Origin of the sequence: Nitrosomonas sp. Is79A3, from assembly GCF_000219585.1 — a bacterium.
Lineage (GTDB): Bacteria > Pseudomonadota > Gammaproteobacteria > Burkholderiales > Nitrosomonadaceae > Nitrosomonas.
In genome coordinates this window covers 2,071,844-2,129,514 of the sequence record NC_015731.1, presented here as the reverse complement: position 1 = coordinate 2,129,514, position 57,671 = coordinate 2,071,844, and the positions used below count along the sequence as shown (strand labels likewise).

The window sequence follows — 57,671 nt, the reverse complement described above, 5'->3', positions numbered from 1 at the left end:
TACTACAATTTCATTTTACAGAAAGTAAGTAAGGGTCATAACAGAGTGATTCACATTGCAGTATCTGCAAAGCTTCATTGCTATGAACTTCCTGGTGTCGGTCCAGAAGCGGTTATAGCAGTACCGTGATTCGAACTCGACCACGTCCGGATCATACGTTGGCAACGACTCATCGGGAGGGAGAGTGGCTTTCATCCCGTCTCCACTATTTATATACGAATTCTTTACAGGCGGTAGCTAGTAATTTACAACGTTTTTACGCTGTTTCTTCTAACGTTTGTTTTGTGTTTTGTGAAATTGTTAGAGAAGGAGTAGTAGCATGAAACGTATCATAGTCGTAGTAAGCGCTTCGGATATGTCGGCAATACGTAAAGTGGTTTTTATCGCAGGCGCGAATAAATTGGTAATTGCCCAGGTGCCACATCGAACATGTATCAGTGAACTCAGCGACTGGTATTGTGGGACTCACATTGCCCAGCGTGAAGATCATATGCGATTGGAAGTTACGTCCGATGACACTCGTTATGACGGAGTATTGTCCGCTATTCTTTCCACCGCGCATGCAGCGAAGATCGAGAGTATCTCTTCGGGCGTGAACAGGACAGGCAACAACGATTCTTATTTACATCACTGCCCAATATGTGGAACAGAGCACCAAGTCAATCATATCCGCCACATCATGGCTCACGGAAGACCCATAACCTGCGGTGTCACTTGTGAGATACAGAGAAGAAAAAAATGGAAACAGCATGGAAGCATTATTAAGAAAATAACCTCAGTACAATATCGGCAAGTATGTCGGGCAATTCCACCAAAGCAGTCCGTGGAATCCGCGAATCAACTTTCTCCGAGTTTCTCAAAGTAGTAATAAGCAGATGACGCCTAGAGGTAGCAGAACATTGATCATTCAAGGCTTGGGCGGGTTGCGCTGCCATGCCTTGCCCAGCCCGGCCAGACGGCTGCGCAAGCTTTTCTGGTCATCAGCCAACATGTCCATTACACTCGAGAGCTGCTTCGACTTGAGAATGGCCAACAACATGAGTAGTGCCGTGATCAGCGTGGTGATGAAGAAATAGGTCAGGCGGGTGGAGATGGGGGCGTCGGCCTCGGCCAGGAGATTCATGCCGAGCAGGCCGGTGGTCACAGTGCCGATCATGCTGAACGTGGTCACCACGGTGAGACGGACGATTGTGGTGGATTGCTGGCGCTGCGTGTTGCTGTCGAGATACTGGCTCATGTCCCGCAGATCTTCTTTCACCTCCTGGTACAGGGAATCGTTGCTCAGATGTTTGCTGCACAAGCGGTAGAGTGCCTGTACGTGGGATCTTTCGGACAATTCGTGATACCAATAACGGTGGGTGAAGCGCAGGAAAGCCTCGAAACCGGCATAAATTCTGCGCCGGAAACGATTTATAGATTGCGGTTCGCGAATATCCAGGTCATGCACCGCATCTGCTATGCGGTTGGAAAATACCAGCAGCGAGGCGCGGTGGAAATGTGTAATCAAAAACAACAAAACATACTGGTGACGGAACTGGGCCAAGATGCCGCTCGTTTGGTCATGGAAATAGTCATCATGCGCATCTCCAACGACAAGGAAGGCGCGACCGGTGCAGAGGAAGCGGGTGTTGGGGCCGGCCTCGGTATCGGTCCAAAAGCGGTCATAGCAGTAGCGTGACTCGAACTCGGCTACGTCCGGATCATGCGTTGGCAACGCCTCATCGGGAGGGAGGGTGGCGACCAGGCCGAGGCGCAGCCAGTTTTCCCGACTTATGACGCGCGGATTGTCCACTGCCAGGAAGGCCATCAATGGCATCCGGTGGTATTCGATCTGGCGGTAGCGCAAGATTCCGGTTTCCTTCGATGGATCCAGCACCAAGGGGCGCAGGAGAAAATCCCAGTGTTCTGAAATGCCTGGTGAACGGTGCTCGCGGGTGTAGGAGAGAAATTTCTCCTGGTTATCTGAATCTGACACGGCGAGAACCGCACCGTCTGCAGACAGCCACTCGGCTCGGTGGACATTGTGCTTGCCGTGACCGTCTTCATCCCAGCCTGTAGGGTAGGCGCGGCCAAAGCGATACAGCAGGTCGCATACCCAGGCGAACGGTAGATCGGCGGCAGACAATTCCACTTTGAGGAAAGCTACGTTGATGTCGTCGAAAAACCAGAGTTCGATATGCTCCACAGCCAGCGTGATGGGTGCTTCGCCCTCGCGCAGAATCAGTCGTAAGGCGGAAACCCCGCATCTTCGGAATATCTTGATTGCCGAACTGCCGGGCGGATCAGACGCATTATCGGACATATGACTGCGGGTTTCGCCGTAGATAAAACGCTGAACATAGGGCAAAAAGGTAACGAATTCCTTGTAGTGCCGCTCAGCAAAATCAAGCTCATCCGCTTGAAATCGGTCTTTGAGCCTGCGCCATGGATTGTCTTTGCCGCCCTGTGCCAGCAATTCCCAGTGGGGTTGTGCGTTTTTGACACCCGCAAGCGGCATTATTTGCACTGGCCAGAAAAGCACTTCACGGAAATGGCGGACAGTATGATCTGAAGTAGTAGTGGTCATCATGGATCTAATTTACAAAAGTTGTATTAATCTAACTCGAATATGGTCAATGGAAACTTCAAACCGTTATAGAATCAGTGAGGTTTCGTGGCTAATTTGCACGGGAAGTCAAGCTACTACTATTCAAGTTTCTCAATGCTTTGTTTAATTCATACTCACCCTAAACGAAAATGGTTCTGAGGCTATTGTCTTATACCAGCCGGTAGCCTACCCCAAGTTCAGTAAGCAGAAATTCAGGCTGAGCTGGATTACGTTCTAGTTTTTGTCGCAAATGCCCCATGTAAATACGTAGATAATGTGAACGCTCTGAATAATTGGGCCCCCATACTGCCAGCATAAGCTGATTATGCGTTATTACCCGCCCGCGCGCATTGATGAGAGTCAGTAATAATCGGTATTCAATCGGTGTGAGGTGAATCTCTATGCCAGCACGTGTTACTGTATGTGCTGCAAGATCAACGGTTACATCACCAAAGTGCGCTATTGGATCACCTTGATTTTCATTGGATTGACGCCGACGTAAGTGAGCCCGAACGCGCGCGACCAATTCCGGTATACCGAAAGGTTTTGTCAAATAATCATCAGCCCCTATGTTAAGCGCTGCGACTTTTTCTTCTTCGCGATCACGGGCGGACAATACGACAATAGGCATCTCCGACCAACCACGGATTTGCCGAATGACTTCTTTTCCTTCGAGATCCGGTAAGCCAAGATCAATAATGACAAGATCAGGTTGCCTAGTAGAGGCTTCAATTAAACCCCGCGTACCGTTATCCGCTTCTATGACATCAAAATTCTCTGCTTCCAGCGCTATTCGTACGAACCGACGAATCTGATTTTCATCCTCGATAATCAGAATGCGAGGTATTTTCATAACAGCTCTTCTGGTATGGGTGCGATACCAAGTGGCAGCGTTAGAGTAAAGCGGGCTCCACCATCGACTCGATTTTCTGCAGAAATTTTTCCACCATGGGCTTCCACGATTGCTTTACAAAGAGCCAATCCAAGACCAACGCCTGGTTTATTCGATTCAGTTTCCCCACGAGCAAATTTATCGAATACCTTGGTTTCTTGGCCGAGAGGTAAACCAGGCCCATTGTCTTCGATCACTATTGCCAGCTCATCAATTCCGGCAGTGGCACAAACGGAAATCGTACTGCCAGGGGGTGTAAATTTGTCAGCATTATCGAGCAAATTGACAATGACTCGTTGTATCAAAATTGGATCGCACTCACATAAAGGTAAGTTAGCAGGAATCGAAATAATCAGTTTCTTTGTGGTCATTACACGATGCAGTTGCATGCATGCGCTACCAACAATTTCCTCTATCGACTGCCAATCCTTTTTCAGCTTCACACCACCGGCCTGCAATCGTGCCATATCGAGTAGATTTGTGACCAACTCAGTCATTTGTTGCGCCTCGTTCCGGATAGCGAGTGCAAGTTCCTTTTGGGAGTTTTCTGGGAGATTAGTATCGGTAAGTGTGCTGGCCAATCCTACTAAAGCGGTCAATGGAGTCCGCAAATCATGTGAGATCGCTGAAAGTAATGAATTTCGCAACCGTTCCCCCTCTATCGAGACTAACGCATCCTGTGCAACCTCGACATAGTGAACACGCTCCAAAGCCAGTGCAATTTGTGCCGCGAAGGTATCGAGTAGGCGTTTTTCCTCCGGCTCATTAAGAAAAAGCAAATCCTTGGCTTCGAGAACGAGTACCCCGCGAGTGCGCATCGGTGCCTTAAGTGGCAGGTAATGTGAAACAGCTGCAGACAAAGTGTGTGTGCCAAAACCAGCAGGCAATTGATGATCATAAACCCACTGCGCAACAGCGATATCAGTTGTCGGTTGAGAGGATGAGGTGCCAGCTACTTTCGTTTTCTCTTGACTACTGGGCAGGAGCAACGCTACTGCTGAATTAAATGTCCCACTTACATTGCGGTTTGCAATCTCAACTACTTGCTCAACAGTTAATGCGCCAGACAACTCTTTGGAAAGGGCTGCCAGTGCTTGGGCGCGCCGTTCGCGTAAATTGGCAATAGTCGCTTCAAACCGTAGTTTTGCTGCAAGCTGTCCGATGGTTAAGGCGACTAGTAGCATCAAGGCGAAAGTGAATAGATATTGCACATCGGAAACAGAAAATGAGAATCGTGGCGGTACAAAGAAAAAATCAAACAACATAACTGACAGTGCTGCGGCCCATGCGCCGGGACCTCGACCGAATTTGATCGAAATGCCCACAACGGTTAACAACAATATCATGACAACATTTGATAAATCGAAAATATGTAACAGTCCTGCAGCTAATATTGTCGTTACCCCGCACGCGATTGTGGCCCAAGCATAGTTCCACCATTTGATCGTGCCAGGTTTGATTTCCCGGTTCTTAATTCGTGTAGGTTTCTCATTGCCGACAACTACATAGATGTCAATATCGGGCGCAAATCGAGCTAGTGCATCGATAAAACGTGGACGCCAATGCTGAAACCAGGGTAAGTCCACCGGGCGGCCAACGACTAGCTTGCTGGCGTTCCGGCTTTGTGCATAAGCAATCAATGTTGCAATTAAATCACTGCCAGCGAGCGTTGCCGTTTCTGCGCCGAGTTCTTCAGCTAATGTAAGATGATCAAGAATACGTTGCCGGTCAATCTTAGATAGACGCTGAAGTGCTGGTGTTTCAACATATACTGCGTGCCAGTCAGCTTTCAGCTCTTTCGCCAGGCGAGCGGCACTGCGCACCAGCTTATTACCCAGAGGGCCCGGACCAATACAGGCAATGATACGTTCCCGCGTCTGCCAAACATTGGCAATTGCATGATCTGCACGATAAGCACGCATTTGTGAATCAACACGATCGGCCGTGCGCCTCAAAGCAAGTTCGCGCAAAGCAATCAGATTACCCTTGCGAAAGAAATTTTTGGCAGCATGTTCGACTTGCTCGGGTACATAGACTTTGCCTTCCCTAAGTCGCTCCAATAGCTCGTCAGGTGGCAGATCAACTAAGGTCACATCATCTGCGCTGTCAAAAAAGCGATCCGGGACCGTTTCCCAGATGCGGATGCCGGTAATGCTGCCAACAACATCATTTAAACTCTCAAGATGCTGGACGTTCAGCGTAGTATAAACATCAATTCCACTCGCCAAGAGCTCGTCAACATCCTGCCAGCGTTTTGCGTGCCGCGAGCCTTCGATATTTGTGTGCGCGAGCTCATCAATGATGATTAACTGCGGCGCTCGTTGCAGTGCAGCATCAATATCGAACTCAAGCAGTGATTTTTCCCGGTATTTGATTTCATGTAATGGCAATAGGGTAAGCTTTTCCAGAAGCTTTATGGTGTCGCTACGCCCATGGGTTTCAACCACACCGATAACGACGTCAATCCCTTCAGCTAACCGTTGTTGAGCGGCATTAAGCATGGTGTAGGTTTTGCCCACTCCAGCACAAGCTCCGATGAAGATTTTTAGCTTACCACGCTGTGCAGCAATTTCCTCTTTCTTGATTTCCGCTAACAGATGATCTGGATCAGGGCGCTCATCAGTCATTATTTTTCCAATGCATCAAGGGCTAAGTTAAGGCGTAAGACATTGACGCGCGAATCACCCAATAAACCCCACTGCGGCGTTTCAATCGATTGATCAACCAGTGACTTGACTATAGCCGCACCGGTATTGCGGGCTGCTGCAACACGTTCGACTTGGTAATACGCTGCGGCGGGTGAAATGTGTGGATCCAGACCACTTGCTGATGCAGTAACAAGATCCGTTGGAATTTTTTCCGCTTTATCCGGGTGACTTGCAAGTATGTTCTTGGCACGTTCTTTAACTGCTTCTATCAATACGGGATTAGTTGGCCCCAGATTAGAACCGCCTGAATTTGCCGCGTTATAAGGCATTGGAGAAGTTGCAGAAGGGCGGCCCCAAAAGTAGGTTGGCCCAGAAAAGCTCTGTCCAATCAGGGAAGAGCCGATGACTTCTTCACCACGCTTCACCAAACTGCCAGCCGCTTGTTCCGGAAAAGCGATTTGTGCAATGCTGGTAACTGCAAGTGGGTAAAGTAAGCCGGTAATGAGCGATATCAAAATAAATAATGTGATGGCTGGACGGATGAGGTTTTTCATCATAGCTCCTGATTTGCGATTAAACGAGGTCTAAAAGACCTAATAGGACATCAATCAGTTTGATACCGATAAATGGAACGAGCAAACCGCCCAGACCGTAAATCAGCAAATTTTTACGTAATAGCGAAGCAGCACCCAAAGCTTGGTATTTCACACCTTTGAGCGCCAGTGGAATCAGAAACACAATAATGATCGCGTTGAAGATTACAGCTGAGAGAATTGCCGATGAGGGCGTGTTTAGTTGCATGATATCGAGCATCTTTAACTGTGGGTAAGTGGTAGCAAATGCTGCAGGAATAATTGCGAAGTACTTGGCGACATCGTTAGCGACTGAAAAAGTTGTCAGTGCCCCACGTGTCATCAACATTTGCTTACCGGTTTCGATAATTTCAATCAGCTTGGTTGGGTTGGAATCGAGATCAACCATATTGCCTGCCTCTTTTGCTGCCTGCGTACCGGAGTTCATGGCAACGGCTACGTCAGCCTGCGCAAGAGCAGGTGCGTCGTTAGTACCATCGCCGGTCATGGCAACTAATCGTCCCTGTGCCTGATACTCCCGAATCAATTTAAGTTTATCTTCGGGTTTGGCTTCAGCCAGAAAATCATCAACACCCGCTTCGGCGGCAATCGCAGCGGCAGTTAGGCGATTGTCACCAGTGATCATCACTGTTTTGATGCCCATTTTTCGTAATTCGCTAAAGCGCTCTCGGATACCGCCCTTAACGATATCCTTGAGTTCAATGACACCGAGCACGCGGGCGCCATCGGCCACGACTAAAGGGGTGCTGCCCCGGCGTGATACCTGGTCAACCAGAACCTCGACGCTTTCAGGAAATGTGCTCCCCAGATTCTCGATATAGGTACGAATCGTATCTGCTGCGCCTTTTCGGATCTTGCGATCACCAAAGTCTACGCCGGACATGCGCGTTTGCGCAGTGAAAGGCACGAAAACCGCATTATGCAATTCGCGACCACGCAACCCAAACTCTTGTTTTGCAAGCACCACGATGGATCGGCCCTCTGGTGTTTCATCGGCTAGCGAGGCGAGCTGTGCGGCATCAGCTAATTCTTTAGTTTGAACATTGGGTGCTGGCAAGAAGGCAGATGCTTGTCGATTACCCAGTGTGATTGTTCCCGTCTTGTCGAGCAGTAATACATCCACATCGCCAGCGGCTTCAACTGCACGCCCAGAGGTAGCAATCACGTTCACTTGCATCATCCTGCTCATTCCAGCTACACCAATCGCTGACAGCAAGCCGCCGATTGTCGTCGGAATAAGGCAAACCAGGAGTGCGACCAAAACGGTAATGGATACCGGTGAGCCAGATCCTGCTGACTCAACACTATAGATTGAAAACGGTAATAGCGTCGCGCATACGAATAGAAATATCAGTGTGAGCGTAACGAGCAAAATAGTTAGCGCTATCTCGTTTGGCGTTTTCTTACGTTTGGTATTTTCTACCATTGCAATCATGCGATCCAGGAATGCCTCTCCTGGATTGGCTGTCACGCGAATTACCAGCCAATCCGATAGGATGCGCGTGCCGCCAGTAACCGCTGAAAAATCGCCGCCCGATTCGCGGATAACCGGTGCAGATTCTCCGGTGATAGCGGATTCATCGACAGAAGCAACACCTTCGATGACTTCACCATCAGCCGGAATGAAATCGCCGGCTTCAATGAGCACGATATCTCCTTTTCGCAGCGATATGGAGTCGATAGTCGTAATTTTTGCATCGCGCTTAGGTTCGGCTAATTTCTTTGCAATAATATTCTTCCGCGCACCGCGCAAGGCTGCTGCCTGTGCTTTGCCTCGACCTTCAGCGAGTGCTTCCGCAAAATTGGCGAATAAAACGGTAAACCATAGCCATGCAGCAATCGTAAAAATGAATCCTGCTGGTGCTTCGCCATGGCCGACGAGGGCATCAATACCCAATATCGTCGTGAGGACACTACCGACCCAGACGACAAACATAACCGGATTACGCCATTGCGCTTGCGGTGTAAGTTTCTTCAACGCATTGAGGAGTGCCGGTTTAATCAATACTGGGTCGAATAAAGGAAGGGTTCGTGTTTTTTTCATGAATACTCCTACCTGTTAGTGTGAGAATAGCTGCAAGTGTTCGATGATAGGGCCAAGCGCTAACGCTGGGACATAGTTGAGTGCCCCAAATATGAGTACTGTACTAATGAGTAAGATGACGAACAGCGGCCCATGGGTCGGTAGCGTTCCACCGGTTACAGCGAGTTTGGGTTGTGCTGCCAATTTGCCGGCAATGGCTAGTACGGGAATAATGACGCCGAATCGCCCAAACCACATTGCGATAGCAAGCAGAATATTGTAAAAAGGTGTATTAGATGAGAGTCCCGCGAAGGCGGATCCATTATTATTTCCAGCCGAAGTGAATGCATACAGCACTTCGGAGAGTCCATGTGCGCCCGGGTTAGCCATACTCGCCTTGCCTACTTCAGTAACAACGGCGATTGCGGTACCACCGAGCACTAGCATGGGTACAACCAGGATCGCAATCGACACCATCTTCATCTCGAATACTCCGATCTTCTTACCTAAATATTCCGGTGTGCGGCCGATCATCAATCCTGATAAAAAAACGGCGAGCATAGCGAATATGAGCATCCCATATAACCCCGCCCCAACTCCACCAAACACAACTTCACCGAGCATCATCAATCCCATCGGAACTAAACCGCCCAATGGCAGAAAACTATCATGCATCGCATTGACCGCTCCACAAGAGGCAGCTGTCGTGACCGTCGCAAATAATGCAGAAGAAATAATGCCAAACCGGATTTCCTTACCTTCGAGATTGCCCATTGAACCATCCACACCCAGTTGGGTGATAAGTGGATTCGAGTGGGATTCAGACCACAGTGCAACGGTTGCCATCGTAATGAATAGCACAGTCATCGCAGCAAGAATTGTCCATCCTTGCCGTTGGTCTCCGACCATTTGACCAAAAGCAAAGCAGAGTGCGGTCGGAATCAGGAAGATGCTGATCATTTCCAAAAAATTAGTGAGCGGTGTTGGGTTCTCAAAAGGGTGCGCTGAGTTTGCATTAAAGAAACCGCCACCGTTGGTACCGAGCAATTTAATTGCTTCCTGCGATGCAACCGGCCCCATCGCAATTGACTGTTTATCTGTTTTGATCGTCTCCATGATCACGTTCCCATGATCATCTTGCAACGGCTGACCATTAAGATCCTGCTTCGGTGCGGCATATTCAAGCGGTTCTATCAGCTTGACATCTTGATAAGCATTGAAATTCTGAATGACTCCTTGGTTTACTAGAATTAATGCGAATACTAAAGACAGTGGCAATAGCACATAGAATATTGAACGTGATAAATCGAGCCAGGCATTACCGATACCAGCAGCATTCTTTCGCGTAAAGCCTCGGATCAGTGCAATAACAACGGCGATACCGGTTGCACTTGATGCGAAGTTCTGTACCGTCAAAGCGAGCATCTGCGTCAGATAACTCATCGTCGATTCGCCACCATAACCTTGCCAGTTGGTATTGGTGACAAAGGATATTGCTGTATTGAAGGCTGAATCTGAAGAAACATCGCCAAGTGATTGAGGATTCAGAGGCAATTCACTCTGGAAACGTTGTAAGCCATACACAACAACCACACCTATAACATTGAATAGCACGATAGCTGTTGCATAACGTTGCCATGGCATATCTTCTGCTGGATTAGTGCCAATAAAACGACAGAATCCATGTTCGAATTTATCCAACCAAATGAAGCGGCGTGTTAGTTGCCCATCAGATATGCTGGCGAGATAGCGGCCTAAAGGCCAGGCAACAACGAAGAGAACAGTAAGAAATAAACCGATTTGTATCCAAGGTGATGTGTTCATGTAACCTCCTCAGCGTTGAATAATGCGTAGAGCAGGTATATGAACAATAAGATAGCAAGAATACCGGTTAGCCAATAAATCCAATTCATCTTTTATTCCTCATGATAGTAGTTGGCGATCAACCCTATGATCAATACTACACACAAAATTACAAAACAGAGATAATAATTAAGATCCATATACTTACACTAAAGTTATTTACTTATTCAATATAAACAATTGTGTGTAAAAATGGAGTTGAATTGAAAGGCTGTGGCGTAAAAATTGTGTAAAAATTTATATTGGCTGCTATACCGATGTTGCAAGAACCTACCATCCGTCATCACAGTCTGGCATAGCCAGTCTGTTACCTATACCGGGTACAAGAGCAAAGCTGTTGTGCCTATCCTAAATAAAGCATAGAGATAATCCGTAAAAAGTGAAATGTTTGTAGATTTAATAAAGCCCGATGCATTTGTTTATTTGTCCTTCAAACCTGAAACTTTAATCAAACTAATGGAATTCTGAAATTTACATGCTTCCACGTGTTGAAAAATCAATTGCTCGGTTTTTGGCAATTATGTTTGCCCCAGAAGGTGGCGCAGTAGTAAATGCATTTCGTACTAGCCTGAAAGGTCGTATTAAGATACCTGAAGAGTTTGAACAGGTGGAGGGTGTAAGAAATTTTGTGTAAGTGGTCATTTTGCAGGAAACTGCTACTTTCAGAAATGGATAAGAAATGACGACAACAAGAACTTTACCCAACGATTTAATTGACCAACTGTTATCAGGCTATAAAAAGCCAGAAGACCTAATTGGAGAGAATGGCTTACTTAAGCAACTCACCAAGGCGCTGATTGAACGTGCGTTACAAGCGGAAATGACTGAGCACTTGGGTCATGACAAACATGCTACTGTCAGCAACCTCACTGGCAATGCCCGCAACGGCAAAAGCAGCAAGACCCTTAAGGGTGAATTTGGTGAGTTGCCGATTGAAATCCCTCGTGATCGCGAGGGCAGCTTTGAACCACAACTGATCTCTAAGCACCAAACACGCTGGACTGGCTTTGATGACAAGATCATATCACTGTACTCGCGTGGTATGACGGTACGCGAAATCCAGAGTCACCTGATCGAGATGTATGGTGCGGAGGTTTCGCCTACACTGATCTCATCCGTTACCGATGCAGTGATGGAAGATGTGAAGCAATGGCAGTCCCGCCCGCTGGATGCAGTCTATCCCGTCATTTATCTGGATTGCATCCACGTCAAAGTCCGTGATGCCGGTGCGGTGCGTACCAAAGCCGTATACCTTGCCATTGGCATAAACATGCAAGGCGAAAAAGAAGTGCTGGGTTTATGGGTCTCACAGACTGAAGGTGCTAAATTCTGGCTGGGCGTTGTCACTGAACTTAAGAACCGTGGCATACAAGACATCTTCATCGCCTGTGTGGATGGCTTAAAAGGCTTTCCTGAAGCCATTGAGGCGGTCTACCCGCAAGCCACGGTACAGCTTTGAATTGTGCATATGGTGCGTAATAGTTTAAATTACGTGGGCTGGAATAAACGCGGTCTGGTTGCAACTGATTTGAAGCGCGTTTACAGCGCATCAACAGCAGACGAGGCAGAGCAATATCTCACTGAATTTGAAGTGAAATGGGATGATGCTTATCCGCCAATTGCTAAATCCTGGCGTAACAATTGGATGCGTATTATTCCGTTCTTCGATTACCCCCCTGAAATACGCAAAATCATTTACACCACCAATGCCATTGAGTCGGTGAACATGAGTTTACGTAAAGTTAGTAAAAATAGGAGCTCATTTCCAAATGATGAAGCTGTTACTAAATTGTTCTATTTGGCACTGATCAATATCAGCAAGAAATGGACGATGCCACTGCGCGATTGGAAACCTGCGTTAAACAGGTTTACTATTCAGTTTGAGGAAAGGATGCCTCAGCAGTAATTACCGCCACTTACACAAAATTTAGGATACCCTCATTAATGTCTACAATTATTTCATCGACCAGATCAATACATCGCCAATATTAATACCGGAGTACGCTAGAGTCATCACACATCTCAAAAATGGTATTGTCGGCCTCGTAAAACACCTTAACGAGTTCGATTCCTGGGATCGGATCATCAATACCAGCCTTCAAATCCTGCAGCAGCATTTCAAGTTTCCGGGCCAACCCGGCAGCACCTCGCCAATCGATAAAACGTCTTGAATGTTTCAGGTCGGAAAGTTTCTTTTTGAACCGTTGAACATTTTCCTTTGGTGTGGCCATCAATTGTTCAATCAGATCATCTGCTTCATCAGAATGAAGCGCAAGGTTCAGCAGAGCTGCTGCGAGCATTTCCGGTCCCAGATAAATAAGTTTTTGTTTCCTTTCGTTTTTCACATGACAGCTCCCCCAGCTCGAAACAGTCATGTGAAATGCGGCGGACACCTATGTTGTATGGCATGCGTTGATGACATAGCCATGATCATGCCCGTAGCGAGGGCAACGGAAACCATCCCGGCCTGCGTTGCTGCATCAGCAGCCTTCGCACAAGCTTCTTCCGTTCCATACCGTTTCTGCCAATCCAGCAAATTAGGATTCCCAGTCCTCTCATAATTCAACTCCCTATGTCTTTGATCTAAAAGCATTGGCAGAAATTACTGAAAACAGTTTAGAAGCATAAAAATTAATGAGACTTTATATCGGGAAATCACCGCCTTTACCGTCTTTACCGGGTTTCATGGGTTCGGTTGTGAAAACTGTCAGCATACTGGAAGTTATGATCGTCTAACTTCAAGAAGCTACTCGAACGGCTTCGAGCTTTACAACGAGGATTCGGATCTCTTCGTTGCTCTTTCCGAAAATATGCGCGGCTACCTAAGGCTTAAACCAAGCTGGTTCATCCGGCAAATGCGCACATACAAATTTAACCTACCAGAATACTTTGTTCAGATCGGTCTTAGTTTACGATATCCGACGCTTTTGATGAAACTCAAGAAATAAAAAATCAAAGGCGCAAAACCAAGAGGTTAAGTACCTATTTTTATTAACCTAACTCGTACACTTTTCGCGCGCTATTTGATACCCTTTTACTTCGATATTGACAAAGCTTATGGTGATTATCCTAAATTCCTCAGTTGAAGACTCTTAAATCGTTCAAGAGCCCTACTGATTAAGGTTTTTTGAAAGATACATGGCATCACCAATCAGGTGAGATTTTTGTGAAATAATCAAAATCTGCTGAAAGTGCTGTCACATATTGCTCTCAGCCTGTCAGCTGCAACTGAGGAGCAGTTAACATTTTATACCGGGAATCATTGGTGGTATTAGATTACAGCCATTTTAATCCTAAATTATAACTGAGGAATTTAGGATTATGCTTTGCAAAATAGAAAAAGGGGGAGGGCGGGTACTACTGATTGAGAGGTTAACTGTGAGGGTCTATCAATTGGTTTGAGATTTGATAGTCAATTTGATAGTGCAGAATTAATAATAACTAAATAAGTTAATTAAATCATAAGATTGTCTTATTGTATTGGCGGAGAAGGCGGGATTCGAACCCGCGGTACGGTTTGAGCCGTACACACGCTTTCCAGGCGTGCACCTTAAGCCGCTCGGTCACTTCTCCAGTCTTAACAAACCGGGGGCAAAGAATAAACCAGATCTGAGTTCTGGGCAAATTTGTTTTGTATCCCGATAGAGAAAACACAAGTTAAGTACTTCCAGGAAGAAAATGTAGCACCTTGTCCAATTGCAGTACCATCGGGTTTGTGAATATTCCAGATGATCGCTTGATCAACCAGGAAGCGCTTCCCAGTACTGGAAATTCTCACGCCGCGATAGTCAGAAATATAGCCCTGTGTTTTGGCTTGTTCTAGCATACGCGCGCGCTCTTCACGATTGATCGGTTCAGCAGTTAAGCGAGATGGTGTTTGTGTGAATTGCTGCCAATCCATAGTCCATAAATTTAGCGCTGCCTGATTGCCATAATTCAATAGGGGATCATTTTCTACACCGTGTGAAGCCACCACAAAGGCGCTACTGAATAATCGCTCGGCCTGTTCGAGTGGTGTGTCGTTGCGCTGAATGAGTTCCTGTTTGACCCAATGGGCATAACTATCCAGTAAATACTGGCACCATTGCACGATTTGCGGATCTGCCCAATGGATTTGCGTCGTTTGCTATGAAAGTTGGTTATAAATAAAGGAGATGAGTTTAACGCAGGCTTCCGCAGGCTGGCAATACTATAAGAATCACTATTTTTATTTGATTAGCGCTGAAGGTAAGCCGATTCGAACAAACTTTGAAACTATTTTTTAAGAAATTTTCCTTTGAAGCACAGTATTTTCGGCTATCGGCAATGTATCCGGGTAGTCTTTGCTATAGTGTAATCCCCGGCTTTCGTGACGCAGCATTGCACTCCGTACGATTAAATCGGCGCTGTCGACAAGGTTGCGTAATTCTAACAGATCGCTTGTGACACGAAAATTTATATAGTATTCATTGATTTCTTCTCGTAATAGCTCAATGCGGCGCTGTGCGCGTTGTAGCCGTTTTGTTGTGCGGACAATGCCGACATAGCTCCACATAAAACGGCGTAATTCATCCCAATTGTGTGCGATGACGATCTCTTCATCGGCGTCTGTAACACGGCTTTCATCCCAATCAGGCAGCTCTGGTAACCCATTAGCGGCTTGATTGCGAATGTCGTTGCCTGCAGCTTGGGCCAATACCAGACATTCTAGCAGTGAGTTACTGGCTAAGCGGTTGGCGCCATGCAATCCCGTATGCGCTGTTTCTCCGATGGCATAGAGATTATTTAAGTCGGTTCTACCATGTTTGTCGGTAACAACGCCGCCGCACGTGTAGTGTGCGGCAGGAACAACAGGAATCGGTTCTTTGGTAATATCGATTCCCAGTTCTAGACAGCGGGCGTAAATTGTTGGGAAATGTTCTTTTAGAAAGCTGGCTGGTTTATGGGATATATCCAGATAGACGCAATCCAATCCTCTTTTTTTCATTTCAAAATCAATGGCGCGAGCGACAATATCACGGGGTGCTAGTTCCGCGCGTTGATCGTGCCAGGGCATGAAGCGATCCCCATTGGGGAGTTTTAATAACCCGCCTTCGCCACGGACAGCCTCACTGATTAAAAATGATTTTGCATGGGGATGATAAAGACAAGTCGGATGAAATTGAATAAATTCCATATTCGCTATCCGGCAACCTGCCCGCCAACCCATCGCAATGCCATCGCCAGTCGCTGTATCCGGATTTGTGGTATAGAGATAAACCTTGCTGGCTCCGCCTGTTGCGAGTACGGTGTTTTGCGCTGTAAATGTCAGTACCCGATCTTTTTTCTTGTCGAGAACGTAAGCGCCAAAGCATCGTTTGTGCTGCGTATCCGCATAATCAGGTAGTTTGTCGCTGGTAATCAGATCGATCGCGATATGATGTTCCAATACGGAAATGTTCGGGTGCGTTTTTATTTTCTGGATTAATGCTTGTTGAACAGCTTTTCCGGTTGCATCGCCACTGTGAATAATTCGCCGCATGCTATGGCCACCTTCTTTGGTAAGGTGATACCCCGTTTCATTTTTCTGATCACTGGTGAAAATAACCCCTTGGTCTATCAACCAGTGTATTGCGTTAGCCGCATTCTCAGCAACATAGCGAGTGATTTTCTCATCGCATAAACCCGCTCCGGCGATTAGCGTATCCTGAACATGCTTTGACGGGGAATCATCATTCGATAGCGCAGCTGCAATGCCTCCTTGCGCCCACGAACTGGCGCCTGAATCAACAGTCTGCTTAGTGATGATACCTATTTTTTTATGCTGTGCTAAATGCAATGCGAGTGTGAATCCAGCCAATCCGCTGCCAATAATGAGCGTATCAAAGTTGTTTTTAGACATTAAGCTGGGCTATATTAAATTATATTAGAGGACTGAATAATAACAGACTCAAAGTGCTGCATGCCTGTATTCAAAGATTTATCGTGTTTTGATTTCTGAAAGTCAAATAGTGAACTAATTAACAGGGTTAATTGTCTTTAGAAAATATGAGATGTAATTACGTAGTTCCCGAGATTGATTTGGATAGGTATACTTGTTCTGTTGTGTCATTATGCTACATTTGATGGAACAAAAATAAAATTACAAATTCATTTAAATGCTCAGGGATCGTGTTGTATGGGTGATCGGGAGATCGATCAACAGTTAGTAGAGAGAGTTCAAGGCGGAGATAAGCATGCATTTGATCTACTAGTAATCAAATATCAGCGCAAGCTGGCTCGCTTGTTATCGCAATTTATACGCGATTCGGCTGAAGTTGAGGATGTAACGCAAGAAGCTTTTGTTAAAGCATATAGAGCATTACCTTCATTTCGTGGAGATAGCGCTTTTTACACGTGGTTATACCGGATTGGTATCAATACTGCTAAAAATTTTCTGGTATCTCAAGGACGTAAGCTGCCCGTTTTGCAAGGGTTCGACAATGAGGACGCTGAAGACTTTGAGGATAGCGGTTTATTAAAGGAAATGAATACACCAGAAAGTGAACTGATGAGCAAACAAATTGCTCAAACTGTTAATCAAACACTGGACTCATTGCCTGAAGAACTGCGCACAGCAATTACTTTAAGAGAAATTGATGGATTAAGTTATGAAGAAATCGCGAATATTATGGACTGTCCTATAGGGACTGTTCGTTCGCGTATATTTCGTGCACGAGAAGCAATATCTGAACAGTTACGTCCTTTATTGGGGACTAGTAAAGACAAGAGGTGGTAATGTGAAAAGTAAAGTATCTGCATTAATGGATGGTGAACTTGATCAACGCGATGTTTCGAATGTTATCGAGGCAGTAAGAAAGGATGATAATTTGCAGGAGGAATGGGAAACTTATCATCTGATTGGTGACACGCTCCGACAATCTTCGCGATTATCAATGAACATATCCTCTAGCGTCAGTCAAAAATTAAAAACCGAACCAACCATACTTTCTCCAAACGTATCTAACATAGAAAAAAAACTCAAGCGCAAAATATATGCGTTTTCGGTGGCGGCTTCTGTGATTGCGATGATATCAGCTTGGCTGGTCATGCAAAATTTACATGAGCCCCAGCAAATAATCATGGCGGAACAACCGAATCATAATAATTTGACTATAGCACCCTCCATAGTTTCTTCACCGCCAACAATACATAATTATCCCCATCCCCCGATTGAAATTAATGATTATCTGTTTGTGCATAGAGAATTCTCTCCAGGGGTTACGATGCGCGGACAAATCACTAATGTTAATAGCGTAACCGAATATCACGAAAGATATGGTAGATGATTAGCCGCAATATAATCGCATTGCTTTTATTGTTAGCATTTAGTTTTCAAGCAACATTCGCACAGGAGTTACCCCGTTCATCTGAAAGTGCACTGGATTGGTTGAAGAAAATGGCCGATGCGCCGCGTCGGCACAATTATTCTGGGACATTTGTTTACTACGCTGATGGCCATATGGAAACATCACGTATCGTTCATAAAGTCGATCAAATTAGTGAGCGTGAGAAAGTCGAAGTTTTAGATGGGGCGCCGCGAATCGTTTTTCGCAATAATGACGAAATGAAATGTTATCTGCCGGAAAGCAAAAGAATTTACACGGAAAAGCGCTGGTTCCGTAAATTTTTTCCTGACATTCTTCCCCGGCCTTTTGATACTACTATTGATGAAAACTATTACATTAATGAAGACAGACTTGAGCGAGTAACGGACCATCAATGTCAAGTTCTGTCTTTGACACCAAGAGATTCTTTACGCCATGGTCATCGATTCTGGATTGACGTCGAAACAGGATTGCTACTGAAAGCTGCAGTAATGAATGGTAACGAAATTATTGAACAATTCGCATTTGCGCAACTTGAAATTGATGGGGAGATTCATGCCGATTTATTGAAACCGAGTCAATCCATGGTTCAAGATGAGTGGAAGGTAACTGATTTAATTACTTCCTTTTTAAATGCGGGCGAATTGAAGTGGCAAGTCATGAGTCTGCCCGCTGGTTTCAGGAAATTGGTTGAAATGAAACGTAATTTTGCCGAGAAACCGATACCTGTGGATCACATTGCTCTATCCGATGGACTTGCAACAGTGTCTGTTTTTATAGAGCCAATTACTATGGATGCACCGACACCTCTACCTGGCTTCTTTACAAGCCGTGGCGCAATTAATATATATGTGCGCATGCTGGATGATAATAAAATAACAACAATTGGTGAAGTCCCTTTGGAAACTATAAAATTAATTGGAGATTCTGTCATCAAGAAAGATAGGGTTCCAGCAAATTAGAGCGCTAAATATATTTGCATTCCTGCCATGGACTAAAAGGTTTAATGAAATTGATCTGATACTGGCTTATTATTCAAAGACGTGTCACTATGCGCGTTTTGGCCTGAAATCATTTATTATCCTGTTTTTTCTTCATACATTCCGCTGATTAGAGAATTCAATATATTCCCCGAATTGATCGGTAAATTACATGCATATAAACGTTAACTACTTGCACAGGTTTATTGTGAGGATGAAAGTCATGCTTCAACTTATATTAATCTCATTATTTTTCTATTCATCAACAGTTTTGGCACAGGCCAATGAACTGCCGGATTTTACTGGATTAGTTGAGAAACATGGTGCGGCAGTAGTCAATATCAGTGCCGTACAGAATTTAACCACACTGAATAATCAAATTGTTCCTGAGATACCTGGTATTCCTGAGAATTCACCTTTTTATGATTTTTTTAAACGGCATATGCAGCCTTTTCCTGCGCCGAGAAAATCTGAACCTAAATCATTGGGATCAGGTTTTATTATTAGCTCAGATGGTTATATCTTGACCAATGCCCATGTTGTTGAGACTGCTGATGAGATTACTGTAAAGCTGAATGACAAGCGTGAATTCGTTGCAGAAATTATCGGCACGGATAGAAAAACAGATATTGCATTAATCAAGATAAATGCAACTGATTTGCCCAAAGTCACACAAGGAAATCCGGAGAATCTTAAAGTCGGCGAATGGGTGGTTGCTATCGGATCGCCTTTCGGCTTCGAACATAGCGTGACCGCTGGTATTGTGAGTGCTAAAGGACGTTCCTTGGCACAAGAAAATTTTGTTCCATTTATACAAACAGATGTGGCGATTAATCCGGGAAATTCCGGAGGGCCTTTGTTTAACATGAAGGGTGAAGTAGTCGGTATTAACTCTCAAATCTACAGCCGGACGGGTGGATTTATGGGATTGTCATTTGCCATACCGATAAATGTTGCAACTGAAATTGCGGACCAATTAAAAGTCAGCGGTAAAGTTAGTCGTGGAAGAATTGGCGTAATGATTCAGGAAGTAACCAAGGAGTTAGCGGAGTCTTTTGGTTTGACAGATGGAAAGGGTGCTTTAGTCGTTTCCGTGGAAAAGGGCGGTCCTGCAGATCTGGCAGGAATTAAAGCCCGCGATATCATAGTGCAGTTTGATGAGAAAGGAATTACAACCTCTGCTGATTTGCCGCGCATAGTCGGCAATACCAAACCGGGTACAAAAGTTTCTATACAGATTTGGCGAGATGGTTCTTTAAAGACTGTAAAGGTTGAAGTTGGAGAAACGCCATCTGATGAAGCGGCAGAAAACCGGAAACTTAAGCAAGGAAAAAAAACGGATACTTCAAACCGGCTTGGACTAGCACTAAGTGAGATTACTGCTGAGCAAAAAAAACAATTGGAAATTTCTAACGGACTATTGGTTGAAGACATGCAACCCGGTATTGCCAGTCGATCAGGAATCCGTATTGGAGATATTATTCTTGGATTTAACAGTAAGGATGTGAATAGTATTGAGCAGTTTAATGAATTGCTTAAACAAGTAAAAAGCGGGAAAAATATCGCTTTGCTCGTTAAAAGAGGGGACATCACTACTTTCATCACTATGAAACTTACTGATGATGACAAAAAAAATTGAACTAAATCCCTTTACCTCGGATGAGGTAAAAACATTGATCGTATATGGACGTGAAGACTGTCACCTTTGCCAAAACATGATAGTTGCTTTGCAAGATATACAAGAGCGGATATCTTTTAACTTCAAGGTTATTGATATCGACTCCGATGCGGAATTGATTGCGCTATATGGAGAGAAAATTCCGGTGCTAGTGTCTCCATTGACTAACCAAGAGATCTGCCATTACTTTCTTGATGTAGCAGCTTTAGATGATTATCTTGGTAAATTTCGATAGAATGCTGCCTCTTTTAACTGCCAATACAATATTTTAATTTCCGGCTTGGCAATGTTAATTTCCCCTATCACTAGGAATCTATTTTTATATCTCATATCCTGATGCAGCATATCCGTAATTTTTCCATCATTGCACATATTGATCACGGCAAATCCACATTGGCGGATCGCATTATTCATTTATGCGGCGGCCTGTCCGATCGTGAAATGGAAGAACAAGTGCTGGATTCCATGGATTTGGAGCGTGAACGAGGCATTACCATCAAAGCACAGACTGCGGCGTTGCACTATAAGGCAAGAAGTGGTGAGACTTATTTATTGAATTTAATTGATACACCCGGGCATGTTGATTTTTCGTATGAAGTTTCTCGTTCACTTGCAGCATGTGAGGGAGCGCTTCTCGTTGTGGATGCATCACAGGGTGTTGAGGCGCAGACAGTTGCTAATTGTTATACCGCGATTGAGCAAGGTGTTGAGGTTGTCCCAGTTTTAAATAAGATTGATTTGCCGGCTGCCGATCCTGAACGCGTTATTGGCAACATTGAGGAGGTAATTGGCATTGATGCGCATGATGCGGTTAGAGTCAGCGCAAAAACCGGAGAAGGTGTCGAGGATGTTATAGAAGCACTGATTGCAAAAATTCCCGCACCGAAAGGAGATCCTAATGCACCGCTAAAAGCGTTGATTATCGATTCTTGGTTTGATAATTATGTTGGCGTTGTTATATTGGTCAGAGTCATGGATGGGACAATAAAGCCTGGTGATAAGATTTTACTGATGGCCAGCAAGGCAGTGCAGCTGTGTGAGCATGTGGGTGTGTTTGTGCCCAAATCACTTTACCGTGAAACGCTAAGCGCGGGAGAAGTTGGTTTTATCATTTCCGGCATCAAAGAATTGGATGCGGCAAAAGTAGGTGATACGGTAACATCAGCAATCCGTCCAGCTGAAACACCGTTGCAGGGTTTTAAAGAAATAAAGCCGCAGGTATTCGCCGGGTTGTATCCCATCGAATCCAATCAATATGATGCTTTGCGTTCAGCACTGGAAAAACTGAAACTAAACGACTCATCACTCCATTTTGAACCAGAAGTATCCCAAGCGCTTGGTTTCGGTTTTCGTTGCGGTTTTCTTGGCTTGCTGCACATGGATATCGTGCAGGAGCGGCTAGAAAGAGAATATGACATGGATTTGATTACTACTGCTCCGACAGTGGTTTATCAGATACTGATGCGCGATGGCACGATAATTGAAATTGAAAACCCATCAAAAATCCCTGATCTTTCTAAAATCGCTGAGATTCGTGAGCCCATAATTACTTCAACGATCCTAGTACCAGAAGAATTTGTTGGCGCAGTGATTACATTGTGCGTTAGTAAGCGCGGTAATCAAACGAATATGCAGTATATGGGTAAACAAGTCATGCTCACCTATGAAATGCCTTTAAACGAAGTCGTGATGGATTTTTTTGATCGTTTGAAATCGACCAGCCGCGGTTATGCTTCGTTAGATTATGAATTCAAAGAATTTCGCGCTTCAGATTTAGTGAAACTGGATATCTTGATTAATGGCGAGAAAGTCGATGCGTTATCTTTAATTATCCATCGAAGCAGCAGTCAATATCGAGGCCGCGAGTTAGTGCAAAAAATGCGCCAATTAATTCCTCGTCAGATGTTTGATATCGCAGTGCAGGCAGCGATTGGCGCGCATATTATTTCGCGTGAGACGGTTAAGGCGTTACGTAAGAATGTGTTGGCAAAATGTTACGGTGGCGATATATCCCGTAAACGAAAGTTGCTGGAGAAACAAAAAGCAGGTAAAAAGAGAATGAAACGGGTTGGTAATGTAGAAATTCCGCAAGAAGCATTTCTGGCAATTTTGCAGGTTGATAATAAATAATGAATAGTAAAAGTACAGTTCGCGTATTGAATTCTGAATTAGAGCTGAATCGCTTTAATGCGATATTTAATGTGTTATCAAAGGAATCAAAATGAATTTTCCTTTGATTCTGTTTGTGCTGCTAGTAATCACCGGTAGTATTTGTTTATTAGATTACCTGTTTTGGAAGAAAAAACGCGCGGCAGGTGAAAGTGAGCCTTGGTGGGTAGAATATCCTAAAAGTTTTTTTCCAATCATTCTGATTGTTTTCAGTCTGCGCTCATTTGTCATCGAACCATTCAAAATACCTTCTGGTTCAATGATACCGACATTATTAGTCGGTGATTTCATTCTGGTCAATAAATACACGTATGGCATTCGTCTTCCAGTTCTCAACAAGAAAATCATGGATATGAATGAACCCAAGCGCGGCGATGTACTGGTATTTCGTTATCCGGAGGATCCATCGATTGATTACATCAAGCGAGTCATCGGCTTACCTGGCGATGTGATCACTTATCATAATAAACAATTGATTATTAATGGTGAGGTGATAAAAATGGAATACGAAGGCGATTACAAATATGTTGAATCTGGGTTTGGATATATTTATTCCGACAGATTTTCCGAATATTTGAACGAAGATAGCCATTCCATTCTGATTAATCAGGAAGTGAAAGGGCTTCAATATTCCAATGTCAGGGAATTTGAGTTTCGAGATAACTGTAAGTATCGCCGTACAGGGTTTACTTGTGAAGTACCGGCAGGAAGATATTTTACCCTAGGCGATAATCGCGACAGCAGTAGCGATAGCCGATATTGGGGTTTTGTTCCAGAAGAGAATATCGTTGGTAAGGCTTTTATAATTTGGTGGAATTTTGGTGATTTTGGTCGAATTGGCCTGTCTATAAAATAATACTTGAAGCTTTCTCTTGGGTGAGGAGTAATGCATGAGATATCACAAGTCGCTACAGAAACAACAAGGCATCAGTTTGTCCAGTTTGCTGGTGTGGTCTGTGATCTTGATTTTGATTGCTATTTCCGGTTTGAGAATTGCTCCGGCTTATATTGAGTATTCCACGATCCAAAAAAACTTAACAGCGATAATCAAGGACACTAATTCGCAGAGTATGGATTTGAATCAGATAAGACTATCGTTTAATAAACGCGCTTCAATTGATAATATTAAATCCATTAGCGGGCAGGATATTAAAATCAATAAGGAAAATGGCCGTATTGTTTTGAGCGCAGAATATACAACAAAAATTCCACTCATTGCCAATCTATCATTAAATATAGATTTTGAAGCCATTAGCGATTGATATCAGGCAATACGATGCCACATGACACAATACCAAGTAATTATCAATTTTTACTCGATACATTCTGCAATCGCATAGGCTATTCTTTTACAGAACGTAAATTGCTGCAAGAAGCACTGACACATCGAAGTCATAGCGCATTTCACAACGAACGCCTCGAATTTCTGGGCGATGCTGTATTGAATTGTGCAATTGCCGGGTTAATTTATAAATACTTTCCGGATTTACCGGAAGGGCATTTATCACGGCTTCGCGCCAATTTTGTTAATCAGCAGGCATTATCTGATATGGCGCTTAGTTTGCAGATGGATAAGCTGATAAGATTAGGGGAAGGCGAGTTAAAGAGCGGCGGCTGTCAGCGCCCCTCCATTCTGGCTGATGCTTTGGAAGCGGTATTGGGTGCCATTTATTTGGATAGTAATTATGCACGGGCTGAAGATGTCATTAGGACGCTTTACTTACCATTTATGCAAAGTATTGATTTTAGAACACAAGGCAAAGATCCCAAAACTTTATTACAGGAATTCTTGCAAAGCCAGAAAATGGCATTGCCGGAATATGTTGTGGTTACAACTAGTGGCAAAGCACATAAACAGAAATTTAAAGTGGAATGTGTGATACCTATGTTTAATATTCGCACCTTAGGCGAAGGTGCGAGCCGCCGTAGTGCAGAGCAGGCAGCAGCAAAATTAGCCTATGAAGAAGCATGTCCGCATCATGATTACTCCTAAAATGAATGTTACTACGTTAATAGCTATGATTTGTCAGAATGACCACTGAGGCCAATTTTCGAACTGGCTACATTGCTATTATTGGCCGGCCAAATGTTGGTAAATCGACATTACTGAATAAGTTGCTGCAGCAGAAAATCAGCATCACCTCCAAGAAAGCACAAACCACTCGTTTCCGTATTAACGGCATTTTAACGGATGAACAAACACAATTTGTTTTTGTTGATACACCCGGTTTCCAAACGCAATATACTAACCGTTTAAATACTGCAATGAATCGTGTGGTAACGCAAAGTATGCAAGATGTGGATGTTATTTTGTTTGTTATTGAAGCAATGCATTTTGATCAACGCGATCTAGCCGCCCTAAAAATTCTTCCAAAGAATGTCCCGGTTATTTTAGTAATCAATAAAATTGACAAGCTGGCTGACAAGAATCAATTGTTGCCATTCTTAAGTAAGATGTCGAAAACATTCGAATTTGCAACTATTATACCGGTTAGCGCCATACATAAAATGCAATTGCCAGAGCTGCTTACTACAATCCGCACCTATCTGCCAGTTAACCGGCCCTTGTTTGATAAAGATGAAATAACGGACCGCAGTCAGCGATTTATTGCGGGAGAATTTATTCGTGAGAAATTGTTTCGTTTGGTCGGTGATGAAATTCCTTACTCAACCAGTGTCGTGGTGGATCAATTTAACCTGGAGGGTGATTTGCACAAGATTTATGCAACTATCCTTGTTGAAAAATCGAATCAAAAAGCGATTATTATTGGAAAGAAAGGTGAGAAATTAAAGCAAATAGCCAGCCAGGCACGTAAGGATATGGAGTTGCTAGTGGGGGGTAAAGTATATCTGGAGGTCTGGGTAAAAGTGAAAAGCGGATGGGCGGATAGTGAAAGTGTATTGAGAAATCTAGGTTATGAATAAACAGATCTAAGTTATTTTTACTGGCTGGCATTTTGGGAAACTTAAATTATGATTGAATTAGGCGTCAATATTGATCATGTGGCTACATTACGACAGGCACGAGGAACCAGCTATCCGGATCCAGTAGAAGCGGCACTGATCGCTGAATCAGCCGGTGCTGATGCCATCACATTGCATTTGCGTGAAGATCGCCGCCATATTCAAGATCGCGATGTGGAGATTCTGCGTGACCGGTTAACAACAAGAATGAATCTTGAAAGTGCCGTGACTGAAGAAATGATCGCTATTGCACTTAAAATAAAACCGCATGATATTTGCCTGGTGCCTGAGCGGCGTGAGGAGTTGACGACAGAGGGCGGGCTTGACGTCGTGAAATATTTTGATCAGATAAAACGTGTCTGCCAAAAATTAGGGGAAGCGGGAATACGCGTTTCACTTTTCATCAATGCCGATCCGCTACAAATCAATGCAGCGGCTCGCGCCGGTGCGCCCGTCATCGAGATCCATACGGGTAGTTATGCCGATGCAGTTACTCCGGAAGCGCAAGAAAAGCAATTTTCCGAAGTAAAGAAGGCGGTTGCAATGGGCATTGATCTTGGTTTAAAAGTTAATGCCGGGCATGGTCTGCACTATGTAAATGTTCAACCGATTGCTGCCCTACCGGAGATATCCGAACTGAATATCGGTCACGCTATTGTTGCCAGAGCTATTTTTGTTGGTTTTAAGCAAGCAGTTCATGAAATGAAACAACTCATGCTTGAGGCGCGTGAATGATCTATGGCATTGGAACCGATATTGTAGAATCGTCTCGGATTGCACAATCGCTGGATCGTTTTGGAGAACGGTTTGCGCGACGTATATTAACCGATAGCGAATGGGCGGAATATCACTCAAGCAGTAAGCCCGTTTTGTTTCTAGCCAGCCGCTTTGCTGCCAAAGAGGCACTGTCTAAAGCGATGGGAACAGGTTTGCGCCATCCGGTTAATTTGACTTATATTACGATTACCCATGATAACTTGGGAAAACCGTTTTTTGAATTTCATCCTGAACTCAATCAATTAATCAACGACAAAGGTATTACGCAACATCATCTCTCCATCAGTGATGAAATAAATATGGCTTGCGCTTTTGTCGTACTGGAGAAGTAATTATGTCACTTGGACCAGTGATGCTCGATATCGCCGGTACACAACTGACCGAAGATGACATAAAAAGACTTTTGCACCCGCTCACGGGTGGCGTCATACTCTTTGCACGAAATTACTCCAACAATCGCCAGCTGACGGAATTAACGCAACAGATTCATGCGTTACGAAACCCCCATTTGCTGATCGCAGTTGATCACGAAGGTGGCCGGGTTCAGCGTTTCCAGAAAGACTTCACACGATTGCCTGCCATGCGTGAATTAGGGAAAATCTGGGATAAGCAACCCACCCGTGCACGCCATCTTGCAAAACAGGTTGGCTTTGTTCTAGCTGCGGAGTTAAACACCTGCGGTGTGGATTTCAGCTTCACGCCGGTACTGGATCTTGATCATGGGCAAAGCTGTGTTATCGGTGATCGTGCTTTTCACCATGATCCTAACGCGGTTTCAGCTCTCGCGCATAATCTAATGCTTGGTCTCAGAAAGGGCGGCATGTTGGCGATAGGAAAACATTTTCCAGGTCACGGCTATATCCAAACCGATTCGCACCTGGAAAAATCAATTGATCAGCGCCGGTATATCGATATTGAAATGAATGACCTCATGCCATTCAAACACATGATTGATTCAGGATTGGCTGGAATAATGCCGGCACATGTGATCTATCCAGAAATTGATCAAAAACCTGCTGGCTTCTCGACAATTTGGCTACAAAAAATTTTACGTGCGGAATTACAATTCGAAGGTTGTATTTTTAGTGATGATTTGAGTATGCGTGGCGCTGGCGATTATCTGGAATCAATGCTTTCGCGGGCACAAGCAGCGCTCACCGCAGGTTGTGACATGATATTGGTTTGCAATAATCCCGCAGGCGCAGATGAAATTTTAACCGGATTGCATTGGGAGATGCCGGCGACAAGCCTTTCTCGCCTTGCCCGTATGCATGCCAGGAATAATTTTGGTTCACTGACAAAATTGCACGAAAATGGTGAATATGTCCAAGCAGTGCGTGAGATTGGCGCGATTGGATGTGAAAGTCAGGAACTCCCATTTCAGTAGACTTGTTATTTAGCTATCAAAACGAATCATAAACAACACAATCTGTTTTAATTTAAAATCACTTCATCATTAATAAGATTTTTTCATAAGGTTTTAATCATGTCAGAAACGTTTGATGTAGCAGTTATTGGTGCGGGCCCAGGAGGGTATGTTGCGGCGATCCGCTGCGCACAGCTTGGTTTGAATACGATTTGTATCGATGAATGGAAAAATCCAAAAGGTAAGGCAAGTCTTGGCGGTACCTGTTTAAATGTAGGTTGTATTCCATCGAAAGCTTTGCTGGAATCTTCAGAAAATTATCATCATACAAAACATAAGTTATCCGCTCACGGTATCACAACGGAAAATGTATCCGTGGATGTTCCCGTCATGATTGCGCGCAAAGACAAAATTGTTACCACGTTTACTACCGGTATTGCCTCGTTATTTAAGAAGAATAAAGTTAAGTCGATGCATGGCAAAGGAACACTATTAAAGCGGGAAGCGTCTGCAACTACTTGGCAGATAAAAGTTGACGATAGTGGCAATACTGAAACAGTTCAGGCAAAGCATGTCATCATAGCAACCGGCTCGGTACCCCGATCGTTACCATTCGCACCGATCGATAATGACAGGATCTTGGATAATGCCGGTGCTTTAGCGTTAACGGAAGCACCCAACCGGTTGGGTGTTATTGGTGCAGGTGTTATCGGCCTGGAAATGGGTAGTGTATGGCGCCGGCTAGGGGCAGAAGTTACCATTCTGGAAGCGATGCCCGGATTCCTGATGGCGGCTGATGAACAGGTCGCCAAAGAGGCTAAGAGCCTCTTTGCCAAAGAATCCGGTTTACAGATCAATACCGGAATTAGCATCAAATCGATCAAAACATCCAAGAATAATGTGGTTGTTAATTACAGCGATTCCAGCAATCAGGAACAGATCTTAGAAGTCGATAAATTAATTATCGCCATTGGCCGCATTCCCAATACCACAGGATTGGGCTTTAAAGATAACGGTTTGCTATTGGACGAGCGCGGATTTATTGCGGTTGATCAATACTGCCGCACCAATCTGACTAACGTTTATGCGGTGGGAGACGTGGTGCGCGGCCCAATGCTGGCGCATAAAGCATCTGAAGAAGGTGTGGCCGTGGCTGAAATGATCATGCATTTTGAGAAAGGCCGGGTTAGTGAAAATGAGACAGTCGATTTTAATATCATACCCTGGGTTATTTATACCGCACCCGAAATTGCCTGGGTAGGGAAGAATGAACAGGAATTGAAAGCTGCGGGCATCACCTATAAAGCCGGGCAGTTTCCCTTTATCGCTAATGGGCGTGCACGCGCCATGGGCGAGACCAGCGGGTTTATTAAAATATTAGCAGATGAAAAAACGGATCGTGTGTTGGGAGTTCATATGATCGGGCCGCATGTTTCAGAACTTATCTCAGAAGCGGTAATGGCGATGAAATTTTCGGCCAGCAGTGAGGATATTGCTTGTATTGTTCATGCTCACCCATCCTTATCGGAAGTGTTTCATGAAGCTGCTCTTGGCGTGGATAAGCGTGCTTTGCATATCTAAAATTCGAATAACGTAATTTCTTTTATTTTTGCACTACTTATCCAAGTTTATTGCGTGTTATTGCGGCGTTTTGATTCTAGAAGCAATGTTTCTTATCGGGATCAACGCTGCAAGACCAACGTAAATGATGCGTGCCAGCGATCTTATTTACTAGATATTCAGCTTTTAATTGCTTATTTTGTTCGGTTGTTAGAGAAACTTTTTCCGGTATAAAACGCTCTTGGCTCCAGAACCTGATTCTGCAAAATTCGGTATCGGAGGGGCAAATTCTATTGATAGCAGCGCTATAAATAGTTTTATCTGTATAAACACTATGGTCAATAAGTACCATGTGAACGAATTTTCCAGAAGTGCCTATCTCAAGAGAACGAACAACTCGCCACCCATTACCACTCTCCAATTGTGATGAAGGTTCAGCAGCGGGGGTGTCGTGTGAATGGTCTTCTCCCTCGTGGGAAAAGACACTATACGGCATGGTAAGTATCAAAAATAATAAAACGCTTGGTAATAGCTTGTACATAAATTCTCCCTGGCAAATGCCAATTCATTATTTATAAATGTAGAATTCTTATTCTGTGTTAACACATTGCTTCCAGATCAATTTTCTTTTACTGGATAACGCTTGCAGCGGGGCAGTATACTCGAAATTCAGTTTTTGGACATTATTGACAATTTGGCTTTACGTGATATCACGTGATAGTAATCAATCAAATGAAAAGACAGAGTATGTTGCCTTTCTTAAATAGCCGCCAGATTCAGTAACTAGCTATCGCAAAGCCAAACCTGACTTAACAATCGATCGTACCAAAAGGTATAAAATTGATTACTTTAGTTAATTCTGAACATGGGGCGTTAATATGTGTTATCGATGCGAACAAAAAAATAATAATCAGACCGAAGACTGTAATTTAAATGTCAGCAAGCGATCGTTTCTCAAGTTATCTGCAGCAACTGCTTTAGGCCTTGGAATGATTCGTGCGGAGATCGCAAATGCCAGTGCGAGCAAATCCGCTAATACTTCCCGCGCACTTCCACCGAAACCGGAAAATGTTTTAACACCAGATCAAGCATTGGAAAGACTGATGCAAGGCAACGAACGCTATGTTTCTGGGAAATCCAAGCCATTGGATTTTCATGATATACAATCAGCTTTGATTGGCGGTCAAAATCCGTATGCCACAATACTGGGTTGTTCTGATTCCAGAGCCAGTCCGGAGCATTGTTTTGACGAAGCGCAGGGCGATCTTTTTGTTGCGCGCGGGGCCGGTAATTATTTGACTAACGATAACATAGCTACTATTGAATATTCGGTTGCTGTTCTGAACACGCCATTAATTATGGTTCTTGGCCATGAAAGTTGCGGTGCGGTGAAAGCAGCAATGGATGCGGTTGATCATCACAAACATTTTCCGGGTCATATCCAATTATTGGCCAGTGCAATTGCTCCTGCTGTCAGAGCGGTGAGTGATACATCAAGCAGCCGATTAATTAATGTAACTAAAATGAATGTCATCATGACAGTCGAAAGACTGCGAAGCAAAACACCTATCTTGGATTTCTACCACGACCAAAAGAGAATTCGCATTGTGGGCGGCATTTACCACTTGGATAGCGGTAAAGTTGAACTTATTGCGTGATTTTCTGCTAGCGCGTAGTTGTCTAACATTATTTTAGCTGCAAATGCACATATCATTTGTAGCAGTTAGCTGTTTCGGTTAGAATCCGCTCTTCCCAGGCGCGTAGCTCAGTTGGTTAGAGCACCACCTTGACATGGTGGGGGTCGTTGGTTCGAATCCAATCGCGCCTACCAGATTTCTGAGTATTACCATTCTGTTATTTCAGTTAATCCATTTTAGATTCATAAGCATATCCATAACTAACCGGATACACCATTCGCACAGACTGGTCGGATTGAAAATATTGTTAAAAATATTTACTTTGAATTTTAAAGCTTAATAATATGAAAATGAAACTAACTCGTTTCGTTAGACTCAATATTCAAATGATTTAAGACGGATCAGGTAATCGTTATGCAACGTATGTTTAAGGAAGCACCGCATTGGATGCAAATATTGAAAATTGAATGTTTCAAGTCATTAGGAGAGAATCTATGCAATGTCAGGTAAATATTAAAAAACAAAACGCATTGAATGTCTTGTTGACTCTGATCTTAATTCTATCGACGTCCAGCATCGTTGCGGGAGAACAAATTGGGAGTGTTTCAACCAAATTCAAAATGTTGGGAGCCAACGATAAGATTGTTATTGAAGCCTTTGACGATCCTGAGATTGCGGGAGCGACCTGTTATTTAAGTCGAGCTAAAACAGGAGGGGTTAGTGGCGTAGTGGGTATTGCTGAGGATACTTCCGATGCCTCTATCGCCTGCCGTCAGATTGGACCGATTTCTTTACCGGAAAAAGTTAAGAATGGTCAGGAAGATGGTAAAGAAGTTTTTAAAAAAAGCACATCGCTATTGTTTAAGTCACTACAAGTAGTTCGGTTTTATGATGCAAAAAGAAATGTTCTAGTTTATTTGACTTATAGCGACCGGATTATTGAGGGTTCGCCTAAAAATAGTATTTCAATTATTCCGATTACACCATGGCACTAATGGAATTGTTGTGCAGTAGACAAGGAATATAAAAATAAATGTTTTTCATTGATGGTATTTAAGGGATCCTAATATTATAATGCTTAGCTATTTCTTACCATTTGCTCTCATAGACTAACATTATCTTTCATGCAGTTATTCGCCTTTGGTATTAATCACAATACTGCTCCGCTGGATGTGCGTGAGCAGGTTACTTTTCCTGAAAATACAATGGAGCACGCATTACGTGATCTGGTTGGGCGAAACCCCATCAAAGAAGCGGCTATTGTATCCACTTGTAATCGTACCGAGGTTTATTGCTGTACGGACAAACCGGAAGACGCCATGTTTTGGCTGGCGGATTTTCATCATCTCCAGACCGGTGAGCTGGATCCCTATTTATACAAATTCCCGCGCGAGCAAGCGGTGAAGCATGCATTCCGCGTTGCCAGCGGATTGGATTCTATGGTGCTGGGTGAGCCGCAAATACTGGGTCAGTTAAAAAGCGCTGTAAAATCAGCAGAACATGCGGGCACTCTGGGTTTAATGTTGCATAAACTGTTTCAACGAACATTTTATGTCGCCAAGGAAGTCCGCACATCGACTGAAATTGGCACTAATTCGGTATCGATGGCTGCTGCTGCTGCACGTTTGGCGGAACGGATTTTTGGTGATATCAGCGATCAACGCGTTTTGTTTATCGGTGCTGGGGAGATGATTGAATTATGCGCCAATCACTTTGCCGCACGTAATCCAAAAAAAATCACTGTTGCTAACCGTACAACGGAACGTGCTGAAGCATTAGCCAGTCGTTTTAATGCACAGGCTATAACCTTGAGCGATTTGCCGGAACAGCTGGCACTCCATGACATTGTTGTAACCTGTACCGCAAGCCCTTTACCGATACTCGGTAAAGGCATGGTTGAACGCGCGATCAAGATACGTAAGCACCGGCCTATATTTATCGTGGATTTGGCCGTGCCGCGCGATGTTGAATCTGAAGTGGCGGAGTTGGATGACGTATTTCTTTATTATGTCGATGATTTATCCGAAATCGTAAAAGAAGGTCTGGATTCGCGTCAAAGTGCAGTTGCTCAAGCTGAAACCATTATTGATTCCAATGTGGTGGATTTTATGCGCTGGCTGGCGACACGAGAAATGGTTCCGACCATTCGTGCATTACGTGACCAGGGTGAACGTTATCGCCGTCATGAACTGGCGCGAGCAAGCAAGCTATTGGAAAAGGGTGAAGATCCTAAGAAAGTGATTGAATCTCTGAGTAATAGTCTTACTAATAAATTCTTACATGTGCCTTCCAGTGTGTTGAATCATGCAACGGCTGATGAACGCGAGGAATTAGTCGAGTTGATTAATCGACTCTACCAATTGCACCGCCCGCAATGAACAGAAATATCACGGACAGGCTCACTCGCTTGAGTGTGCGTTTGGAAGAATTAAATCAATTGCTGAGCAGCGAATCCGTGACTTCCAATCTGGATAACTATCGCAAGCTCACACGGGAACATGCTGAGATTGTTCCGATTGTTGAACTCTACCGAGCTTACCAGCTCAGTGAGCGCGACATACAAACCGCACGGGAAATGCATGCCGATCTGGAAATGCGTTCTTTTGCGGAAGCTGAAATACAGGCCGGAAAAGAAAAGCTTGTTAAGCTGGAATCGGAAATTCAGAAACAGCTACTCCCGAAAGATCCCAATGATGAGCGCAATATTTTCCTGGAGATACGCGCAGGAACAGGGGGAGATGAATCTGCTCTATTTGCCGGTAACTTGTTTCGTATGTATTCCCGTTATGCGGAAAGACGCAGCTGGCAAGTTGAGATTATTTCACAAAGCTTGTCTGAGATCGGCGGGTATAAGGAAATTATCGCCAAAATCATTGGGCAGGGCGCGTATTCCCGGCTTAAATTCGAATCCGGCGGCCACCGCGTGCAACGCGTACCTGTTACCGAAACGCAAGGACGCGTGCATACCTCAACGTGTACCGTAGCTGTTATGCCGGAGGCGGATGAAGTCAGTGAAGTGGTGCTAAATCCTGCTGAGTTGCGTATTGATACTTATCGTGCCTCTGGTGCAGGCGGTCAGCATATTAATAAAACCGATTCGGCGGTGCGCATAACCCATTTACCGACTGGTATTGTCGTGGAATGTCAGGATGGGCGTTCGCAACATAAAAACAAAGCGCAAGCGCTGAGTGTGTTGGCTGCCCGTATTCATGACAAACAAATGCGAGCGCAACATGCCGAACAAGCCGCCACGAGAAAGTCGCTGGTAGGGACTGGCGAGCGATCGGAACGGATTCGTACTTATAATTTTCCTCAAGGGCGTGTGACGGATCATCGAATTAATCTGACTCTCTATAAAATGGATCAGATTATGGATGGTGACATCGATGAACTATGTTCGGCATTAATGGCTGAACATCAGGCAGAACTATTGGCAGCCTCGGTACAAGAGTAGTTAATCTTGCCAATGTGAGGCTATGCAACCAGGAACCATAACACAGGCATTAACATCGGCGTGTCGAGGGATTGATCGCGTAGACGCGCGGTTGCTGTTACAGCATGTGTTAGATGTAGAGCATGCTTTTTTACTGACTCATCCGGATAAAGTACTAACTTCGCAACAGACTGATGAATTTTCCCGTTTGGTTAAGCGGCGCAGTGAGGGTATGCCAGTTGCCTATCTGATTGGGCGACGAGACTTTTATGATCTGACTTTTAAAGTCACGGAAGCGGTTTTAATACCCCGCCCGGAGACTGAATTGCTGGTTGAATTGGCATTGAAACTAATACCGGACAATCAGTTTTGTAAGGTACTGGATTTGGGAACGGGCAGCGGCGCAATCGCTATTACTATCGCAAAGCATCGCCCGCAATCACAAATAACTGCGATTGATTTGTCATCGGAAGCTATTTCGGTATCCCGGTGGAATACCGCGAATCTGGAAGTGAATAATATTTCTCTTAGAACAGGAAGCTGGTTCGATGAACTTTCCGGGGAGAAATTTGATCTGATTGTATCAAATCCGCCGTATGTGGCAGAAAATGATCCGCACCTGCAACAAGGTGATTTGCGTTTTGAACCGCAAATGGCGCTGTCTACGGGTAACAACGGATTGGCATGTATTCGCCACATTATCGCTACAGCACCGGATTATCTTGTTAATAACGGATGGTTGCTGCTAGAGCATGGCTATGATCAAGCCGCTGCGTGCAGGCGACTATTGGGGGATAGGGATTTTAGTAATATTTGTTCCTACCCGGATTTGGCTGGCATAATGCGCGTAAGCGGCGGTCAATTGAATTTTATAATGTAGTAGTAGGTATTAACAGTCACTACTGACGCTGTTTTTTGTTTTTGTATAAAAACTTTTGGAATGATCTTTTGGAGAAATTAACACTATGAATGTTGAAGATTTAATCGAACAACAAATTACCACACATCCGGTTGTGCTCTATATGAAAGGTACGCTTGATCAGCCGCAATGTGGTTTTTCGGCTAACGCTGTGAATATTCTGAAAGCTTGTGGTGTTGATAATATTTTTTCTGTCGATGTGCTGGCAGATCCGGAAATCAGACAGGGTATTAAGGACTATTCAAACTGGCCGACGATTCCTCAGTTATATGTGAATGGAGAGTTTATAGGTGGTTCGGATATCGTGACTGAAATGTATCAGAGCGGTGAATTACAGAAACTGTTTGAGAATTGATTTCGGTTAAATAATTGAACGATTCAGTTTATTCACACTGACGAATAAACTGAATCGTGCTTCCAATTAGTTGATAGCTGTAGCAATCACCCAATAGCGGGCAAACTTCCCCGCAGCAATAAATACCAAAGCCCATAGCCAGTTGGCTCGTAGCCAACCGGCAGCCACACATAATAGATCACCAATCAGCGGTGCCCAGGATAACAGCAGAATAGGGGTGCCATGCTGACGCACCCATTCCAATCCCCGTGTACTACCTCCCGATTTTTTCAATAATGTTTTTTCATCCGGTAGAAACCGGCCAATTAAATAAGAGCTCATGCCACCCAATGTATTGCCTATAGTTGCCAGAATCAGCGCTTGCCAATGCAGTTCTGGGTATGCCAGCAAGATACCCACGAGTACAGCTTCAGATCCACCAGGAAGCAGCGTGGCTGCGAGAAAACTGCTGGTAAATAAAGCTAAAAGGCTTGATTGTTCGTCCATAATCACTATTGGAATTTAGAAAGTGTGATAGTTTAACCGCATACTCTGTAAAGTAATGAAGATATAGAGGGCGACTGCCTGAAACTCAGTCATCATCGTTCTGATAGTCTCGTGTTCGTGCTGTTGCCCCTGTATTGAGTAATACACCAGAGTGCCTAGTGTTGCCAATTCTTCGGTAATTTTATGGTTTCAAAGATTGTCTCAAAATTCGGCAAACAAGCAGCAGTCGTCTCTGCAACGAGTTGGCAACTTTATTAACGAAGAAAGCATGGGTAAAAATTCCATTTCTTGTGTTTAAATTCCGAATGTATGGAATTTACTATTGAAAAAGAAATTCTTGCTAATGTTGAACGTTGCAAGCAGATAATATATTGACTAATTAAGTATAAGTTAAATTGCTGCTTTTTCTGTAAATGATGAGAAATCTGAGTTAAACCGATTCGATTATCAACTGGAGGTATCAACCTGTTTAATAATGATCAAGAGACTTTTGAGGCGCTCAATTCACTTACAACGATTGCGCGGAATCAAACCCATCCTTTCATAATATGGGTAGGTGCCGGAGTAAGCTCGTGGGCAGGCTATCCGTTCTGGTTGGATCTGGCCGCTGGGATGCACACTATGTTCTCAAGGGAAGAACGTGATTATGATAAGGTCTTGTCGTCTAAGTTACTAAAAGAAGCCAAATATCCCGAGTTATTTGAGCAGATGCGTCTCGTGAACCAGTCTCGATATTTCACATTTCTGTCAGACCGGTTTCGTCCACAACATACAAGCGGAGTGTACAAACGTTTTATAAGGGCACTATGTAAACTTCCGAATGTGTACATTGTTACGACCAACGTTGACGAAGCGCTGGAACACAGTTTACCCGAACATTTTACTATTCAGCGTTCTGACATCGAACGCCTTCCACAACTACTTCATCAACGATCTCGATTTATTTGCAAGCTACATGGTTCAGCCAGTTCAGTAGAGTCCATGGTTTTCTCAAAGAGTGACTACGAGTCGCTCCAATTGAACAATGCTTATCTTGAAGCTATGCGGACAATATTTTCGAATACAACCGTGTTGTTTCTTGGATACGGTTTGCGAGACGAGTACGTGTTTCAAAACCTTCAGACGTGCTCGACTATACGCCCATTATTCGGTACGGGGCCGCATTTCATAGTTACATCGGAAGAACGAAACGAACTTCCTGCAATAGTACGGCGAATACGATATGAAGCTGATGCGACCGACCACCGTGATGTCATTCAGATTTTAGAAGTAATTGCTGACTTCACCCCAAGTCAATCTATACAAACTGCGAACGAGGACGAAAAAACAATTTCTAGTCAGCAAAGCATCTACTATATTGCCGATCTTATTACCCCAGGTACTTGGACAACTTCTCAGACATTTAACTTAGAATCATTTCCGGGCGCTATTCAGCCACATTTGATTGTTGGGGAAGGCTATGTTAACGGTGAGATTGAGCTTTATAACTATTCGGCTTTGCATGATATTGTTGTTGGATTGCTATGTTTCGACATAGTTTGTATATCAATAGACCATTTAGTTCGTGTGCATAATCTTCTTGGTCCCGAAGCGTTTTGGATTTTTGTCGAAAGCGGTTCACTTCGTTTGGTTATCCCTCCGCCGACTCCTTCAGTTTTTTTTGCTGACGAACGATCACCAGTTGGTGATTTAGGATTGATGAGTCAAGGTTCAAATAATAGTTTGTGTGGAGAATTTTCTTCGCTAAGTATATCTGAACGTATCCGTAAGCAGCTTTTGCCCGTTAAAGGTAAGGAGAATGAAGCTGAGAGGCTTTTCCAGCATCTTGAGTCGTCTGTTTTTGATGTGTCGAAAGCGAAGTTATCAGAGTCAGTTGCGGAAAAAACACGTGGAGCACTCATGAATCCTTCAATACGTCGCATGTTAGGGGTTAGTCAAGGCACACCAAGAAATGTTATCCCTCGGTGGTTGTCATTCCCAATTCTCCGGCTTGCCAAAGTGATAAGCAGCGGAATTATCTGTCAGCACATTCAGGCGAGTTCAGCCAGAATGATTTTTGGTAGTGAAAAGTTGGCGAGTGTTGCGTTTTCTACGGTTGAAGCGAAAGAATGGACTGAGAGCGCTGCCAGTTATGTTTTGACAGGGTGTTTCAATTCAGATATCGGAGCAATAATACTAAAAGAACCAAGCTTACTCCTTGGTATACTGAAATTTCGAGAATCTTCGGGTGGAGCGAGCTTTCGTTGCGAAGTTGCACAGCGTCTTGCTGCCGATGATGGAAGTCAAATCGTTACCGCGATCAATGCTGGGCTTAGCCAAGCTCTTCCTCCCTCTATACTCCAGCGAGCGCGCGATCAATTTTCAGGACTTTTTATTCCTCGTAGTACTTCTTCTGTGAATATGCCAATTGTGTGGGGTGATCTTCACAACTCTGAAGAACGAATTGCTCGGTGGCGGAAACGGAGCCGAACCTCGCTAGATGAAGAATTAAGGCATCATAAATTGGGACCATATGACGAGTGCCCGTGCGGCTCAGGAGAGAAGCTAAAGTTCTGTTGTCAAGAAGCTTTGTCTTGATTCTTCTCGAGTTATTATATAGGTGAATTTTTGGCCGTTTTCTGCCCCACCGCGATAAATTGTCGGATATAAGGAATCGTTTTATCCGGTTCCCGCATTGCTAAATACAATTTCTGATACAGCCCTTTCTTGCCAATACGAATTTTATTGAACTTAAAATCTTTGTTTTTAATATCGGCCAGCCATTCAGGTAGTACGCAAACGCCGCGCTGAAGTGCGGTCATTTGTAGCATGATTTCCAATGATTCGATCTGTTTTAGTTTTTCCGGTTCCAGGTGAGCGGGTGTCATGAAATGCGTCAGAATATCCAATCTTTCCAGTGGAACCGGGAAAGTTAATAAGGTTTCTTTGCTCAAAAGCTCAGGGGTGAGTTGTTTACTCTCTGCCAGAGGATGGTTGGCCGCTGCCAGCAGAACCAGTTGATACTCCGCCAGGATTTCATAGCCGATCTTTTCCTTTTTGACCAGATCGGGTGTGATCAATACATCAATATGATGGTTCAGTAATCCTTCCAGTCCGGAAAACTGGAATTTCTGCACGATATCAATATCGATGCCGGGCATTTGTTGCATGTATTGTCCAATGACGCCGGTGAGCCATTCAAAACAGGGGTAGCATTCCACGCCGATGCGCAAAATGCCTTGCCGGCCTTCGCTGTAGGCTTCGAGCGTTTTTTCTGCCTGTGATAATACTGGCAATACCTGATTGGCTACATCCAATAGCAGAGTGCCCGCTTGAGTTAGGCGCAGGCTGCGGCCTTCGCGTTCCCATAGCGCTACTCCTAACTTCTTTTCCAGATAGCTGATTTGATGCGATAAGGCCGGTTGGCTAAGACATAGCGCATTGGCAGCTTCAGTGAGTGTGCCGTTTGCATGCAGGGCTTGAATGATTTTCAGGTGACTGTGTTCGATCATCTATAAGGAAACCTTATTAGAATATTAAATCTTATCATTATTATTCATTACTCATTGTTCATACAATAGCCGAACTTTTATTATTCTATGAGTGGTGATTGAATCATGGTAACAACGCACAGTCTGGGGTTTCCGCGTATCGGCAGAAAGCGAGAGTTAAAATTTGCTTTGGAGAAATACTGGAAAGGTGAAATTTCTGAACAAGCCTTATTAGAAATCGCAATCGAGCTTAGAGCACAGCACTGGCAGGATCAAGCCGGGCTTGACTGGATTCCGGCGGGTGATTTTTCGTTATACGATCATGTTCTGGACACCAGTTTTATGTTGGGCAATATTCCGGCGCGCGTCAGTGGATTACCGGGTAGTGCGATAGACAACTATTTTCGGGTAGCCAGGGGACGCTCGGTCAATGACGATTCTGCCAGTTCCTGTGTCAATGCCGGTGAAATGACAAAGTGGTTTGATACGAATTATCATTACATCGTACCCGAGTTTGAGAAAAATACGTGTTTCTCACTGAATTCCAGTCATTTGCTTGAACAGATTCAGCAAGCCAGGGAAACCCGTCATCAAGTCAAACCGGTCATTCTCGGTCCGGTTACTTATTTATGGTTGGGAAAATCCAAGGATGGTACCGATAAGCTTGATTTGTTGGATGATCTGCTAAATACCTACGCACAATTGCTGCATGAGTTAGAGAATTCAGGCATCGAGTGGGTACAGATCGATGAACCCATATTGGTAATGGAATTGGCTGCGGAATGGAAGCATGCTTTGAGAAAAGCTTATTATCAGCTACAGGCCACACCCATCAAACTGCTATTAACGACGTACTTTGGGCAACTGCAGGATAATTTGCAATTAGCCTGCGAACTGCCGGTTGATGGATTGCATCTGGATGCCATCACGGCCAAAGATGAAATTGCCAAGGTAATTGATTGGTTGCCAACGCATAAAACCCTCTCTTTGGGCGTTATCAACGGGCGTAATATCTGGAAAACTGATTTATCGGCAACACTGGATTGGCTGGAACCTATCGCTGCACGCTTGCAGGAGCGGCTGTGGCTTGCGCCATCCTGTTCACTGCTGCATGTGCCTGTTGATCTGGATAATGAACAGAGGTTAGATACGGATATTCAGTCTTGGCTGGCGTTTGCTGTGCAGAAGTTAAATGAAGTTGAAGTTCTGGCAAAAGCACTGAATCATGGCAGAGAGAGTGTTGCTGAAATATTGCAGGAAAATTATGTAGCGATTACCAGCCGCAAGCAATCCAAACGCGCACATCAGGCAGCCGTAAAAGCGCGTGTGCTTGAAATCAATGAAGCGATGGGGACGCGTCAATCACCCTATCATCAACGCACAGTCGTGCAACGGAAAAAATTTCAACTGCCGCTTTTCCCCACTACAACCATTGGATCTTTCCCGCAAACACAGGAAATTAGACAAACTCGCCATGATTACCGCGAAGGCAAGTTAACAGAATCAGAATATCGTCAGGCGATGCAAAATGAAATTAAGCGCTGCGTGCAAGAGCAGGAGGCGCTAGGATTGGATGTTTTGGTGCACGGCGAACCCGAACGCAATGATATGGTGGAGTATTTTGGCGAACAATTGTCTGGCTATGCTTTTACTCAGTTTGGCTGGGTGCAATCGTACGGGTCACGCTGTGTCAAACCGCCAATTATATTTGGTGATATCTCACAATCTCAGGCGATTACTACCGAATGGATTCAATACGCCCAATCATTAACCGAGAAACCGATGAAAGGCATGTTAACCGGGCCGGTAACCATGTTGAATTGGTCATTTGTGCGTGATGATCAATCGCGCGCAGATACCTGCGTGCAATTGGCGCTTGCGATTCGCGATGAAGTGATCGCTTTGGAGAAAGCGGGTATCCGGATTATTCAGATTGATGAGGCAGCATTACGAGAAGGGTTGCCGTTGAGAAAATCGCAATGGAATACCTATCTTGACTGGGCCATCCGCGCATTTCGTATAACTGCGAATGGCGTTAAAGATGAAACGCAGATTCATACGCATATGTGTTATTCAGAATTCAATGACATTATGGAAGCCATTGCTCAAATGGATGCGGATGTCATTACGATCGAGACTTCGCGATCCGATATGGAATTGCTCGATGCATTTGATCAATTTCAGTATCCCAACGAGATTGGCCCAGGCGTGTATGATATCCATTCGCCCAATATACCTTCTGTGGAATCAATCATTCATTTGATGGAGAAAGCAGCGCAACGTATTCCTGCTGAGCGTTTGTGGGTGAATCCTGATTGCGGATTGAAAACGCGTAATTGGGAAGAAGTGAAACCGGCATTACGCAATATGATTGCTGCAAGCCGGTATTTATCCAGCCAAGCTGCGCGCAACGCAGGTTAGCTAAATTTGACTTGCTGATGTTATTTAAGCGATGATATGCAGCATCTTTATCCATCTCGGTTTAAAAGGAGTAATCATGACAACCAATACCCTGCTCAAACAAAAAATTACAGCCATTATCGGTGAAAAGCACCTGCTCAAACATCCTTTCTATGTCGCCTGGACAGAAGGCAAACTGACGCAAGAACAATTGCGCCATTATGCAGAACAATATTTTTATAATGTTTTAGCTGAACCAACCTATTTAAGCGCTGTGCACTTTAATACACCGCATATTCATTCCGAGTCAAACAGCGGTGATATCAGTGTGCGTCAGGAAGTATTAAAAAATCTAATCGACGAAGAACACGGCGAAAAGAATCACCCGGCATTATGGAAAAACTTTGCTTTTGCACTGGGTGCAACTGATAAGAGCTTAGCTAATGCAGCCGCATTACCTAATACTGAGAATCTTGTTTCCACATTTCGCGATATTTGTTTAAATCGTCCATTTTATGCAGGACTTGCTGCGTTGCATGCATTTGAATCGCAAGTGCCTGATATTGCCGCCGTGAAAATTGATGGATTGGCTAAATTTTATGGCATGAAAAATCCTGAAGATTATGAATTTTTCTCGGTACATGAAAAAGCTGATATTTATCACTCACAAGCCGAATGGGCAATCATTGAGCGTTTTGCCGATACATCGGAGAAACAAGCTGAAGTACTTTCTGCTACCAAAGAAGCGTGTGATGCACTATGGAGCTTCCTGGATGGTATCCACGAAACATATTGTGCAAATCTAATATGCGAGAAAAAAGAAGCAGCGGCATTGCACTAAGATTGATTTGAGGTTTTGTTTGTGTAGTATGGCTCTATCCAGTGGATTTTAATCTCATTCGGATTTAAATTATCTGCTTTGAATCTGAACTAATCCACTGAGAGTTTATTTTAAAGCCGTCAAATCATTTGCGCTTTGGCAGCGATTTGACGGAAAATACTTTTTTCACCCGTTTCATATCATTTGTCTTGTGTTTCGAAGTTATTGTCCGCTGTCACAGTTAAGAAGATGGAGCGCCCTTGAGGTGCTCCATCTTCTTTGATACCCTTCTCTATCACCACTACGAAACTACTATTGCACGGCTTTTAGGCGTGTCCATTCATCATTGTCAAGTTTGCAACAACGAACCGAGGTTGCCGACTACTTCTTCATTCAAGCGCATAGTGTTTTCCTTTATGTCCAGTGATACTGTGTCAGAACAATTTTGCTTCCGTAACATCAAGCAGGGGGAGATATTTCCATTCAGGTTCATACGTTATGAAAAAAAACATGCCTCCTCGTTTTTCTTCGGAAAACCACCACTATAGATTCGGCCAATAAATAGTTTGATTTTTGTTGATTTTGCATGTCGTAGGAGGATGGAAAAAATAGATGCAAGAACCTTAAGAGATGAAGCGCTGCATGAACGTCGCCGGCAAGTGATTCGTCTTCACAAGCGAGGCGGGAAACCTGGGCAAATAGCGCAGGTTACGGAGCTGAGCGACACGGCTGTGAAGAAGATTATTCGACTTTATGAAGAAGGTGGTGCAGCTGGACTAAAGCCTGGTAGACGCGGCCGACGTACGGGTGACAAACGCAGCCTAAGCGAAGAGCAGGAGTTGAGATTGCAACGGCTTATTTGTGATAAGCGTCCTGGGCAACTGAAGATGGATTTTGCGTTGTGGAATCGTGGGGCGATAAGACAGTTAATTGAGCAGGAATGTGGCATATCCATGCCGATACGCACGGTGGGACACTACCTCAAGCGTTGGGGATTTACCCCGCAGAAGCCGATCCGACGTGCTGATGAACAACGCCCGGAGGCGGTAAAGCAATGGCTCAATGAGCAATATCCGGATATTGCCAAGCGCGCTCGAACTGAAGGCGGGGAGATTCACTGGGGTGATGAGACAGGATTAGTCAATACGGATGTGCGAGGACGTGGCTTTGCACCCAAGGGAAAAACACCCGTGACCTACGCTCCTGGCACGCGGCAACGGCTGTCAATGATTGCCACTGTAACCAACAAAGGCTGTGCACGCTGGCAGATTATTGATGGAAATTTCAATTCAGATAGACTCATTGAATTTCTCGAACTACTGATCAAGGATGCAGGGAAGAAAGTGTTCTTGATCCTGGATAATTTGAGAGCGCACCACAGCAAACCAGTGAAGGCTTGGCTGGAAGAAAATAAGGAAAAGATCGAATGCTTTTATTTACCCAGCTACAGTCCGGAATTAAATCCAGAAGAAAGATTAAACTCAGATTTGAAGCAGGCTATCGGTTCGAAAGTTCCGGTGCGTACCAAGGAGAAATTACATGCCGCTGTCGATGATCATATGTTGATGCTGCAGAATAATCCAGAGCGCGTTGCTTCTTACTTCCAAGATCCGTACGTAAAATATGCCGCTTAAAACTATTTAATGGCCGGATCAATAATATAGTTATTCTGTGTTTTTTCGGTTTAATCAGGCTATCGATTAATTATTCGAAATTCTTGACCGTCTGATCAGTTGCAGCAAATTATTCCTTTAATCCGATGCTTGAAAATATGGAGGGAAAAATTGGCATTATTCAGGGTTTTCTTAAAAAATAGTAAGACAATGCTGATATTAATTTATTCCTCTTTTATGTTAGTTTATTTACTTTCCTCATAGATGCTTTTTCATAATATTCTGTAGCATTAAACACGCACATCAATACAAATTGATGTTTATTTCCAAAAATTTAATCTCAAAATTCCCCGGTTTTCGTTAAAAAATAATCGAAGCAGAGGGTGTTAAATTGTTGTTGATTATTCGATATAAATTATTATTCTGAATGGGCAGGTATTTATGAATGGATACACCAAGATACTGATTGTTGAAGATGAAAAGATAGTTGCTTTAGATCTGAAAAGACGTCTGACCAAATTAGGTTATCAAGTTACAGGGATGGCTGCTAGCGGGCAGAAAGCACTGTCATTGGTGGATCAAGAGTTGCCAAATATCGTGTTGATGGATATTCATATACAGGGAGATATGGATGGCGTTGAAGTAGCTGGCCAATTGCAAAAAATACATAGTATTCCCATCATTTATTTGACTGCTTATTCGGAAGAAAAAACCTTAATTCGGGCGAAAACAACCAAACCCTATGGATATTTGTTAAAACCTTTTTCCGATAGGGAATTACACATTATTATCCAGGTTAGTATAGAGCGCTTTGAAAGCGACATTCTGCTTATAAAGAATGAGCAGCACTTTCGTCTTGCACTGGAAGCTGCGCGATTAGGTACATGGGAAGTAACAACAGATTCTCATGAGATATTCATGGGTAAAAGTCCTGAGGGGAATCTTGAACCGATATCCGACTGGAAAAGTTTCTTTCATACAATTGATGAGAGTGACAAACAGAAAGTGTCTGAATTTATTGATAAGTTGCGCAGTAAGAAAGGTTTCTCCGCGGAGATAGAATTTCGTGTCAATCCTGATGTTGGAAAAACCTATTGGTATAAATTGTATGGCAAGTCATTTAAAAATCGCAATGCAGGAAAAAACCAAATAGTTGGTGTTTTGCAGGAGACAACCGAGAGCCATCTTGCAAAAGACCGATTAGCACAGGCTGCTACTGTTTTTGAGTGTGCTACAGAAGGTATCATTATTCTTAAGAAAGACAGGCTATTTAATTGTGCTAATAGCGCCTTTTATCAGATTACCAAGTTTCAACCGCGTAATCTAAAAAATAAAGAATTACCATTCCTAACCAGTCGTTTTCTGGGCGAAGATATCTACCATAATATATGGCAAGGTATCGAGAAGGATGGTCATTGGCGGGGTGAAATCAAAGCATTCAAGAGCAATAAAGAAACGATGTATGCCTGGGTAACGATTGGATTCATTCCTGCTGATGCCAGTGATGAGAATCAATTCGTTGTTATGATATCGGATATCACAGCTATCCGGGAAACACGAGAACAGCTTACACAGATTGCGTATTACGATAATCTAACAAATTTGCCTAACCGTATGTTGATTATGGATCGGCTAAAACAAGCTCTTGCCAAAGCTGCGCGAGACTCATCGCTGTTGGGCGTATTGTTTATCGATCTGGATAACTTTAAGCGCATTAATGATACTTTGGGGCATAGACATGGCGACTCGATGCTGTGTTTCGTTTCGCAAAGAATGCTTGCGGTATTGCGGGAAAGCGATACCTTGGGAAGATTAGGTGGCGACGAATTTATCGTTCTTGTAACGAATGTCGAAACTCACGATGCGCTTGTCAAGGTCGCTGAAAAAATACTGGAATGTCTTTCTAGCGCGGTGGTCATTAGCAATATGGAAGTTGTCCCATCATGCAGTATCGGTATCAGTGTTTACCCGGAACATTCCAATCATCCTGATGATTTAGTGCAAATGGCGGATACGGCCATGTACGAAGCCAAGAATAAGGGACGTAACAGTTATGCTTTTTACCATCCGGCTTTAACGCAAAAGGCCGTTCATTACATGACGCGAGAGAGAGAGTTGCATCATGCATTAATGAAAAATGAATTTCTTCTTCATTACCAGCCGCAATATTCTTTAGCGCAGAAAAAAATAACCGGGGTAGAGGCGCTGATCCGCTGGCAACACCCTGTTAAAGGATTATTGTCGCCGGCAGAAATTATCCCTGTTGCTGAAACAGGTCGACTTATTGTTGAAATTGGCAACTGGATTCTGACGGAAGCGTGCAGGCAGCTCAATCAATGGCGAGCTGAAGGCCTAAATGGTTTGCGAATTGCCGTTAACATTTCTATCCGCCAGCTTGCGGATAAGCATCTACAAAAATTTATTGCAGAATTATTGCAACAATATTCTTTGCCTGCTCACTTACTTGAGCTGGAAATCACGGAATCCTGCCTGCAGGATGAATTGATTTACATCACCTGTTTGGAACAACTGAAAAATCTTGGAATACCTATTTCTATCGATGATTTTGGAACAGGGTATTCTTGCTTGAGCTCACTCAAGAATCTCCCGATTCACCGGTTGAAAATTGATCAAAGTTTCGTGAAAAATATACCACACGATAACAATGATTGTGCCATTGCGGCAGCTATTCTGGCATTGGCCCAAAAGCTCAATCTGCAAGTCACTGCAGAAGGTATCGAAACATACGAACAAATTGATTTTCTTAGTAATCTTGGTTGTGATGAGTTTCAGGGTTATTTGTTCAGCAGACCAGTCAGTCATGATCAAATACCTTATTTAATAAAAAAATTACCTGATCGTCTGAAGGCTTTAAAATTTTAAGCATTCCCCTGTTGAAGTTTTATTCAAGGAATAAAATAAAAATATGCCACTGAACCCATTCAGAAGTTTCAGCAATACAAAAGAAATGATGCATCTTGCTGTGGAAGCTTCTCCCAATGGCATGATCATGACGAATTCTGATGGAAAAATTGTCATGGTTAATTCTGCCACCGAAAGGCTTTTCGGTTATTCCAGGCAAGAATTAATCGGCCAGCCTCTTGAGATGCTTGTGCCTGAACGATTCCGAAAGCAGCACCCTGAATACCGACAAGCCTATATCAGCGAATCAAAATCGCGCCCGATGGGTCATGGCAGAGAGCTTTATGGTTTGCACAAAAATGGAAAAGAATTTCCCGTTGAAGTTGGCCTGAACCCCGTAGAAACCGAGAATGATGGGATATTTGTATTGGCTGCTATCGTAGATATTACTGATCGCAAACACGCCGAGGGAATGATACACCTGGCAGTTGAGGCTTCTCCCAACGGTATGGTCATGACCAATCATGAGGGAAAAATTATGATGGTAAATTCTACTACGGAGGAATTATTCGGCTATAAACGTGAAGAATTGTTAGGCCAATCCATTGAGATATTGATACCAGAATCGCACCGTGGGCATCATCCAGGGCTAAGAAATAATTATCTGGAGAATCCAAGTAGACGTTCCATGGGTCATGGCAGGGATCTTTATGGTTTGCACAAGAATGGAAAAGAATTTCCCGTTGAAGTGGGTCTGAATCCGATCCAAACGCCCAGCGGTATTGTGGTGCTTGCTTCCGTTATTGATATTACGGAGCGGAAACAACAAGAAGAACAGCTCAAAGCAGCGTTAAAAGAGAAAGATTTGTTTTTAGCGGAAATACATCACAGGGTCAAAAACAACCTTCAGATTATCGATAGCCTTCTTGGTATGCAGTCTGATTTGCTATTTAATAGTACGGCTATATCTGTTTTGAAAGAAAGCCAAAACAGAGTGAAATCCATGGCTTTGATACATCAAATCTTATATGAATCATTGGATTTCTCTCGAGTTGATTTTTCCAACGTTACTCAATCTCTAGTAGATAGTCTTTTGACTTCTTATGCTATTAATACTTCTAGAATACAAATAAATATTGATGCTGATCAAGTATTTCTTTCAATTGATACAAGTGTTCCTTTAGGATTAATTCTTAATGAACTATGCTCTAACGCGCTGAAATATGCATTTCCTGAGAACGGTTCTGGAAATATTAATATTACTTTAAAGTATTTGAGTTCTGAGATTTTACAGGTAAACATTACAGATGATGGTATAGGCATACCGGAGGAACTCGATATAGAGAATGCTGCATCCCTGGGTTTACTGCTTGTGCAATTATTATGTGAACAGATTTCTGCGGAGCTGAATATTCAACGAAAAAATCCGACAAGTTTTACACTTGTTATTCCAATATAAGGCAAATACTGATTGCGAACAATTACTTTGAAACATTCAGAAAAATGATTTCAAACAGCGATAGAATCATTTTTTTCGCTAAACAGTTTTAAATAATATGCAAAATTTTACGATGGTGGATAAAGAATAAGACAAGAATTAAGGTTAATCCTTTTGAATGTTGGATCGTTTTGTGCAGGCACATCACCATGCATTTCATCATCGGCTCGCATAGCTGCGAAGGCTATTGCTATTTATAAACTATCGCATTAGCCCTAAAAGCTTGATCCACATGCCCGTGCTGGTGATCGGATATATCTGCAAGAAAAGTATATCACTTAACTGTACGAACTCTTGTGCTCTTTCATTGATCCAGATCCGTTATGCGAATAAATCATAAAATGATGAAGTGATTCAACATGGCATAATTGAGAATTGATTTAAGGTTACGGCAGATGCCAGCATGTATTGTGTATATGATATATCAGTAGTGTCCGGAGATTCGAGAATTGTCGCATGATAACTCGTTGAACGACCATTACTAAATGACATATTTTTCTGTAATCGATTTCAACTTGCGCCAAACTTCTGACTTTTGTCAGGAGATTGCATATGCACGCAGGGAAATTGGTGTTTGCCCAATTAATGGAGCACCTGCCTTTGCGCACGTTTCATCAGTGCGTAGCCAGATATTCAGGTCGATATCCAACACTCAAGTTCTCGCATCTCGACCAGTTTCTGTGCATGGCTTTCGCACAACTGACTTACCGCGAGAGTCTGCGCGACATCGAAACCTGTCTGCGCGCCCACCAAGCCAAGCTCTACCATTTGGGCATACGAGGCAACATCGCCAAGAGTACGTTGGCTGATGCCAACGAGCAGCGCGACTGCCGCATCTATATGGATTTCGCGATGAGCCTGATCCAGACAGCCAGAAAGCTTTACGCCAGCGACAGCTTTGCTGTCGAGCTGGAACAAACGGTCTACGCACTCGATACCACGACCATTGACTTGTGCTTGAGCGTCTTTCCGTGGGCACGCTTCCGCTCCACCAAGGCTACCGTTAAGATGCATACGCTGCTTGACCTGCGCGGCAATATTCCAACCTTCATTCATATCAGCGATGGCAAGATGCACGAGGTCAATGTGTTCGACATCCTGACACCCGAAGCTGGCAGCTTTTACATCATGGATCGGGGCTTCACCGATTTTTCTCGCTGGTACACCATGCACCAAGCACAAGCATTTTTTGTAACACGCGCTAAATCCAATCTGCTTTTTCGCCGCGTCTACTCTCGCTCCGTGGACAAATCCACCGGACTGCGCTGTGACCAAACCATTGCCCTAAGGGCTCCCAAGGCTAGCAAGGATTATCCTCAGCACCTGCGGCGTATCAAGTTCTACGATGCAGAACACGACAAGCATCTGGTATTTCTAGCCAACAACTTCGACTTACCTGCGCTGACCATCGCTCAGCTTTATCGTTGTCGCTGGCAGGTCGAACTATTCTTCAAGTGGATCAAGCAACATCTTCGTATCAAGCGTTTCTACGGAACTACTGAGAACGCAGTCAAAACGCAGATATGGATTGCCATATCGGGTTATGTCTTGGTTGCCATCGTGAAAAAGCGGCTCAATACCGAAGCTTCGCTTTACACAATTCTACAGATTTTAAACCTGACTCTTTTCGAGAAAACACCTATCGATCAATTGGTTAAAAATACCGAGGTGCAAATAACCATGTCGAAAAATAATAACCAACTGAATCTATTCAATTAAATCTCCGGACACTTCTGATGATATATATATTGATGTTTGCTAGCCCATTCAAACCACCCGTTGTTTTGCAAATTCTGTCAATAACCATGCTTCTGTGATCAAATGATGTATGGTAGCAGTGCGTTGATTTAATTCCAGAGTTGTTTCGTTTTTATTCCGGATTTATTTACTTCCTTACAAGCACATAAAAAAATTTGCATCCATCAGCTTGAAATTCTGAGGAAGAACCCCTATTATTATTAGCACTCTTGTCTGGTGAGTGCTAATATTGATTTTTTGTAATATTACGAAGCGCTAACTGCTTCGAAAGTTCATGAGAATAGATTGCAAATTATTTTGTAAATTTCAGGTTATCAATTTCAATTGGAGAAAATAGTATGAATATTCGCCCTTTGCATGATCGTGTTATCGTCAAACGATTAGAAGATGAACGCAGAACCGCATCAGGTATTGTTATTCCAGACAGTGCAGCAGAAAAACCTGATCAAGGTGAAATTCTGGCAGTGGGAAAAGGAAAAGCCGGGGATGACGGAAAAATCCGTCCATTGGAAGTTAAAGTTGGCGACAAAGTATTGTTTGGTAAATATGCTGGGCAATCTGTCAAAGTTCAAGGCGAAGAGCTTTTAGTCATGCGTGAAGAAGATATTATGGGTGTAATTGAAGGCTAAACGTTTTAATTCAATAACCCACCAAAGATAATGTATTGAAAGATTAGGAGAAAAGTTATGTCAGCAAAAGAAGTGAAGTTTGGTGATTCAGCGCGCCACAGAATGGTGGCTGGTGTTAATATTTTAGCCGACGCAGTAAAAGTAACATTAGGACCAAAAGGCCGCAATGTTGTACTGGATCGTTCATATGGCGCACCAACCATTACCAAAGACGGTGTTTCAGTTGCTAAGGAAATTGAACTGAAAGATAAGTTTGAGAATATGGGCGCGCAGATGCTGAAAGAAGTGGCTAGCAAAACTTCTGATGTGGCTGGTGACGGTACTACCACTGCAACGGTATTAGCGCAGGCTATCGTCAAAGAAGGTATGAAATATGTTGCTGCCGGCATGAATCCAATGGATCTCAAACGCGGGATTGATAAGGCAGTTACGGCAGCCATCGGTGAATTGAAAAAGCTTTCAAAGCCTTGTGCGACAGCCAAGGAAATTGCTCAAGTTGGCAGTATTTCTGCGAACTCTGATGATGAAATAGGCAAGATCATTGCGGATGCGATGGATAAAGTTGGCAAGGAAGGCGTAATCACTGTAGAAGATGGATCTGGACTACAGAATGAACTGGAAGTGGTTGAAGGGATGCAATTTGATCGCGGCTATCTCTCTCCTTACTTTGTAAGTAGTGCAGAAAAGCAAATTGCTTTGTTGGATAATCCTTTTGTTTTGTTGCATGACAAGAAGATTTCTAATATACGTGATTTGTTACCGATATTAGAACAAGTAGCCAAAGCAGGCAAACCACTATTGATTATTGCTGAAGATGTGGATGGCGAAGCACTGGCAACTTTAGTCGTGAACAATATTCGAGGCATCCTCAAAACCTGTGCAGTTAAAGCACCTGGCTTTGGTGATCGTCGCAAAGCTATGTTGGAAGATATCGCTATTCTAACAGGCGGTACGGTCATTGCTGAAGAAGTTGGTTTGACTTTAGAAAAAGCCACATTGAATGATTTGGGTCAAGCCAAACGCATTGAAGTGGGTAAAGAAAATACCACGATCATTGATGGCGCAGGTAATGCTGGAAACATTGAAGGCCGTGTCAAACAGATTCGCGCTCAGATAGAAGAAGCTACTAGCGATTATGATAAAGAAAAGCTGCAAGAGCGCGTGGCTAAGTTAGCAGGCGGTGTGGCACTTATTAAAGTTGGTGCTGCTACTGAAGTTGAGATGAAAGAGAAAAAAGCGCGTGTTGAAGATGCATTGCATGCAACTCGTGCAGCGGTAGAAGAAGGCGTTGTTCCTGGTGGTGGTGTGGCATTGTTACGTGCTATCCCGGTTGTTAAGCAGATTAAGGGGGACAACCATGATCAAGATGCCGGTATTAAGATTGTTTTGCGGGCTCTAGAAGAGCCATTGCGCCAAATTGTAATCAATTGTGGTGATGAACCATCCGTTGTGGTGAATAAAGTTGCTGAAGGCAAGGGAAATTTTGGCTACAATGCGGCAACAAGTGAGTATGGTGATCTGGTAGCGATGGGGGTCTTGGATCCAACTAAAGTTACCCGTTCTGCTTTACAGAATGCAGCCTCAGTTGCAAGTCTAATGTTAACAACCGATGCAATGGTTGCTGAATTGCCTAAAGACGAATCTGGCGCTGCTGGTGGCATGGGCGGTGGCATGGGTGGCATGGGTGGCATGGGTGGTATGGATATGTAAGTATTAATACTTACGCTACTCAAATTTTTGATATAAAACAGACTCCAATATTTTGTTGGAGTCTGTTTTTTTATGCTTGACGAGCTGAATGGAGGAATAATGATACTTATTAAGGTGTTTTATTTTCTCTAAAAATACTTTATCGTGATAAATTCCAACTTATGAATAAATTAGAAAACTATTCCGCACCCAAAGATCTACTTAAAAATCGTGTAATACTCATTACTGGTGCAGGGCAAGGTCTGGGACGTGTTGCGGCACTGACTTATGCAAGTTATGGAGCTACGGTGATCTTGCATGGCCGCAAAGTAAAAAAGCTGGAATCAGTTTATGATGAAATTGAAACTATTGGTAAAGCACAAGCTCTAATTTATCCATTAGATTTGGAACATGCCGAAGAAAATGACTTTGCGGTGATAGCACTAGCCATCGAACAACAGCTGGGTCGTTTGGATGGAATTTTGCACAATGCTGCATTTTTATATGGGTTAAGTCCACTAGAAAATCAGACTGTTCAGCAATGGCGAGCAATGCTGCAAGTTAATTTGATTGCTCCATTTGCCTTGACTAAAGCATGTCTGCCTTTGTTAAAAGCTTCTCCTGATGCCAGTGTCATAGTGACATCGAGTTCTTATGGGCATAAACCATCGGCTTATTGGGGAGGAATTACAGTGGCAAAAGCTGGAATAGAAGCATTAGCAAAAGTGCAAGCCGATGAGTGGGATGTCATGCCAAATTTACGGATCAATACACTTGTGCCAGGCATCGTTAATTCCCCGCAACGCGCCAAAACACACCCAGGTGAAGTCAAGCTAACAATGCGGCAACCTGAAGATTTGATGCCATCTTATTTATATTTGATGGGACCAGATAGTAAAGGAATGAGTGGTCATACTGTATTTTGCTAAAGTACTATGTATTGAATGATCTGGCTGCGGTTAGCGGGATTAAAAGGTATAATTAGTAGGTAAAATGAAATGCGAAAGTGGCGGAATTGGTAGACGCACCAGATTTAGGTTCTGACGCCGAAAGGTGTGGGGGTTCGAGTCCCCCCTTTCGCACCAAATGGATTTGTATGTTATTGCAGAGTTTTCTATTCGATAATATCAAAAAATAATAATCGGGTAGCAATGTAATATATTGAAAAATATCTAATCAGTCAGGAACTTTAATGGGATCAAATGTAGAAAATCTCGGTACACTAGAACGTCGTTGTGATATTACAATTTCTCTGGAAAAACTGCAGGGTGAAATTGAGAATCGCTTAAAACGGCTGGCGAAGACAACCAAATTACATGGTTTCCGTCCTGGAAAAGTTCCAATAAGAATAATTACACAAATGTATGGCATGCAAGTCCAACAAGATGTGTTAAATGATGCTGTGCATAAAGAATTTAAGGATACCGTTAAGGAACATAACCTGCAGGTTGCTGGGTACCCACGCTTTGAAGCGAAAGCAGCGAATGATAACGAGACACTCTACACGGTCAGTGCAACATTCGAAGTTTATCCGGAAATAGTATTAGGCGATTTAAGTAAGCAAAATATCGAACGGCCTACTGTGCAGATTGAGGAAGCTGACATTGATAAGACCTTGGATATGATATGTAAACAGCGCGTGACATATGAACCAGTTAGTCGCGCGGCAAAAAAGGGGGATCGTGTCAAGATAGATTACCATGGGACTGTTGATGGTGATGATTTTCCTGGTGGAAAGGCTGAAGGTATTCAGTTGATAATCGGGGATGGAAAATTCCTAAAGGATTTCGAAGCTTCACTGATTGGTATGAAAGTAGGGAACAATAAATCATTTGATGTTGCTTTTCCGGATGATTATCACGGTAAAGATATCGCTGGAAAGACCGTTACATTTGAAGCAAAACTAAATGAGCTTGAAGAACCGGTATTGCCAAATGTCGATGCGGAATTTGCCAAGTTGTTGGGTATTCCCGATGGAGATATCAAAAAATTGCGAGAAGGAATACATAAAGATCTCGAACGTGAAGTTTCAAAGCGTATTAGATCGAGAATCAAAGAGCAAATTATGCAAGCATTTTTAGATAACACTCGAATTGAAGCGCCTAGCATACTGATTAATCAGGAAAAAGAAAGATTAATGCAGAATGCGAGAAGTGACTTTGAAGCGCGAGGAATGAAAGCGAAAGATATACCTCTTACAGCCGATCTTTTTAAAGAAAAAGCAGAGTATCGCGTAAAATTAGGTTTGATTCTGGCAGAACTTGTAAAGGTTCACGCACTTAAGGCCACGTCAGAACAAGTTCGTAACATAATTGAAGATGCGGCGCAAAGTTATGAAAATCCAGAACAAGTGGTTAAATGGCATTACGCTTCTCCAGAACGCTTGCAAGAAGCTGAATCATTAGCTCTGGAAGAGAATGTAGTAAATTGGGCACTTGAAAAAATAAAATTAATTGACAGAACAGTGACATTCGATGAGCTGATGGGGATATCTTGAAATGACGCAACTATCTGATAATATGTACGATCTGGAACCTAAGAATTTGGGTTTAATTCCAATGGTGATAGAAACAAGCGGGCGAGGGGAGCGTGCTTATGATATCTATTCGCGCTTATTAAAGGAAAGAGTGGTTTTTCTAGTAGGCCCTGTGACGGAGACTACAGCGAACTTGGTGGTGGCACAATTTTTATTTCTTGAATCTGAGAATTCAGAGAAAGATATACATTTTTATATTAATTCACCTGGCGGTATGGTATCGGCTGGTTTGGCCATTTATGACACAATGCAGTATATTAAACCGGATGTAAGTACCTTATGTATCGGCCAAGCGGCAAGTATGGGGGCATTGCTACTAACTGCTGGAGCAAAAGGGAAACGTTATTGTTTGCCTAATTCACGTGTAATGATCCACCAGCCGCTGGGGGGGTTTCAGGGACAAGCTTCGGATATTGAGATACATGCTCGTGAAATACTATATCTTAAAGCGCGATTAAATGAGATTATGGCAAAACATGCGGGACGTCCAGTGTCTGATTTAGAAAAAGATACAGATCGTGATAACTTCATGAGTGCGGTTGAATCTGTGAATTATGGCTTAGTTGATGCAGTATTAACACATAGAGAAGAAAGTGCAAATTAAGTGAAGTGCTTGTAAGCAATTGTTTTAATCACGGGTATTTAAACTCGATTACTGTAGGATAATAATATGCCAGACAAAGCTAGTAGCGAGAAACTTCTTTACTGTTCTTTTTGCGGCAAAAGTCAACATGAAGTAAGAAAACTTATTGCCGGCCCTTCTGTATTTATTTGCGATGAGTGTATTGATTTGTGTAACGACATCATCCGTGAAGAAATGCAAGGTGATGATGCGACAAAACTGGTCAAATCAAATTTGCCGGTACCTCGTGAAATCTGCCAAATACTGGATCAATATGTAATAGGACAAGAGTCAGCCAAAAAGATACTTTCCGTAGCGGTTTATAATCACTATAAGCGCCTGAAAAATGTAACAAAATCAGATGATACAGATGATATTGAGCTCTCAAAAAGTAATATTCTGCTTGTCGGTCCGACCGGTTCGGGTAAAACGCTACTCGCACAAACCTTGGCGCGACTTTTAGATGTGCCTTTCATCATGGCAGATGCCACAGCTTTGACTGAAGCAGGATATGTCGGCGAAGATGTAGAGAATATTATTCAGAAATTGCTGCAGAAATGTAATTATGATGCTGAGAAAGCGCAACGAGGCATTGTATACATTGATGAAATAGATAAAATCTCTCGCAAATCGGATAATCCATCAATTACACGAGATGTTTCAGGTGAAGGCGTGCAGCAGGCACTATTGAAATTAATTGAAGGAACTATTGCGATGGTTCCTCCTCAAGGGGGAAGAAAACACCCTAATCAAGAATTTATTCAAGTTGATACCACCAATATTCTGTTTATTTGTGGTGGCGCATTTGATGGTCTCGATAAAGTGATTAGAGCGCGGACCGAAAAGGGGGGGATTGGTTTTGGTGTTGATGTAAAAAATCATACGCGCAAGGATATGAATAAAGTATTACAGCAAGTAGAGCCTGAAGATTTGGTTAAATTTGGCTTGATTCCAGAATTTGTTGGACGTTTACCCGTTGTAGCTACATTAGAAGAACTTAATGAAGCGGCATTGATTCAAATATTGACAGAACCCAAGAACGCACTCGTTAAGCAATACTGGAAAATGTTCAATATGGAAGGAGGGGTAGATCTGGAATTCCGGGAACCAGCACTAAAAGCAATTGCAAAACGAGCATTAACACGCAAAACAGGTGCGCGTGGATTACGCTCAATTCTGGAAGAAATATTGCTGGATATTATGTACGATCTTCCGTCATTAGAAAATGTTTCTAAGGTTGTCATTGACTATAATTCGATCAATGATGATATTAAGCCAATATTAATTTATTCTGATCAATCCAAGGTTGCTAAACGTTCCAAATAATTGGTCAGGAACAGAATATGCTTATTTAACGGCCCTATTTTAAGTATTTATGATTGATAGATATATGCTAATTCATATTGATTTTGCATCTTTAATTTCTGATCAGTGCATATATTTTATTAATCAATTTTGAATTTTATAAATGAGTAGATATGACTTCTTTGATTGAGAGTTCTGAGCAATTGATACTGCC

The 57,671-nt window shown here is 43.4% G+C and carries 49 protein-coding genes, 3 tRNA genes and 1 pseudogene (1 of these 53 cut by a window edge); 39 read left to right on the top strand and 14 right to left on the bottom strand.

What is annotated here, in order from left to right; translation table 11 throughout:
* Positions 1–319: 319 nt before the first annotated feature.
* Positions 320–865 carry a hypothetical protein gene (locus NIT79A3_RS09755; protein ID WP_013966034.1) on the top strand — a complete coding sequence of 182 codons (546 nt, stop codon included), beginning with the start codon at positions 320–322 and terminating at the stop codon, positions 863–865.
* A gap of 42 nt (positions 866–907) precedes the next feature.
* Here NIT79A3_RS09755 and NIT79A3_RS09750 read toward each other — a convergent pair whose 3' ends face one another.
* The 6 genes from NIT79A3_RS09750 to kdpA all read right to left on the bottom strand — a co-directional run bounded on the left by NIT79A3_RS09750 (position 908) and on the right by kdpA (position 10,567).
* Positions 908–2,569 (bottom strand): CorA family divalent cation transporter, encoded by a 1,662-nt coding sequence (locus NIT79A3_RS09750; RefSeq protein WP_013966033.1) that lies wholly within the window; start codon positions 2,567–2,569, stop codon positions 908–910.
* 187 nt (positions 2,570–2,756) lie between these two features.
* Entirely contained in the window at positions 2,757–3,440 is a 684-nt protein-coding gene (locus NIT79A3_RS09745) for a response regulator (protein ID WP_013966032.1), read from the bottom strand.
* Entirely contained in the window at positions 3,437–6,106 is a 2,670-nt protein-coding gene (locus tag NIT79A3_RS09740) for a sensor histidine kinase KdpD (protein ID WP_013966031.1), read from the bottom strand. The genes NIT79A3_RS09745 and NIT79A3_RS09740 overlap by 4 nt, the downstream gene beginning before the upstream one ends.
* Entirely contained in the window at positions 6,106–6,684 is a 579-nt protein-coding gene (gene kdpC, locus NIT79A3_RS09735) for a potassium-transporting ATPase subunit KdpC (protein WP_348225595.1), read from the bottom strand. Before kdpC ends, NIT79A3_RS09740 begins: the two co-directional genes overlap by 1 nt.
* Positions 6,685–6,700: 16 nt before the next feature.
* Complete coding sequence (gene kdpB / locus NIT79A3_RS09730; protein WP_013966029.1) at positions 6,701–8,764, bottom strand: potassium-transporting ATPase subunit KdpB; 2,064 nt, start codon at positions 8,762–8,764, stop codon at positions 6,701–6,703.
* 15 nt (positions 8,765–8,779) lie between these two features.
* Positions 8,780–10,567 carry a potassium-transporting ATPase subunit KdpA gene (gene kdpA, locus NIT79A3_RS09725; protein ID WP_013966028.1) on the bottom strand — a complete coding sequence of 596 codons (1,788 nt, stop codon included), beginning with the start codon at positions 10,565–10,567 and terminating at the stop codon, positions 8,780–8,782.
* Positions 10,568–11,081: 514 nt separating this feature from the next.
* Here kdpA and NIT79A3_RS18760 point away from each other — a divergent pair.
* Positions 11,082–11,240, top strand: coding sequence for a hypothetical protein (locus tag NIT79A3_RS18760; RefSeq protein ID WP_013966027.1), 159 nt, complete (start codon positions 11,082–11,084; stop codon positions 11,238–11,240).
* A gap of 45 nt (positions 11,241–11,285) precedes the next feature.
* Positions 11,286–12,512 (top strand): annotated as a pseudogene (locus NIT79A3_RS09720) (IS256 family transposase).
* An 82-nt stretch (positions 12,513–12,594) separates the two neighbouring features.
* On the opposite strand, the gene NIT79A3_RS09715 reads toward NIT79A3_RS09720, so the two are convergent.
* The 5 genes from NIT79A3_RS09715 to nadB all read right to left on the bottom strand — a co-directional run bounded on the left by NIT79A3_RS09715 (position 12,595) and on the right by nadB (position 16,466).
* The gene (locus NIT79A3_RS09715; RefSeq protein WP_041360299.1) at positions 12,595–12,951 is read right to left on the bottom strand and encodes a DUF6880 family protein; all 357 of its coding nucleotides are present in this window, start codon (positions 12,949–12,951) and stop codon (positions 12,595–12,597) included.
* Positions 12,952–12,977: 26 nt separating this feature from the next.
* Positions 12,978–13,142: a hypothetical protein gene (locus NIT79A3_RS19130; protein ID WP_198009445.1), complete on the bottom strand. Its 165-nt coding sequence runs from the start codon at positions 13,140–13,142 to the stop codon at positions 12,978–12,980.
* 945 nt (positions 13,143–14,087) lie between these two features.
* A tRNA-Ser gene (locus NIT79A3_RS09705) sits at positions 14,088–14,179 on the bottom strand.
* Positions 14,180–14,183: 4 nt separating this feature from the next.
* Entirely contained in the window at positions 14,184–14,696 is a 513-nt protein-coding gene (locus tag NIT79A3_RS09700; protein WP_013966024.1) for an MEKHLA domain-containing protein, read from the bottom strand.
* Positions 14,697–14,867: 171 nt separating this feature from the next.
* Entirely contained in the window at positions 14,868–16,466 is a 1,599-nt protein-coding gene (nadB, locus tag NIT79A3_RS09695) for an L-aspartate oxidase (RefSeq protein WP_013966023.1), read from the bottom strand.
* 276 nt (positions 16,467–16,742) lie between these two features.
* Between nadB and rpoE the strand changes: the two genes are divergently transcribed.
* The 14 genes from rpoE to lpdA all read left to right on the top strand — a co-directional run bounded on the left by rpoE (position 16,743) and on the right by lpdA (position 29,446).
* Entirely contained in the window at positions 16,743–17,342 is a 600-nt protein-coding gene (gene rpoE / locus NIT79A3_RS09690) for an RNA polymerase sigma factor RpoE (protein WP_013966022.1), read from the top strand.
* Between the two features lies 1 nt (position 17,343).
* Entirely contained in the window at positions 17,344–17,892 is a 549-nt protein-coding gene (locus NIT79A3_RS09685) for a sigma-E factor negative regulatory protein (RefSeq protein WP_013966021.1), read from the top strand.
* The gene (locus NIT79A3_RS09680; RefSeq protein WP_013966020.1) at positions 17,889–18,893 is read left to right on the top strand and encodes a MucB/RseB C-terminal domain-containing protein; all 1,005 of its coding nucleotides are present in this window, start codon (positions 17,889–17,891) and stop codon (positions 18,891–18,893) included. Before NIT79A3_RS09685 ends, NIT79A3_RS09680 begins: the two co-directional genes overlap by 4 nt.
* A gap of 241 nt (positions 18,894–19,134) precedes the next feature.
* The gene (locus NIT79A3_RS09675; protein ID WP_013966019.1) at positions 19,135–20,550 is read left to right on the top strand and encodes a DegQ family serine endoprotease; all 1,416 of its coding nucleotides are present in this window, start codon (positions 19,135–19,137) and stop codon (positions 20,548–20,550) included.
* Positions 20,531–20,824, top strand: a complete 294-nt coding sequence (locus NIT79A3_RS09670; RefSeq protein WP_348225594.1) for a glutaredoxin family protein — start codon at positions 20,531–20,533, stop codon at positions 20,822–20,824. Before NIT79A3_RS09675 ends, NIT79A3_RS09670 begins: the two co-directional genes overlap by 20 nt.
* Before the next feature lie 98 nt (positions 20,825–20,922).
* A complete protein-coding gene (gene lepA, locus NIT79A3_RS09665) occupies positions 20,923–22,719 on the top strand; it encodes a translation elongation factor 4 (RefSeq protein ID WP_198009422.1) in 1,797 nt (598 codons plus the stop codon).
* Between the two features lie 91 nt (positions 22,720–22,810).
* A complete protein-coding gene (gene lepB / locus NIT79A3_RS09660; RefSeq protein ID WP_013966015.1) occupies positions 22,811–23,614 on the top strand; it encodes a signal peptidase I in 804 nt (267 codons plus the stop codon).
* 34 nt (positions 23,615–23,648) lie between these two features.
* Complete coding sequence (locus NIT79A3_RS09655) at positions 23,649–24,020, top strand: DUF4845 domain-containing protein (RefSeq protein WP_013966014.1); 372 nt, start codon at positions 23,649–23,651, stop codon at positions 24,018–24,020.
* Positions 24,021–24,034: 14 nt separating this feature from the next.
* Entirely contained in the window at positions 24,035–24,751 is a 717-nt protein-coding gene (gene rnc, locus NIT79A3_RS09650) for a ribonuclease III (protein ID WP_013966013.1), read from the top strand.
* A 38-nt stretch (positions 24,752–24,789) separates the two neighbouring features.
* Positions 24,790–25,683, top strand: a complete 894-nt coding sequence (era, locus tag NIT79A3_RS09645; RefSeq protein ID WP_013966012.1) for a GTPase Era — start codon at positions 24,790–24,792, stop codon at positions 25,681–25,683.
* A 48-nt stretch (positions 25,684–25,731) separates the two neighbouring features.
* Positions 25,732–26,457 carry a pyridoxine 5'-phosphate synthase gene (gene pdxJ, locus NIT79A3_RS09640; protein ID WP_013966011.1) on the top strand — a complete coding sequence of 242 codons (726 nt, stop codon included), beginning with the start codon at positions 25,732–25,734 and terminating at the stop codon, positions 26,455–26,457.
* Complete coding sequence (acpS, locus tag NIT79A3_RS09635; RefSeq protein ID WP_013966010.1) at positions 26,454–26,831, top strand: holo-ACP synthase; 378 nt, start codon at positions 26,454–26,456, stop codon at positions 26,829–26,831. The genes pdxJ and acpS overlap by 4 nt, the downstream gene beginning before the upstream one ends.
* Before the next feature lie 2 nt (positions 26,832–26,833).
* Positions 26,834–27,886 (top strand): beta-N-acetylhexosaminidase, encoded by a 1,053-nt coding sequence (nagZ, locus tag NIT79A3_RS09630; protein WP_013966009.1) that lies wholly within the window; start codon positions 26,834–26,836, stop codon positions 27,884–27,886.
* A 99-nt stretch (positions 27,887–27,985) separates the two neighbouring features.
* Positions 27,986–29,446: a dihydrolipoyl dehydrogenase gene (gene lpdA, locus NIT79A3_RS09625; protein WP_013966008.1), complete on the top strand. Its 1,461-nt coding sequence runs from the start codon at positions 27,986–27,988 to the stop codon at positions 29,444–29,446.
* A gap of 76 nt (positions 29,447–29,522) precedes the next feature.
* On the opposite strand, the gene NIT79A3_RS09620 is transcribed toward lpdA, so the two are convergent.
* Positions 29,523–29,966: a hypothetical protein gene (locus NIT79A3_RS09620; RefSeq protein ID WP_013966007.1), complete on the bottom strand. Its 444-nt coding sequence runs from the start codon at positions 29,964–29,966 to the stop codon at positions 29,523–29,525.
* Positions 29,967–30,303: 337 nt separating this feature from the next.
* Here NIT79A3_RS09620 and NIT79A3_RS09615 point away from each other — a divergent pair, with 337 nt between their 5' ends.
* The 7 genes from NIT79A3_RS09615 to grxD all read left to right on the top strand — a co-directional run bounded on the left by NIT79A3_RS09615 (position 30,304) and on the right by grxD (position 35,769).
* Positions 30,304–31,083 (top strand): carbonic anhydrase, encoded by a 780-nt coding sequence (locus NIT79A3_RS09615; RefSeq protein WP_013966006.1) that lies wholly within the window; start codon positions 30,304–30,306, stop codon positions 31,081–31,083.
* A 96-nt stretch (positions 31,084–31,179) separates the two neighbouring features.
* A tRNA-Val gene (locus NIT79A3_RS09610) sits at positions 31,180–31,256 on the top strand.
* 300 nt (positions 31,257–31,556) lie between these two features.
* A complete protein-coding gene (locus NIT79A3_RS09605) occupies positions 31,557–32,057 on the top strand; it encodes a CreA family protein (protein WP_013966005.1) in 501 nt (166 codons plus the stop codon).
* A 129-nt stretch (positions 32,058–32,186) separates the two neighbouring features.
* Entirely contained in the window at positions 32,187–33,440 is a 1,254-nt protein-coding gene (gene hemA, locus NIT79A3_RS09600; RefSeq protein WP_013966004.1) for a glutamyl-tRNA reductase, read from the top strand.
* Entirely contained in the window at positions 33,437–34,516 is a 1,080-nt protein-coding gene (prfA, locus tag NIT79A3_RS09595) for a peptide chain release factor 1 (RefSeq protein ID WP_013966003.1), read from the top strand. Before hemA ends, prfA begins: the two co-directional genes overlap by 4 nt.
* Before the next feature lie 22 nt (positions 34,517–34,538).
* Entirely contained in the window at positions 34,539–35,375 is an 837-nt protein-coding gene (prmC, locus tag NIT79A3_RS09590; protein WP_013966002.1) for a peptide chain release factor N(5)-glutamine methyltransferase, read from the top strand.
* Positions 35,376–35,460: 85 nt separating this feature from the next.
* On the top strand, positions 35,461–35,769 hold the full coding sequence (gene grxD, locus NIT79A3_RS09585; RefSeq protein ID WP_013966001.1) for a Grx4 family monothiol glutaredoxin: 309 nt from the start codon (positions 35,461–35,463) through the stop codon (positions 35,767–35,769).
* 66 nt (positions 35,770–35,835) lie between these two features.
* Here the strand turns inward: grxD and NIT79A3_RS09580 are convergent, their stop codons facing one another.
* Entirely contained in the window at positions 35,836–36,255 is a 420-nt protein-coding gene (locus tag NIT79A3_RS09580) for a YqaA family protein (RefSeq protein ID WP_013966000.1), read from the bottom strand.
* 621 nt (positions 36,256–36,876) lie between these two features.
* On the opposite strand from NIT79A3_RS09580, the gene NIT79A3_RS09575 reads away from it, so the two are divergent.
* Positions 36,877–38,832, top strand: a complete 1,956-nt coding sequence (locus NIT79A3_RS09575) for an SIR2 family protein (RefSeq protein WP_013965999.1) — start codon at positions 36,877–36,879, stop codon at positions 38,830–38,832.
* Between the two features lie 14 nt (positions 38,833–38,846).
* Here the strand turns inward: NIT79A3_RS09575 and NIT79A3_RS09570 are convergent, their stop codons facing one another.
* A complete protein-coding gene (locus NIT79A3_RS09570; RefSeq protein ID WP_013965998.1) occupies positions 38,847–39,746 on the bottom strand; it encodes a LysR family transcriptional regulator in 900 nt (299 codons plus the stop codon).
* A gap of 105 nt (positions 39,747–39,851) precedes the next feature.
* Between NIT79A3_RS09570 and metE the strand changes: the two genes are divergently transcribed.
* The 14 genes from metE to lon form a co-directional block, all read left to right on the top strand.
* Positions 39,852–42,146, top strand: coding sequence for a 5-methyltetrahydropteroyltriglutamate--homocysteine S-methyltransferase (gene metE / locus NIT79A3_RS09565; protein WP_013965997.1), 2,295 nt, complete (start codon positions 39,852–39,854; stop codon positions 42,144–42,146).
* Positions 42,147–42,222: 76 nt separating this feature from the next.
* Positions 42,223–42,966, top strand: coding sequence for a CADD family putative folate metabolism protein (locus NIT79A3_RS09560; protein WP_013965996.1), 744 nt, complete (start codon positions 42,223–42,225; stop codon positions 42,964–42,966).
* A 578-nt stretch (positions 42,967–43,544) separates the two neighbouring features.
* On the top strand, positions 43,545–44,579 hold the full coding sequence (locus NIT79A3_RS09555) for an IS630 family transposase (protein WP_013965995.1): 1,035 nt from the start codon (positions 43,545–43,547) through the stop codon (positions 44,577–44,579).
* Positions 44,580–44,999: 420 nt separating this feature from the next.
* Positions 45,000–47,441 (top strand): GGDEF domain-containing response regulator, encoded by a 2,442-nt coding sequence (locus NIT79A3_RS09550; RefSeq protein WP_013965994.1) that lies wholly within the window; start codon positions 45,000–45,002, stop codon positions 47,439–47,441.
* 43 nt (positions 47,442–47,484) lie between these two features.
* Positions 47,485–48,879: a PAS domain S-box protein gene (locus tag NIT79A3_RS09545; protein WP_013965993.1), complete on the top strand. Its 1,395-nt coding sequence runs from the start codon at positions 47,485–47,487 to the stop codon at positions 48,877–48,879.
* 591 nt (positions 48,880–49,470) lie between these two features.
* Complete coding sequence (locus NIT79A3_RS09540) at positions 49,471–50,637, top strand: IS4 family transposase (protein ID WP_013965992.1); 1,167 nt, start codon at positions 49,471–49,473, stop codon at positions 50,635–50,637.
* A gap of 377 nt (positions 50,638–51,014) precedes the next feature.
* The gene (locus tag NIT79A3_RS09535) at positions 51,015–51,305 is read left to right on the top strand and encodes a co-chaperone GroES (protein ID WP_013965991.1); all 291 of its coding nucleotides are present in this window, start codon (positions 51,015–51,017) and stop codon (positions 51,303–51,305) included.
* Between the two features lie 57 nt (positions 51,306–51,362).
* Positions 51,363–53,015 (top strand): chaperonin GroEL, encoded by a 1,653-nt coding sequence (groL, locus tag NIT79A3_RS09530; protein WP_013965990.1) that lies wholly within the window; start codon positions 51,363–51,365, stop codon positions 53,013–53,015.
* Between the two features lie 161 nt (positions 53,016–53,176).
* On the top strand, positions 53,177–53,923 hold the full coding sequence (locus tag NIT79A3_RS09525; RefSeq protein ID WP_013965989.1) for a YciK family oxidoreductase: 747 nt from the start codon (positions 53,177–53,179) through the stop codon (positions 53,921–53,923).
* 71 nt (positions 53,924–53,994) lie between these two features.
* Positions 53,995–54,079: transfer RNA gene (locus NIT79A3_RS09520), tRNA-Leu, on the top strand.
* Positions 54,080–54,186: 107 nt separating this feature from the next.
* Positions 54,187–55,491 (top strand): trigger factor, encoded by a 1,305-nt coding sequence (gene tig / locus NIT79A3_RS09515; RefSeq protein ID WP_013965988.1) that lies wholly within the window; start codon positions 54,187–54,189, stop codon positions 55,489–55,491.
* Between the two features lies 1 nt (position 55,492).
* Positions 55,493–56,134 (top strand): ATP-dependent Clp endopeptidase proteolytic subunit ClpP, encoded by a 642-nt coding sequence (gene clpP / locus NIT79A3_RS09510; protein WP_013965987.1) that lies wholly within the window; start codon positions 55,493–55,495, stop codon positions 56,132–56,134.
* Between the two features lie 66 nt (positions 56,135–56,200).
* The gene (gene clpX / locus NIT79A3_RS09505) at positions 56,201–57,478 is read left to right on the top strand and encodes an ATP-dependent Clp protease ATP-binding subunit ClpX (protein ID WP_013965986.1); all 1,278 of its coding nucleotides are present in this window, start codon (positions 56,201–56,203) and stop codon (positions 57,476–57,478) included.
* Between the two features lie 152 nt (positions 57,479–57,630).
* A protein-coding gene (gene lon, locus NIT79A3_RS09500) for an endopeptidase La (protein WP_013965985.1) crosses the window boundary here: on the top strand, positions 57,631–57,671 show its 5' end (the start). It continues 2,371 nt past the right edge of the window; the window shows 41 of its 2,412 coding nt (coding positions 1–41); its start codon is at positions 57,631–57,633; its stop codon lies off the right edge, out of view.

Excerpts from the sequence above, each read along its gene's own strand:
- NIT79A3_RS09755 (WP_013966034.1), top strand. The coding sequence starts at position 320 with ATGAAACGTATCATAGTCGTAGTAAGCGCTTCGGATATGTCGGCAATA.
- NIT79A3_RS09750 (WP_013966033.1), bottom strand. The coding sequence starts at position 2,569 with ATGATGACCACTACTACTTCAGATCATACTGTCCGCCATTTCCGTGAA.
- NIT79A3_RS09745 (WP_013966032.1), bottom strand. The coding sequence starts at position 3,440 with ATGAAAATACCTCGCATTCTGATTATCGAGGATGAAAATCAGATTCGT.
- NIT79A3_RS09740 (WP_013966031.1), bottom strand. The coding sequence starts at position 6,106 with ATGACTGATGAGCGCCCTGATCCAGATCATCTGTTAGCGGAAATCAAG.
- kdpC (WP_348225595.1), bottom strand. The coding sequence starts at position 6,684 with ATGATGAAAAACCTCATCCGTCCAGCCATCACATTATTTATTTTGATA.
- kdpB (WP_013966029.1), bottom strand. The coding sequence starts at position 8,764 with ATGAAAAAAACACGAACCCTTCCTTTATTCGACCCAGTATTGATTAAA.
- kdpA (WP_013966028.1), bottom strand. The coding sequence starts at position 10,567 with ATGAACACATCACCTTGGATACAAATCGGTTTATTTCTTACTGTTCTC.
- NIT79A3_RS18760 (WP_013966027.1), top strand. The coding sequence starts at position 11,082 with ATGCTTCCACGTGTTGAAAAATCAATTGCTCGGTTTTTGGCAATTATG.
- nadB (WP_013966023.1), bottom strand. The coding sequence starts at position 16,466 with ATGTCTAAAAACAACTTTGATACGCTCATTATTGGCAGCGGATTGGCT.
- rpoE (WP_013966022.1), top strand. The coding sequence starts at position 16,743 with ATGGGTGATCGGGAGATCGATCAACAGTTAGTAGAGAGAGTTCAAGGC.
- NIT79A3_RS09680 (WP_013966020.1), top strand. The coding sequence starts at position 17,889 with ATGATTAGCCGCAATATAATCGCATTGCTTTTATTGTTAGCATTTAGT.
- NIT79A3_RS09675 (WP_013966019.1), top strand. The coding sequence starts at position 19,135 with ATGCTTCAACTTATATTAATCTCATTATTTTTCTATTCATCAACAGTT.
- NIT79A3_RS09670 (WP_348225594.1), top strand. The coding sequence starts at position 20,531 with ATGATGACAAAAAAAATTGAACTAAATCCCTTTACCTCGGATGAGGTA.
- lepB (WP_013966015.1), top strand. The coding sequence starts at position 22,811 with ATGAATTTTCCTTTGATTCTGTTTGTGCTGCTAGTAATCACCGGTAGT.
- NIT79A3_RS09655 (WP_013966014.1), top strand. The coding sequence starts at position 23,649 with ATGAGATATCACAAGTCGCTACAGAAACAACAAGGCATCAGTTTGTCC.
- rnc (WP_013966013.1), top strand. The coding sequence starts at position 24,035 with ATGCCACATGACACAATACCAAGTAATTATCAATTTTTACTCGATACA.
- era (WP_013966012.1), top strand. The coding sequence starts at position 24,790 with ATGACCACTGAGGCCAATTTTCGAACTGGCTACATTGCTATTATTGGC.
- pdxJ (WP_013966011.1), top strand. The coding sequence starts at position 25,732 with ATGATTGAATTAGGCGTCAATATTGATCATGTGGCTACATTACGACAG.
- acpS (WP_013966010.1), top strand. The coding sequence starts at position 26,454 with ATGATCTATGGCATTGGAACCGATATTGTAGAATCGTCTCGGATTGCA.
- nagZ (WP_013966009.1), top strand. The coding sequence starts at position 26,834 with ATGTCACTTGGACCAGTGATGCTCGATATCGCCGGTACACAACTGACC.
- lpdA (WP_013966008.1), top strand. The coding sequence starts at position 27,986 with ATGTCAGAAACGTTTGATGTAGCAGTTATTGGTGCGGGCCCAGGAGGG.
- NIT79A3_RS09620 (WP_013966007.1), bottom strand. The coding sequence starts at position 29,966 with ATGTACAAGCTATTACCAAGCGTTTTATTATTTTTGATACTTACCATG.
- NIT79A3_RS09615 (WP_013966006.1), top strand. The coding sequence starts at position 30,304 with ATGTGTTATCGATGCGAACAAAAAAATAATAATCAGACCGAAGACTGT.
- NIT79A3_RS09605 (WP_013966005.1), top strand. The coding sequence starts at position 31,557 with ATGCAATGTCAGGTAAATATTAAAAAACAAAACGCATTGAATGTCTTG.
- hemA (WP_013966004.1), top strand. The coding sequence starts at position 32,187 with ATGCAGTTATTCGCCTTTGGTATTAATCACAATACTGCTCCGCTGGAT.
- prfA (WP_013966003.1), top strand. The coding sequence starts at position 33,437 with ATGAACAGAAATATCACGGACAGGCTCACTCGCTTGAGTGTGCGTTTG.
- prmC (WP_013966002.1), top strand. The coding sequence starts at position 34,539 with ATGCAACCAGGAACCATAACACAGGCATTAACATCGGCGTGTCGAGGG.
- grxD (WP_013966001.1), top strand. The coding sequence starts at position 35,461 with ATGAATGTTGAAGATTTAATCGAACAACAAATTACCACACATCCGGTT.
- NIT79A3_RS09580 (WP_013966000.1), bottom strand. The coding sequence starts at position 36,255 with ATGGACGAACAATCAAGCCTTTTAGCTTTATTTACCAGCAGTTTTCTC.
- NIT79A3_RS09575 (WP_013965999.1), top strand. The coding sequence starts at position 36,877 with ATGTTCTCAAGGGAAGAACGTGATTATGATAAGGTCTTGTCGTCTAAG.
- NIT79A3_RS09570 (WP_013965998.1), bottom strand. The coding sequence starts at position 39,746 with ATGATCGAACACAGTCACCTGAAAATCATTCAAGCCCTGCATGCAAAC.
- metE (WP_013965997.1), top strand. The coding sequence starts at position 39,852 with ATGGTAACAACGCACAGTCTGGGGTTTCCGCGTATCGGCAGAAAGCGA.
- NIT79A3_RS09560 (WP_013965996.1), top strand. The coding sequence starts at position 42,223 with ATGACAACCAATACCCTGCTCAAACAAAAAATTACAGCCATTATCGGT.
- NIT79A3_RS09555 (WP_013965995.1), top strand. The coding sequence starts at position 43,545 with ATGGAAAAAATAGATGCAAGAACCTTAAGAGATGAAGCGCTGCATGAA.
- NIT79A3_RS09550 (WP_013965994.1), top strand. The coding sequence starts at position 45,000 with ATGAATGGATACACCAAGATACTGATTGTTGAAGATGAAAAGATAGTT.
- NIT79A3_RS09545 (WP_013965993.1), top strand. The coding sequence starts at position 47,485 with ATGCCACTGAACCCATTCAGAAGTTTCAGCAATACAAAAGAAATGATG.
- NIT79A3_RS09540 (WP_013965992.1), top strand. The coding sequence starts at position 49,471 with ATGCACGCAGGGAAATTGGTGTTTGCCCAATTAATGGAGCACCTGCCT.
- NIT79A3_RS09535 (WP_013965991.1), top strand. The coding sequence starts at position 51,015 with ATGAATATTCGCCCTTTGCATGATCGTGTTATCGTCAAACGATTAGAA.
- groL (WP_013965990.1), top strand. The coding sequence starts at position 51,363 with ATGTCAGCAAAAGAAGTGAAGTTTGGTGATTCAGCGCGCCACAGAATG.
- NIT79A3_RS09525 (WP_013965989.1), top strand. The coding sequence starts at position 53,177 with ATGAATAAATTAGAAAACTATTCCGCACCCAAAGATCTACTTAAAAAT.
- tig (WP_013965988.1), top strand. The coding sequence starts at position 54,187 with ATGGGATCAAATGTAGAAAATCTCGGTACACTAGAACGTCGTTGTGAT.
- clpP (WP_013965987.1), top strand. The coding sequence starts at position 55,493 with ATGACGCAACTATCTGATAATATGTACGATCTGGAACCTAAGAATTTG.
- clpX (WP_013965986.1), top strand. The coding sequence starts at position 56,201 with ATGCCAGACAAAGCTAGTAGCGAGAAACTTCTTTACTGTTCTTTTTGC.